The sequence below is a fragment of the Peribacillus sp. NJ4 genome, assembly GCF_030348345.1.
Lineage (GTDB): Bacteria > Bacillota > Bacilli > Bacillales > DSM-1321 > Peribacillus.
Genome location: NZ_JAUCFQ010000001.1, coordinates 1 through 57,671 on the forward strand (window position 1 = coordinate 1; position 57,671 = coordinate 57,671).

Below are 57,671 nucleotides of genomic sequence, written 5' to 3' on the forward strand. Positions count from 1 at the left end.
ATTTAACGTTGGCGCTTTGTTTTGTTCAGTTTTCAAAGAGCAATGTCTTTCGAAACAGCTTATTTATAATAACATTTTTCATTACTTTAAGTCAACAACTTTTTTAAAACTTTTTTAAAGTTTGTAATCCGTTTGCAACTCGTTCGTAACGACAGATATAAATATAACACCATTACGTTAACTGCGCAATACCTTTTATAAAGTTTTTTGAGATAATGTTGTTTTTCTTTCAAACCCTAGAATCCAATCACTTAAAAGACATGAAATTATAATTAAAAAACAAAAACCGAATCGGACATACCAGGTTCATGAGTTAAACCCCATGAACCCAGCCATTCGAATTCGGCCCTGCAATCATTACTCATCTTGCATTATTAGCGATGTCTCATTAGCGGGAATAACAGGACGTCACGTATAGAAGGAGAATTGGTCAATAGCATAACCAAACGGTCAACACCAATTCCCAATCCGCCAGTTGGCGGCATTCCGTATTCTAACGCCTCCAAGAAATCTTCATCCATTTCATGTGCCTCATCATTACCTTGCTCTCGCTCTTTCAATTGAGCTTCAAAACGCTGACGTTGATCAATAGGGTCATTTAGTTCCGTGAAGGCATTTGCATGCTCCCTACCTACAATGAATAACTCAAAACGATCTGTGAAACGGGAATCTTCCGGATTTTTCTTTGCCAACGGAGAGATTTCCACTGGATGTCCATAAATGAATGTAGGTTGAATTAACTTATCTTCTACCTTCTGTTCAAAGAATTCATTTACAATATGACCAAACTCCATGGATTCCTTAACTTCAATCCCATTTTCTTTAGCGAGCTGTTGGGCTTCTTCTTTGCTCATTTGAGTCCAGAAGTCCACACCTGTATATTCTTTTACAGCGTCAACCATGTGAAGTCGTTTCCATTCCGGTTTTAACTCTATCTCATACTCCCCATACTGGATGGAAGTCGTCCCTAGAACTTCTTGGGCTATATGGGCAATCAGGTTTTCCGTTAAGCTCATGATATCTTGGTAATCCGCATATGCCTCGTATAATTCAATCAATGTGAATTCAGGATTGTGTCTTGTAGATACTCCTTCATTCCTGAAAACCCGGCCAATTTCATAAACTTTCTCTAAACCGCCAACGATTAAGCGTTTCAGATGAAGCTCGATGGCAATCCTTAAATTCAAAGGCATATCCAAAGCATTATGGTGAGTAAGGAAAGGGCGTGCAGCAGCTCCACCGGCAACAGAGTGCAACAGAGGCGTCTCCACTTCAAGGTATCCATGATCGTCCAAATATCGTCTCATGGCTTGTACAATACGACTGCGCATGATCAACGTATTTTTACTTTCCTCATTTGTAATTAAATCAACATAACGTTTCCGATAACGCTCTTCAACATCCTTCAGGCCATGAAATTTATCAGGCAAAGGGCGAAGCGCCTTTGCAAGGAACACATATTCTTTAGCTTTAATGGAAAGTTCCCCGACTTTTGTTTTGAAAATAACGCCAGTGACCCCTACGATATCGCCAAGATCTGTTTGGTTGAAAATTTGGTAAGAATCTTCACCTATTTTATCTAAACGGACGTAGATTTGGATTTGACCACTAATATCCTGGATATGGGCAAATCCCGCTTTCCCTTTTCCACGCTTAGTCATGACACGGCCAGCGATCGTAACTTCGATTTCTTTTTCTTCAAGATCTTCTTTTTCTAATTCCCCATAAGCACTAACTATCTCCTGAGTGTTATGCGTGCGCTCGAATCTGCTCCCGAAAGGGTCTTGTCCATTATCAATCATGGCCTGCATTTTATCGCGTCTTACCTGCAGTTGGTCATTCAATTCTTCATGACTCACGAAAATCATCTCCATCTTTATTAATAAACGCTTTATATAATTAATCAAAAATTCTTTTGCATACGTATTTATTCTTACATAAAGTAAAGGAATTCAACAGCTTTTTATCTTAAAAAGTTGTATATGTACATATAAAAACTGCCAGGATTACTGGCAGTTCAAGATAAGCGTATTATAGGAAAACAGGAAGGTAATGTCAAACATCAGACCATTTGGATATTCTGTTGCTTCGCTTCAATATCATCAACAAGTCCATAAAGAAGACTTACAACATCTTCCCTTGTTTCACAATCATTAATCCCTTTACGAGCCATAGCATTCCCTTTAACACCTTTTAAATACCAAGATGCATGCTTACGCATTTCACGAACGGCAACATTTTCATTTTTCAATGCTATTAGACGATCCATATGAAGTACGCAAACATCCATCTTTTCACGAACTGATGGTTCATCCATCAGTTGACCAGTTTCTAAATATTTTACAGTCCGGTAAATCATCCACGGGTTACCTAGAGCTGCACGGCCAATCATGACTCCGTCAACACCAGTTTCCTTCAGCATTCTTTCCGCATCCTGCGGAGTTTCCACATCACCGTTCCCGATAAGTGGAATATTAATCGATTTCTTCACTTCACGGATGATGTCCCAGTTAGCTTTTCCTTCATACATTTGAACCCGAGTTCTACCATGCATGGAAACAGCTTTACCACCTGCACGCTCCACAGCCTGAGCATTTTGAATGGCAAAAACATGCTCCTCATCCCAGCCTATGCGCATTTTCACCGTTACCGGCTTTTCAACTGCATCTACCACTGCCGAAACCATCTCATAAATTTTGTTTGGATCGAGAAGCCACTTCGCACCCGCATCACATTTAGTGATCTTAGGGACTGGGCAACCCATGTTGATATCAATGATGTCAGCATTTGTATTTTTATCTACAAACTGTGCAGCTTCGACCAAAGATTTCTTTTCTCCGCCAAAGATTTGCAAACTCAATGGCTTCTCTCTTTCATCTATATAAAGCATATTCATCGTTTTAGCATTTTGAAGTACGATTCCCTTGTCACTAACCATCTCCGCACAAACTAAACCAGCACCAAATTCCTTGACGGTCAAGCGGAATGCTGAGTTACAGACTCCCGCCATCGGTGCTAGCACTACCGGATTCTTCATTTCTATATCGCCTATTTTTAACACGTTGTCACCTCCTATAGCATTCTTTCATCTATCCTCAGGTGGCTGAAGCTCCTCAATGGAAACATGAAGAATTTCCGCCACTTCCAGTAAAAATGCCTCAGAAGGGTTGCGGTTCCCTCGTTCGACTTCTCCCAGCAAGGAAACGGAAACACCTATTTCTTTCGCAAACCCTTCCTGGGTATAACCCTTTAACTTTCGAAAAGCGCGAATACGCCTTCCCCATTTTTCACCTTCCATAATCGAACTCCTTCTTTATCCGAAATCTGTTCAAGCAGGTCGCTCAAAGGTACATGCATTTGCGGAAGTGAGATATCAGGGTCCACTTCCATTAAGGGCACGATAACAAAAGCCCTCTCGTGCATACGAGGGTGCGGGACTGAAAGAATCTCTGTCTCAATATTTTCATGATTATATAACAAAATGTCAAGGTCTAAAGTACGGGGACCCCATCTGATTTCCCTTTTTCTCCCTAAATCTTGTTCAATTTTCATACAAGCATGAAGTAATTCCTCGGGTTCTAAATCGGTTATCACTTTAAGGACAGCATTTAAAAAACAGTCCTGATCGGCATATCCTATCGGGTCCGTTTCATATAAAGAAGAGCAGGCCACCAACTTGATATGTGGATTTTTAGATAATAATTGGAAAGCCCTTCGGAATGTTTCAAGGCGATCCCCTAAGTTCGACCCTATTGAAAGGTAAGCAATATTTACCACAGTCAGCGTCCCCTTACAATCTCTATGGCAACTGAATCATAGTGACCCGCTATCGGGGGATCTGGTTTATAAACCTTCACTGTGCATGTCTCGATGGAAGAATATTTATTAAGTAGTTCAGAGGCAATTTTTTCAGCGACAGCTTCCACTAACTTAAAAGGTTCTCCCTCCACAATACTTTTACACACTTCATATAACTCGCCATAGTTGATTGAGTCTTCAAGGTTGTCACTCTTTCCTGCCTTGGCTAAATCGGTCTGGACTATTAAATCCACTTTAAACCGCTGACCAAGCTTCGTTTCTTCTGGAAATACTCCATGATAACCGTAAAACTCCATTTTATTCACATATATCTTATCCATTTCATTCACCTTTTCCTAATAGAGCATCCATCATCTTTGCAGTCCGTGCCATTTCCTTCACATCATGCACACGAACCATTTGACAGCCTTGTTGAATTCCATGGCAAATTGTAGCCGCTGTTCCTTCCATCCGCTCACTAGGCGGCAGGTCCAGAACATGTCCAATCATGGACTTTCTTGATGTGGCTAGCAGCACGGGATAACCTAATGATACCAGCTTACCAAGATTCCTCATCATTTCCAAATTTAACTTTAAATCTTTCGCAAAACCAATACCTGGATCGAGAATGATGTTTTCATCCTTGACTCCCGCATCTTTTACCAACATGATGCTTTCGAATAAATCTTGAAGTACATCCCGGACAAAATGTCCATAACCCATATTATCCCGGTTATGCATCAAGATGATCGGCACCTTATATTCCGCAGCAACCTTTGGCATCAATGAATCGGCTTTACCTCCCCAAATGTCATTTAATATATGGGCTCCTGCTTTTACCGCCGCTTCCGCTACTCTTGATTTATACGTATCGACCGATATTGGAACCTCAATATTATGGGATATGGCTTCAATAATTGGGGCGACTCTCTCTATTTCCTCTTCATCCGATATCCTCTCATAGTTAGGACGGGTGGACTCTCCGCCTACATCCAATATATCCGCTCCGTCGTTGACCATCCGTTCGGCATGCTTCAAAGCAGCATCTATCCGATTATATTTCCCGCCATCCGAAAAGGAGTCCGGTGTAACATTCAAAATCCCCATGATTAAGGTTTTATTGCTGTAATCCAAATCAAATGAACCGCATTTTATTTTTGACGCTCCAGCTAATGACATCCAACGTTCTCCTTCGCCTAAAGAAATCTATATATACGAGTTTACCCATTTACATAGGCATAGTGCAAGCTCCATGAAGATTTGGAACACTTCAGCTACTTTACTACAAAAAGAAAAGCAAAGCCCCTAAGGAACTTCGCTTCTCATTTTTAGTGTCTGGTTTTACTCAAAGTTATATAATGGTGTACTTAAATAGCGTTCACCGTTACTTGGTATGATAGCAAGTACCTTTTTGCCTTTTCCCAGTTTGTCAGCCACTTTAATGGCAGCTGCAATTGCGCCTCCAGAAGAGATTCCACCAAGGATTCCTTCCTCTTTTGCTGCGCGGCGGGCATAATCAAACGATTCCTCTGTATTGACTTGAATGATTTCGTCATAGAGATCTGTATTCAAAATACTTGGAACGAAGCCTGCACCGATTCCTTGGATTTTATGAGGTCCTGGAGTACCCCCAGATAATACTGGAGAGTCTGCAGGCTCAACAGCGTAAATTTTAATGTCAGGGTATTTTTCACGCAGGACTTCACCAGCTCCTGTTATGGTTCCGCCAGTACCGATTCCGGCAACGAATGCATCCAGGCCTTCATCACCAAAGGCTTCCACGATTTCAGGGCCAGTAGTGTTACGATGAACTTCAGGGTTGGCTTCATTCTCGAATTGCTGTGGAATGAAGTAACCTTTTTCTTTAGACAGCTCAGTTGCCCTAGCGATCGCACCCTTCATTCCTTCTGGTCCAGGTGTAAGAACTAACTCAGCCCCATAAGCGCGAAGCAAGTTACGGCGTTCCAAGCTCATCGTCTCCGGCATTACCAGAATGGATTTATAGCCCTTTGCTGCAGCTACCATCGCTAGTCCTATTCCAGTATTTCCGCTTGTTGGTTCAATGATCGTATCACCTGGCTTAAGGTTACCGTTTTTTTCTGCTGCTTCGATCATCGCAAGGGCGATGCGGTCTTTAACACTACTGCCTGGGTTAAAATACTCAAGTTTCAAATAAATATCTGCACTGTTTTCATTTTGAAGCTTGTTTAACTTAACAATAGGTGTCTGCCCAATTAAATCGATTACAGAATTAGCTATACGTGCCATTTTCTCCACTCCTTATCATTTCAATACCGAGTATGTTTATTGGTTTTATTAAATTAAAGTTACCAGTTTTAATAGTTCATTGTCAATGATTATATACTATATTCTAAATTTTCTCACACAACCATTGACCTACTTTTGTTCTTTCAATCCATAAAACCATTCTACATCAAATTCGTCCCAGAAAATTTTTCCTGAGACCGGTGCCTGAATCTGTTCAAGAGCTATTTGGCGGCGAATCTTGTCTTTGACTTCAGCATATTCATACTGCTTGCCCTCTATTCTTTCATGCAGATAGAGAACGGCCCAGCCATCTTCCGTTTGTATTGCATCACTCCACTTTTTTACCTTCAATCTTTCGGCAGCACTAATGTATTCCTTGGAGACTTGCTCGTTATCCTGTGATATGTAACCCATGTCGCCCCCTTGATTGGCAGTGAATTCATCAAGGGACTTTTCCATCGCTAAGACATCAAAAGAGACGCCTTTCTCCAGTTCACGTATGATTCGGTCTGATTGCTTTTTTGTAGACGAGGTAATATGGGAAATATGAAAAGTAGTAGGGATCCGGTAGATATCCTTATTATTATCATAATAATTCCGCATTGCTGTTTCGGAAACCGAAACGTCCTTGGTGAGGAGCTTCTCAAGGAGGAGACTCGATTGAATCTCCTGCCTCAATTGATCGCTACTTTTATTAAGAGTCTGACCTGCAGTCCCATACATCGTTTTCATCATTTTAAGTTCCCGATCGAGCTCTTCATCTGTAATTTTCACTTTATATTTTTCTGCTGCCTGTTTGACTACCTCTTTATCGACCATTTCCTCAAGTACATCTTCCCCATATCTTTTTTCAAGCTCATTAATCCACGCTTCCCGGGAAATATCCTTGGAGCCAACCTTTGCGGCCGTTTCTTCCCCAATGACGGATTTTGAAATGATTAATGGTTTTATGAAAAAGATAATGATTGTCAATAGGTTCAACAAGGCAAGGCCGGCAATAATCGCCCGAAGCTTTTGTTTAGGCAAAACCCTTATCCCCCGTCAATTATTTTTTGGTTTCTGCTTCTAGTTCCTCGAGGTCTTCCTTCGAGAATTGGTAGGTCTCATTACAAAAATGACATTGCGCCTCCGCCTGTCCCTCTGTCTCAATGATATCCCGAATCTCTTCTTGTCCAAGGCTAATCAATGCATTGGCAATTCTTTCCCTTGAACATTGACAGGAGAACTCGACATCCATTTTTTCTAAAATATTCACATTGCCCTCACCTAAAATCTCGGTTAGGATTTCTTCAGGAGTCAGGCCATTTTGAATCATCTTAGAGACAGGAGTTATCGTGCTTAGTCTACTCTCGATTTTGGATATCGTTTCATCGGATGTACCTGGCATCAATTGAATGATAAATCCACCTGCAGCAAGGATCGAATTATCCGGATTCACCAGAACCCCAACACCCACAGAAGAAGGCACCTGCTCGGAAGTAACAAAGTAATAAGTGAAGTCTTCACCTAACTCTCCCGATACAAGCGGTACTTGCCCTGAAAAGTGATCACGCAGACCAATATCTTTCACAACAGTCAACAATCCATCAGTTCCAACCGCTTTCCTGACATCAAGCTTCCCTTGTTCATTCAAATCAAAATGGGTTTGCGGGTGAGTGACATATCCGCGGACTTCTCCTTTGGCATTGCTGTCGACCAGGATGGATCCAATCGGGCCACCACCCTCGATTTTAATCGTCAGCTTTTCTTCACCTTTTAACATTCCGCCCATCATTACACCTGCAGTCATTGCACGCCCAAGGGCAGCGGAAGCAGTAGGCCATGTATAATGGCGTCGCTGAGCTTCTCCTACAGTATCAGTTGTTGAAACAGCATATGCCCGAACCTGTCCTTCATAGCCTAACGCCTTTATTAGATAATCCTTCATTTATTTTGCTCCTTCCATGCTGTGTATTACTTCTTCACTTGCTCACGATTTCGTTTATAAATCAGCTGCAGCCCCTTTAGGGTCAAAAATGGCTCAACAACGTCAATGACAGTAGACTCATTAGCAATTAGGGTAGCCAGTCCACCTGTCGCTATTACCGTTGGTTCTAGATTACTTTGCGCCTTAATTCGATTAACGATTCCTTCAACCTGTCCAACATACCCATATAAAATACCAGACTGCATGGCAGATACCGTATTTTTCCCAATGATTCCTTCAGGTCGGCTGATTTCTATCCTTGGAAGTTTGGCTGCTTTTGAATAAAGTGCTTCTGTGGAAATGTTTATACCCGGAGCAATTGCTCCTCCCATGTATTGTTTATCCTCATTTATATAGCAATATGTAGTTGCCGTTCCAAAATCCACGATAATGAGAGGGCTTCCATATTCCTGAATGCCAGCAACAGCATTAACGATTCGGTCAGCTCCCACCTCACGGGGATTTTCGTATTTAATATTCAATCCAGTTTTAATTCCAGGTCCAACTATAAGCGGTTTAACTCCAAAGTATTTTTTGCACATACGTTCAAGTGCAAACATAATAGGCGGAACTACCGAAGAAATGATGATTCCATCAAATTGATCAAACGAAAGACCTTCATGTTGCAGCAAAGACTTTATGACCATTCCATACTCATCTTCTGTCTTGTTACGGCTAGTCTCAATTCGCCAATGATATTTTAAAATATCTTCATCGTATACGCCTAATACAGTATTCGTATTCCCAACATCCAATACAAAAATCATCGTTTCATCACTCCGGTAAATTATTCTCCAACATCATACCACACTGTTATTTCCCACGCTATCAGTCGCACTTTTCGAATGGTACCCCAGCATCTCTTTCTTATATCCCAAATTCATTTAAGGGTTAAGAAAAGGGTATTTCCGAGGCGGAAATACCCTTTTGAATTTAGTCGATTTAAGACTTTTTATTGTCATCTTCGTTCGGGAAGGAAAGCGGCTGATCTTGAGGTGTACCTTCTTTGATTGGAGGAGTATTCAATCCTTCCTCCGTTATTTCAAGGTCCTCAGGTCCTCTCTTATCCAATGGATCTAATAGGGCCTCTTTTTCTTCCTTCTTCGTATTAATGTTCACCTTAACATTCTCATCAGTGGTTAAATTCCCATTTAGAGCGGTATAATCCCGTTCTGGCAATTTACCGTTATGGAATAAACTTTTGATTTGTTCAGCATCAAGTGTTTCCACTTCAAGCAAGGTTTTTGCAACCAAATCAAGTTTTTCACGATTTTCAGTAAGAATCTTCTTACATCTTTCGTAAGCTTCCCTGATGATACGTTGAATTTCAAGATCGATTTCATATGCGATTGCATCTGAATAATTTTGATCATTGTTGAAATCACGGCCTAGGAAGACCTGACCTTGAGAATTACCGAATTGAAGAGGTCCGAGCTTACTCATACCATATTCCATAACCATGCTTCGAGCTATGCCCGTTGCACGTTGGAAGTCATTATGAGCACCGGTACTCACTTCTCCGAATGTTACTTCTTCGGATACGCGGCCACCCAAAAGTCCTACGATTTTATCTTTAAGTTCAGGTTCCGTCATGAAGAAACGATCTTCTTTCGGCAGCATAACTGCATAACCGCCAGCTTGACCACGAGGGACAATCGTAACTTTATGAACGACTTCCGCATCATCCAGAACCAATCCAATAATGGTATGGCCCGCTTCATGCCATGCAACAATATTCCGTTCCTTTTTGGAAATGACACGATTTTTCTTGGCAGGCCCCGCGATAACGCGATCCGAAGCTTCATCCAAATCGGACATGTCGATCTTCTTCTTATCTTGACGGGCAGCTACAAGCGCCGCTTCATTCAGTAAGTTTTCAAGATCTGCACCAGAAAACCCTGGTGTACGCTGAGCGATTGCTTTCAAATCGACTGTTTCTGCTAAAGGTTTATTACGTGCATGCACTTTCAGGACTTCTTCACGGCCCTTAACATCAGGGCGGCCTACCGTTATTTGACGGTCAAAACGTCCTGGACGCAATAATGCCGGATCCAATACATCAGCACGGTTAGTTGCAGCAATGATAATGATTCCTTCATTCCCACCGAAACCATCCATTTCTACCAGTAGTTGGTTCAGTGTTTGTTCACGTTCATCATGACCGCCACCAAGACCTGCGCCACGTTGACGTCCTACTGCATCAATTTCATCGATAAAGATGATACATGGTGCATTCTTCTTAGCATTTTCAAACAAATCACGAACACGGGATGCACCGACACCCACAAACATTTCAACAAAATCAGAACCACTGATTGAGAAGAAAGGAGTACCGGCTTCACCAGCTACTGCCCGTGCAAGTAAAGTTTTACCTGTACCAGGAGGCCCAACTAAAAGTACCCCTTTAGGAATACGGGCTCCGAGCTCGGCATATTTGCGAGGATCTTTTAAGAATTCAACGACCTCGACAAGTTCCTGCTTTTCTTCGTCCGCTCCGGCAACATCATTGAAGCGTACTTTTTTCTTATCATCATTATACAATTTCGCCTTACTTTTCCCGAAGTTCATGACACGGCCACCACCGCCGCCCTGAGCTTGGTTAAGTAAAAAGAAGAAGAGGATAAAAATGATTACAAATGGAATGATGGAAGTGAAAAATGTCACCCAACCACTTGTCTTTTCTGGAGGTTCAACAGTGATGATGTCTTTATCCAACTTGGTAACGGCATCATTAATTCGACTCTGCGAATATTCACTGAAAGGCACGTAAGTCACAAAGAATTTATTTTCCTCATAACCTTTGAGCTTCCCTGTGATTTCAAAAACACTGCTTTCGGGCTGCATCGTTAGTGCTGTGACGTCCCCACTCTCCAAATGCTTATAGAATTCATCTTGGGTCATTTTCTCTGTTGGTTCATTGTTATTATTAAAGATGCTTACAATCCCAATGATGACCAAAAAGATCAGTAAATAAAATATGGTATTACGGAAGATCCGATTCATCCCTTACCTCCTCCCACGGGTAAACAAACTATAGTAAATACTATCATACAAAATTAATGAATTACAATAATTTAACACCGCTGTTTTTATCTGGTCTTCTCTTTCAAACAGGTACGATTAATTCGAGTAAATTTCAGGCTTCAATATGCCAATATACGGGAGATTACGATACTTTTCTGCAAAATCAAGACCATATCCGACAACAAATGCATCCGGAACGATAAACCCAGCATAGTCCGGAGTGATATCCGCTTTCCTGCCTGTTGGTTTATCCAATAAGGTAACGATTTTAATTGATTTTGCTTTTCGATAACGGAAAAGTTCCGCAAGATAGCTAAGGGTTAAACCGCTGTCGATAATATCTTCGATGATTAAAATATCCCGGCCTTCTACAGATGTATCAAGATCTTTGATGATTTTCACTTCACCGGAAGATACAGTGGAGTTACCATAGCTTGAAACATCCATAAAGTCCATTTCAAGATGTGTATCCACTCGTTTCAGTAAATCTGACATAAATGGCATAGCGCCTTTCAGCACTCCGATGGCCAACGGGAACTTTCCTTGGTAATCAGCTTCAAGCTGCGCACCCAGTTCCCTGATTTTTTTTTGAAGTTCTTCCTCAGTTATTAAAACTTTTTCAATGTCGTTTTGCATGGTCATGTAATTAATTGCCCCCCATGAAGAATTAAGCTTTTTTATATTCTAAGTAGATTAAAGATTTTTCATCAGAAATTATATCCGGTTCAACATTCGATTTCTTTAAACCAGGAAGCCAAATGGCCGTTCCAGCTTGATCGATGATGACCGGCCACACATTTCTTTCTAGCATCGGGATCTTTTCATTAATAAAAATCTCCTTCAACTTTTTAGTTCCACCCAATCCCTTGACTGCCATCCGTTCGCCTTCATTCCTGGTTCGGACTGTAAGCGGGAACTGAACTGCAGATTCGGGAAGTATAAAAGAATTGTTTCCTCTAAGAGCCGGAATTTCTTCTTTTATATAGTGCGCTTTAATCTTATATCCATTCGGAAGAATAGTCTCACCGGGAATTTGTAATTTAAGGGAATATTTATGGCTTTTTTGCCGGAAAAATCTAAACGTGCAAGTTTGATATGATTTTTCAGCAATAAGGCCCTCCGGAAGATGCAATTCAGCAGATGGTTGAGGATTTAAAAACAAAACTAAAAGTTGGTCAATATGTAATGCCGAAAGCGATGAAGGTCTCTCCAAATAAAGATAGTTTAATATTAGTTGAATCGCCCTTCTTTGTAAAGGTTTAGGCATCGCGAGAACCTTATCAATCTGAATAACCGCTTGATCTTTATCCTGTTGTATCCAAACCTCGGACATTTTGCTTGAAACCAGGTTCTGAAAAAACTCTTCATCTTCATAAAGCTCTTCACTGAATCTTTGAAAATGCTCATGAACCCTTCTATTTTCTTTCTTTAAAAATGGAAGGACTTCATGTCTAAAACGATTTCTTACATAGACATCTTTTTCGTTACTCGGATCAAACCTTGGTTCAATATTATGAAGACCCGCATATTCGATAATTTGGCTTTTCGTGATTTCAAGAAAAGGCCTGATCAGGTGACCGGAATGAAAACGTCTCTTTATAGGAATACCTGCTCTTGCCTTACCTGTCGCCCCTCTTGTTAAACGCATGAGCATCGTTTCAATTTGATCATCTCCATGATGTCCCAGGACAAGGGTGGAGGCTTGATGCTTATCCATCATTTCTTCATAGAAAGCAAAACGTAACTTTCTTGACGTTATTTGGGAACTTTCCCCCGTCTGTTCCATCCTGGCAGGAACATCGATCCTTTTTCCTTCAAATGCGATGCCCCACCGTATACATATTTGCTCTACATATTTATAATCCTCATATGATTCTTCACCACGGAACATATGGTCAACACTTGCAACAATCATCTTGTAATGAAAAATAGATTGAATTTCCTTAAGGATATGGAGAAGCACCAACGAGTCCGGCCCCCCGGAAACGCCTATGAGCAACTTCGAGTTTTCCTGAATCAATTCGTTTCTATAAATGGTATTCAGAACTTTTTCCTTTAACATACAATCTTCCTTCTTTATGACAGGCATTAGTTTATACGATTCAAACATGAAATGGTTTCAACTATTCCACGCATTCATCAATTAACTATATCATAACAACTGTTCATATATGTAAAGAACATAGAGCATCGATATTATGGCAACCAGCAAAAAAGTTTCAAAAAAACCTCCCCTTTTCTTATTGGAGTAGTTTTGGGACCTTCTAGCTTGCCTCGTTGAGGGTTGGATTGTTGATGGCTGACCTGTCGCTGCCTGACTCTGGCCCTTATTCTTCAAGTTATTTTGCTTACTTATCACAGTTATCAAATCCTCCCGCATTTGGAGGGCTGAATCATACTGCCCGTGGAGTGCTTTATCCAACATCTTTCTATATGGGTGCAATTCCTTTTTCTGCTTAATCAAGTCGTTAAGCTGTCTATACCCCTCCCCTTTCTTATGGAAACGTCCAGGATAGGCAGAATTGATTATAATCATCGCCACAGCGAACAAGTCATATTGCGGATCAGCCTTTCTTGATCCAAGTCCCCAGTACCCTCTATCAAAGAACTCGGTGAATTCTTTAACAGATCGCCCAATCAAGGTGGTTCCTCCTACATCCACGCACCGGACTTTATAGGCTGGTGAAGTCACTATCAAATTCTCAGGTTTTAAATCCCCGAACACCCAGCCGTTAGTATGCAAGGCAGACAAACTGGTTAAAAGCTGAAGCATCAAGACCCCAATCCACGATGACCCTTTCTTATCGATGAAACGCAAAAAATCGTGTCCATGGATATATTCCATGACATAAAAAGGGAGCTGCTTTCCTGTTTTCATGAAATCATCCGCTTCCAAAAAGGAAGGTCCAAGGGTAGACCCCTGGACCTTTGAAAAGGATTTTAGGATATTCATCTCCGAAATAATGGACGTCCCATTATCACTGAGCTTTAAAGCATAATGACGATTTTCTCTTTCAACCAAATAGACGATCCCGTTCGCTCCACACCCCAATTCCTTAATTATTTTATACTGGTTCTTATTCCATTTTCCAGTGACCAAACTGTCAGGCAGGAGTTTACATTGATTCCTCAAAGTATTGTTCATCATCATGTGATAACAATCCCCTCAATGAACGTTTTTTATTGAAATATGTTAAAGCTTCACGAATGGCCGGACCTGTCGGAGTGAGTCCCCCAGTACTAAGCTTAGGAAAAGTTGCCGTCAAGGCTTCAAGGTTCGGGGTCCAATCCAGCAACTTTTCCACATCATTTCTTTTCCCAGGAAATACGAATACGGAAAAACGGCTGTCACCCATTCTTGCATTCATACTCAGGGAAAGATCCAATAAAGAATCTTTTACGGTAGGAAGTTTATGTTTCATGCTTGCACTGGTATCGACAAGAATCAGTACTTCGAGCTTGCTTGTTTCCCCAAGCTCATCAACCACCTCCATCACTTCCCCTCGTTTTTCCGGCGGAAGATCTTCCATCGTTCTTGAATCTCCAAGTATTTGTTGAAGTTCACGATTGATAACTCCCTGTATAGTTTGAGTCATTGCCTTTTGGGTCACCATTTGGACGGTTTGGGACAACTGCTGGGCATAGACTATTTGACTTACGCCACCTCCTGAACCAGCAATCTTCTCGATTTCCTTAAGTCCCTTTTCATCTATCACATCATTTTCCATAACACCTATGACATTGATGGTTATGCCTTCCTTCCTTGCTAACTCGGCCATGGCAGAAGGCTCCTCACCATGATTTGAACATCCGTCGGTTATAAGCAAAATCTGCCTTAATGTTCCTGCTTTCATGTTTTGCTCTCCCTTCCTTTCAATCTGTTACCATAATTGACTAAAAAGGGGGAATTTATACGCCAAAAACATACGCAATCAAGTCACATTCATGGCCTTGTGTTTATCTTTTTACCTTTTATCCGTCTTCCAATAAATCACCTCATTTATCGTTTTATTTATTTGATATATATAAACGGCCCCCTACTGGGCCTTTTTGCGTTTTGGAGAAACGGGAATCGATGCCCATTTCGGTGTATTATGTTTAATTTTGGATGTTACCACTGTCATATCATCATCTATGATCCCTTTTGTTCGGATGACCTCCTCCAATATTAAATCAGAAATTTCCTGCGGATCGTCTGTCTCCATTTCTTTTATTTTTCGTTTAAGCCAGAACTCAATATTTTCGACATGGGAGGGACCATCGAATACTCCATCGCTCATCATGATTAATATATCCCCTGCCTTCAGCTCTTCTGATACAACATCAACATCGAAATCCTGGATGATTCCCATAGGGAGGTTACTCGATTCAATTTTTATTATCCTATCCCCCCTTTTAATGAAACTCGGTATCGAACAGATTTTTAAAAACTTAGCCCTTGCGTCCTGAAGATCAATCATTGCCAAATCAAGAGTTGAAAAAATTTCATCGGTAGTGCGTAGAGATAATACGGAGTTTACGGATTTAATGGCTATTTTTTCTTCTATTCCCGATTGTAAAAATTTTTGAAGCAGCTTCAATGTCTCTGTACTCTCAAAATGGGCCCTTTCCCCATTTCCCATGCCATCACTAATGGCTATTGCGAATTTTCCGCAACCAATTTCCATGGTCGTATAACTATCTCCTGAAACAAGCCCTCCCCCCTTGGCAGCATGAGCCACACCCGTTTCGACCGTGAATTTTTTTGCTGACCTAAATATCACCTCACATTGCCCGTTTGGATACGTTGCACACTCTTCTGAATGAACGACTATCGTTTCCCCTAAAATGTCCGAAAGCATTGGTGCTATCAACTTTTCACATTCCCCTCTGCCCTGGCAGTATGGGACACTCATCTCTATATCAACATTCCCTTGTTCTAGACTGTATATTTCAACATAGCCTATATGCAGGCCAAAATCCTGGATGGCCTCCATAATTGATTCTTCATGTATATGATGATTCTTCCTTTCCCTTTGAATTTCTTTTGCAAAATCATCCATTACTGCAGAAACGCCCCGCAGCTGATCCGCAACCAGTTTCCGGCTTTCTTTCACCTGCCTTTTTAACTTTTGGTTTGCTTCAAAATAAGTAAGCTCCTGTGATATCGCCCCAATGACCTGAGGTCCGCGACTACAATATTTCCCCCATTCTTTCGAAGTCTTTTGGGGTAGTTGCCCATCATTTTCACTTAACTGAAGCATAATTTCCTGCATACCCTCATAAGTTGTATTAAAGTTCTTGGACCAGCATTGTTCCTTTTTAAAACAGAGCTGGCACGTCTTTTCCGTTACATTACTTAAGAAGTAGTCGAATTCTTTCTCATCTTCCTCCAATCTCCCCCTTTCATCCACTTGGGAAAAGCTATTTGAGAGCGCCTCGAATACATGTGAGAATTGCTCCACCCTTTGAGCGGTAACATCCCTCACTTTCCGGGCATACTGCTGCTGTTCATCGGAATTCTCGACGGTTCCCGGTATATGTTTCGCTATTTTGTTGATTATGGATGTCGGGGTTAATATAAATAAAGCCACCGCTACAAGTGATTCATAAAGGGTCACCATAATATTATTGGTGCCCTCACCATATAAACCTATCAGTGTCGTAGCGATTAAGAGGCCTGCTGCGACCCCTATCTTCCTTCCCTCCTTCAACAACCCGCCCAAAAGCCCGGAAAAAGCGAGAAGGCTCATTTGATAAAGACTTGCGATACTTGCCAAGCTGAATATCAATCCAGTAACTACACCTACAGTGGAGCCTATGGCGGCCCCTCCCGCCAGCCCGAAGAGGAGGACCAAGTATCGTGAGAATATATGGTCGAGTGATAAATCGTATATCATCCAGCCTATGGTTCCGGTCATCACCGAAGCCAGCAAGATGATGATACTGACGATTTCCTCCGTCTTTAATGATTGGGTTTTTGTCCGTACGGTTAGCAGCGGGATGGACTGTATGAAGATTAAGGTTAAGATCATGGCGAGTCCCGCCTCTACTCCTATCATCATCAGGTCGTACAGCTGAATCGTTCGAAATACCAGATATTGCTCGGCCAGGTTGACCAGGAATAGTGAAGCAAAGACGTACATCGACATCGTCTTGAATTGTCCTTCTACGGCGGGCCTCTTGATCTTATGAAATAACAGAAGCAGGAACGCCGATGCAAAGATGACTAAACTATTGGAATAGTGAACGGTCAGCCCACCTGCAATCAATCCGAATAATGCAAGTGGAGCCCTGTCACGCCTCATGAGAAAAACGGCTGCGAAAAACGGAAGTCCAAATGGTGCCAGCTGCGAAAGTATTAATGCCCGTCCTAATAAAAAACCGATAATGGCTAAAGAGATACCTTTCTTTATGAATATGTCTTCCGACTTCATTTGCAGTTGTTGGATCCAATTGATGGCTCCTGCCTTCGCTTCTTTTAACTGAACATCTCCAAGTGGTTCCATCATGGGTCTTTCTACTTTTTCCATTTCAACACCCCATTCGTATTAGTGATTTTTATTATATAGAGGGCTTGTTTATTTTTTTGTCAGAATTTTATAAGCTGATAAGAAAAACGTTCGACGAAATTCTTCTTGAACAATCATTTGTATACAGGTTTTTGTGCCTTTTTTTCCAATACAGAAACAGGTGTTCTTTTATTTTTGAAGAAAAGCAAAGTTTTTAGGTTATTTTTGCGGAAAATAACATGAATAAATAATCAGGAAATGGAAACCGACAAATTTTATTTTTTTTGTTGACATTTTTTCTTCACGAATGTAAGATATAACTTGTGCTTCAGTAGCACATACCATTTTGGCGGCGTAGCTCAGCTGGCTAGAGCGTACGGTTCATACCCGTGAGGTCGGGGGTTCGATCCCCTCTGCCGCTATCCTTTATTATTAAAATTATGGCCCGTTGGTCAAGCGGTTAAGACACCGCCCTTTCACGGCGGTAACACGGGTTCGAATCCCGTACGGGTCATCAAATACCAAAAGCGCCTCTGCACACTTATCCGAGTAAGTGTACAGAGGCGCTTTTTCTATTTATTGCCGTTGAATTCAATTCGATGAGTAAAACCTTATAAAATTAAAAGAAGACAAGCCGGCAAGCTTGCCTTTATCTACACTATGAATAATTTCACAGGAAAAGTTGCTAAACTATTATTTTTCAGCAGCAGTTTTATCCGCGTCTTCCTCCTCGACCTCCCCGTTTCGTTTCGGTGCTACGTTTAAGGGTCGTTAAGCGGTCTTCGCTATCTTTTAAGAATTTAGCCATTTTTTGCTCAAAGTTTTCCTTGGGTTGGAAACCATTACTTTTCGAGCGGAAGTCTTTGGAACGGCTGTCATTCCCTCTTCCTTGGCGCGGACGTGGTGTGTATGCAGGTTTTTGCTCACTTTCAGGTCGGTCTATCGCTTTTTTTATGGACAAGCCAATCTTGCCATCTTTCACATTGATGACTTTCACCTCAACCGTATCGCCCACTTTTAAATGATCATTGATATCTTTTACATAGTTATCAGCCACTTCACTGATATGGACAAGACCGGTTGAACCTTGAGGGAGCTCAACAAATGCACCAAAATTAGTTATGCCTGTTACTTTACCTTGTAACTTGCTGCCTACTTCGATTGACATAAAAAAAATGTTCCTCCTTAGAAATGTTAAAAAATCTCTTTCACACTATATTATAACGAAAGTAAAAAAACAGTGTCAATATTAGTCACTATCTTCCTTCCCTTTTGGAAGGGTAAAAATGATTTCACCTTTTTCAGATAAGAAATAATCACGTCTGGCTATTTTCGCTATATAGTCGTCGTCATTTAGCTTCACGATTTCTTCTTTAAGAAGGGTCTCGTCTTTTTCCAATTTAGCTAACTTTCCCTTCAATTCTTCCTTCTGTTGAACTTTCCCATCCAGTGCAACATTTTGCGTTATCATGGTGGGAACAGCCAAAATCAAAAAGACAGCGGCGAAAACTGAGTATAGAGTTAATCTACGCATTAGACCACGCTTCTTTTTTTCTACGGTTTGCACTTTTTTCTCTTCTTGAGCGACGTAGGGATTTTCTATTTTTGCCACTTTCCTTTTACGAAGGCTACTCATTTTTTATCGCTCCTCATTTCTTTTTAGTTCTCCATCTTTTTAGCATTCTAATTATAGAATTCTTTATTTTCAATAAAATCCCTTTTCCTTTATTATAAAACTTCCCGACGTTTTTCGTAACAAAAACCGGCAATAAATTCCATATATAGGTCAGAATCCATTTTACTGGCCTCCAGAAAACATTTAATATAAAGAGAAGTATTTTCCCCGCCCATTTTAATAATGCTAAAATGAACTTTCCCATCCCGATGATGATGGCTATTAAAGATACTATTACCCATTTTATCGGAAGAAATATCAGCATGTGAACCGAATTCGTTATAAATCTCGCCAACTTTATCACCAGTATTATCAAAAACTCCAAAAACCGTTGATAGAAACCTTTGAAAAGTGCTTGATAAGCTGAAAAACCGCATAATAAGGCCAAAAATAAATAGAGGCGAAACTCCCCCTCATTCACTAAAAACAAAACATAAAAAATAAGGAGACCCTGAATGATCCAGAAAAGGAAGTCATGGATGAATACAATCCACCTTTTCCTTTCTGAACGCTTCAGAAACCGGCTATACGTATCTAGGGCAGCTCCAAAGCCACTGCCCATGCCTATCATCGCAAGCAACGTATAAAATTGGATCGTTAAGGTCATTTGAACAATTTGCCAAAGAAGCCTTTAGCTTTCTCCCCTGATTGCTCATCTAAATAAACAAGGTCGAAAATTTTTCCCTTAATGGAAACAATGCCTTTATCAACGTCCAAATTCTTCATTTGCAAGTTTTGACCCCTGATGGATAAGAACCCCATTACCGTTTCGAGCAGAAACTCTTCATTATCAAAGCTTTCCACTTGTTTGACACCGGTAATATCAAGTAAACGGCGGCCTTTCATCGTTACATCATGCTCTTGGATCGTTCCCTTTGTATAACTAGCATTCGGATCATTATATTGGCTCATTTTTTCATCCCTCACAGTACCACTGATTTTGTACAAGTGTATGTCCGTAAGAATGGAATTAGAACCAAGCCTGTCTTTACTCCTCCGCTAGCTTTTCTTCCTTTACGATGGTATACATGTCTGCAGCCGCTTCTTTTTTCGTCGTTTCTTGAATTTTATCGACTCGTACCGTAACCAGCTTTTGACCGAATCGGACAGTCAACTCATCACCATCTTTAACATTCGAACTTGCCTTTGCCTGTTGTCCGTTAATCGTGATTCTCCCTTTATCCGCGACTTCTTTCGCAAGCGTGCGGCGCTTGATCAATCTTGAAACTTTTAGGAATTTATCTAATCTCATCGACATTCAAATCTCTCCCTTAATTAAAGTCCTTTAGCTTTTGCCTCATCCCAATATGAATCCAGCTCTTCCAATGTATAGTCCTCAAACTTCTTGTCTGCCATTTGAATGCACTCTTCTATATATGTAAAACGCTGGTGAAATTTCTGGTTTGCTTTGTAGACGGCTTCTTCTGCTTGTATGTCATAATAACGTGAAATGTTGACAAGCGCAAAAAAGAGGTCGCCCAGTTCCGATTTGATTCTTTCGACATCCCTGTTTGGGGTTAATACTTCCTCTTCTAATTCCTTCACCTCTTCCAAAACCTTTTTCCAGGCTTCGGAAACCTCATCCCAATCAAATCCAACCTTCGCAGCCCTTTTTTGGTACTCCTCGGCCCGAAGTAAGTTTGGCAGCGATTTCTCAATACCATCCATTATGGAATGCATAGCTTTTGGTTCGCTCCCCTTTTCTTCTTCTTTGATTTTCTGCCAATTCACCAACACATCTTCCTCGCCATTCACTTCAACATTTCCGAATACATGAGGGTGGCGTCGAACCATTTTTGCCGTAATGCCTTCAATTACATCATCTATCGTGAACATGCCCTCATCTTCACCGATTTGTGAATGAAGCATCACCTGAAGCAGAACATCCCCCAGTTCACCAACCATGCCCTCATCGTCCTCTTGATCGATGGAATCAATAAGCTCGTATGCCTCTTCTATTAGATATTTCTTCAAGCTTTCATGAGTTTGTTTCTTATCCCAAGGACATCCTTCTGGACCTCTAAGTTCTGCGATGATTTGCCGCAGCTTGGAAAACTCCCGATACTGTAACGCTTCTTCTCTAACAGGCGGGACATAAACACTCGTCAAGTTACTTAACTCCATCTGACGGTCGAGTTCGAACAGGGCGCACTTTGTCACTTTTTCCTGACTGCTGCCTGCCGCTGTAACGATATATACCTCGTAGTCATCCGGAAGCTTTTCCATTAAAGTCAACTTCACATTCGATGCGCTGAATGCGTCATAAACCTGTCCGATTATCATATGCTGGGTAATGTGCAGATCATCGGGTGAAAGATCTGTACCATCCAACAACTGGAACCCTTCAATCGGATCGATTCTAACAGCCTGAAACAGGGGGTCAAGGAAACTTTGGCCGCCTTCCAGCTTAATGGCTATTCCAAGGGCCGGACCCTTTTCGAGCAAAAGCTGAACCGTTTTTTCCGCAACCATGGGATGCCCTGGAACCGCGTATAGAACGGAGCGGTTTAAAGCCTCTTGTAATAATGTTCCGGCTATTTCTTCATATACCGCTTCAAATTGGTCGTGCTTTTCATATATCTCGTCAAAAGCCGTGAAATTGACTCCTTCTTTTTTCAAGTCACCGATTACCGGATGATCCATCGTTCTGACGAAGCATTGTTCAGTTTGTGTCAATTTTTTGTAAATCCCTAGCGGTAACTGATCTAAATCCCCTGCACCAAGGCCTATTATAGTTATCTCATTCATGATTTCGTATACTCCTATTCGTTATTATAAATCGTTTAAGCTTTGAACCTGCAGGGATAAGTGAAAGTTCTTCTTCACCAAATAAGCCTGCACGAATGGCGGTCATCACAAAAACGGCTGCACCGATCCCCACACCGATCAGCGCTTGGATCGTAGCTAACATCCGGCTATCACCTGAAAACACCAATTGGAATATGGCATTGAATAAAACGACAACCGTACCCATGTAAACCGTACTCTTCAAGATTATTAACAGGTACTTCTTTTCAATTAATGTCTTTTTGATATGTACTCTCAAAACCGTATAAAATAATACAGTCATGATCATAAATGCAAGTACTGTTGCAGAGGCTGCTCCCGCAATTTTGTAATGGGGAACAAGAACAAGGTTCAAAGCCCACTTGCTGCCCACCCCCACAATCGTAATGATCACCGGTATAAACGAATAGCCTAAACTTTGAATCACTGCCGCTTTTGCCATTATGAGGGATGTGAATAAAATCGATAAGGAAAAAATCGCTAAAGTAATTGTCCCTTTGGAATTCGTGAACAGCATATGATTGACCGGCTTCATCGTCACTATCAGCCCAATCGCAGCAGCGATTCCAATCGTCGTACTTACACGCAGCGCCAATTTAATCTTATTGACTAATTCTTGTTCACTCCTCTTCTGAACGAATCCGGATATTACAGGTACAAGCGCCAAAGCAAAAGAATTAGCCACGACTGTCCCTAGCTGAAGCAAAGGCTGTCCACGGTCATATACCCCTTTCCACTCTTTAGCTTCCCTTTCCCCCATGCCCGTTTCCCTTAGTAGAGAATACAGATGTAGTGAGTCGACAAACTGAAACAAGATAAGGATCAAGCCAGTTATGCAAAACGCCAATCCTTGGAAAACCAGGACTTTTGAAATTTTGATGAAATTTACCGGTTTGATTTTCACTTGTGAAAAAAGCTTCCATTCTGCTCTTAAAATAACGAAAGCAATAAGAAGGACAAGGCCGGTTATGCCGCCGGTAATCGAACCGAAGACGGCGCCCTTACCGACCATATAAGGAGAGTAGCCTAGATTCACGAATATCGTTGAAAGCACCAGTATCGTCAATACACGGATGCATTGTTCAGCGACCTGCGAACTTGCCGTGGGTAACATGTTATTTATTCCTTGAAAATAGCCTCTTAAAACAGATGAAATCGGCATTAATAAGTAGGAATAGGCAATGATTCTCAGCAGACTGGCTAAATCCGGATCCTTCATCCATCCGGCAATCCAATCAGCGCCCAGGAACAGTGCTGCAAACATAATGATTCCTATCGAACTTAAGACGACGAATGATGTCACTAAAATGTCCTTGACCTCAAAATTATTTTTAGAAGACTCCCGTTCTGCGATCAGTTTGGATATGACAACCGGGAAGCCTAGTGTGGATAATGTAAAGGCTACACCGTAGAAGGGATATACCTGCTGATAGATATAAAACCCGATGTCACCCGCAATGTTCTGATAAGGTATGCGATAGGCCGCGCTCAAAACTTTTACGATAATCGCTGCTGCGCTCAGGATCAGCGCACCTCGCAAAAGTTCATTTGATGTTTTATAAGGCTTTTCAGCCATTCTTTTTCCCCTTTTCACTCATATGTGGTAGTTATTATAGCATAATTCAAGTGGTTATTTTTCAATTGCAACCATACTGTTAATTAATTTCCATGTTCATCTCAAAGAATTCTCTTTATTGCCCTTCCCAATCCGTTTAACCTTTAAGAAAGAGCAAAAAGGACAGCGATTGCTGCCCTTTCCACCTTTAAAAATATAATGGCATGTCCAAGCTTACTGTTCCATTTGTCTAGCTAGGAAACTTGCTGCTGTTTCAACCGATTTCTGTTCCACTTCACCAAGTGTACCTTCTTTTGAGAAAATCAGGACGGCACCAATCGGGTCGCCACTCGCAATGATTGGAGCTGCAGTATACGATTGGACTTCTTCATCATTTGAATCAACGAAAGAAATTTGTCCGTTCGGAGATTCCAAGACAGGATTTCTTTCTTCCATGATTTTTTCCACTAGTTCACTAACGCTTTTATTTAAGTATTCTTTTTTGGAGCCGCCTGCCACTGCAATGTAAGTATCCCTATCACAAATCATAACTGGATTTCCAAGGCTATCATAAAGTGCTTCTGCATATTCTCTTGCAAAATCGCCTAATTCACTAATAGGAGAGTATTTCTTTAAGATTACTTCTCCATCTCTATCCACAAAGATTTCCAAAGGATCCCCTTCACGAATACGGAGGGTCCTTCGAATTTCTTTCGGGATGACAACTCTTCCTAAATCATCAATTCGGCGAACGATACCAGTTGCTTTCATCTAATGTTGCCTCACTTTCATCTAATTGATTTGATAAATCCTCTTTTTGTAGCATTAAAATCATCACCAGCTATTGTACTTAGTATTTTTCTAATGGTAAGTTCTATGCACTTTGAAAAAATTTTTCTTTTTGTTGCATTTTTTTACCATGGTATCTTAAAAACAATTTCTTCAAGAGGACTATCATTCACTTCAGTTTTTTGTGGCTTGAGTCTCTTTTTTTACATGCTGTAAACCCTTGGCCATCTCAAATAGTATGTTAAGCCATTTGCTTTGTTCTACACCTTTTATGTGCAGGACTAGCTTCATTCGATTTCCATCCATGCCGAAGCCGACCATACGGCCATACTTTGACCCCAGCTCAAACACTTTTTGTCCATCCACATCGCTGCTTACCTTTTCCCTGAGGAGAATGCTGATTTCCTGCTTCAATTGTTTAATGCTTTCAATTCCAGCCTTTTCAGCATATACCTTCATTTCGGCAATCATGAATAAATAGGCTACTTCTTCTGGATACTCTCCGAAACGATCGAGCATTTCATCTTGTAATTCTTCCACTTCTTCAAGAGAAGTAATGCCCCTGAACCTTTTATACATTTCTATTTTCTGATGTCCATCCATTATGTAGGCATCAGGGATATAAGCATCCACTTCAACGTCAATTTCAAGGGTGTTCTTTTCTTCGGTTGGCTGGTCATTACGTTTCGCGTCCACTGCTTCTTTCAACATTTGTGAGTACAAATCAAAACCAACTGAATCGATGAAGCCATGTTGTTGAGCCCCTAGAATATTTCCAGCTCCCCTGATGGATAAATCACGCATCGCGATTTTGAATCCTGAACCCAACTCTGTAAATTCCTTAATGGATTGAAGACGTTTTTCCGCCACTTCCGTCAACACTTTATCTTTCCTATAAGTAAAGAATGCATATGCAACCCGATTGGATCGCCCTACACGGCCACGTAGCTGATAGAGCTGTGAAAGTCCCATTCTATCTGCTTCATTCACTATAAGCGTATTGACATTCGGGATATCAACACCCGTTTCTATAATGGTTGTACTTACCAAAACATCATATTCGCCTTCCAAAAAGCCGAACATAACCGCTTCCAGCTCTTGCTCCGACATTTGCCCATGAGCAAAGGTGACTCGGGCATCGGGTACCAACATGGAAATTTCTTCTGCTTTTCTTGCTATATCCTCTACCCGATTGTAAAGGAAATAAACCTGGCCATCCCTGGCCAATTCCCGTTCTATCGCTTCCGTTACCAACGAGCCATTATACTCCATGACATATGTTTGGATCGGGAACCGATTCTCAGGCGGTGTTTCGATAACGGACAAATCCCTCACGCCCAACATGGACATATGAAGGGTCCTCGGAATCGGTGTCGCAGTCAAAGTCAGTACATCCACATTTGTTTTTAAGCGTTTGATCTTCTCCTTATGTGTAACGCCAAAACGCTGTTCTTCATCAATGATAAGCAAACCCAAATCGCGATACACTATATCTTTGGATAAAATCCTGTGCGTGCCAACCACAATATCCACCGTGCCTGCCTTCAATCCTTTAATCGTTTCCGTTTGCTGTTTTTTTGTCCGGAAACGGCTCATAAGACCAATCGAAATGGGATAATCCTGAAAACGTTCCCTTAGCGTTTCAAAATGCTGCTGGGCGAGGATGGTGGTCGGAACAAGAAATGCAACTTGCTTGCCATCCATAATGGCTTTAAAAGCGGCACGGATGGCTACCTCCGTCTTCCCATATCCGACATCGCCACATAATAAACGATCCATCGGCCGTTCCCGTTCCATATCCTTTTTGATTTCGACTATAGAACGTAATTGATCCTCCGTTTCGTTATAAGCGAATGATGTTTCGAAATCTCTCTGCATATCACCATCAGGCGAAAAGGCATAGCCCTTGGCCGCTTCCCTTTCTGCGTATAACTTGATTAAATCATCAGCAATGTTCTCAACGGATGATTGAACTTTACTTTTGACACGTTTCCATTCCGTTCCACCTAGCTTATAAAGCTTCGGTTCTTTCCCTTCAGAACCGACATATTTTTGCACAAGATCTATTTGGTCGACAGGAACATACAATTTGTCATCCGCTTGATAACGAATATGTAGGTAATCTTTATGGACCCCATTTATCGTAAGGGTTTCAATTCCCAAATATTTACCGATACCATGGTTAACATGAACGACATAGTCACCGATCTTCAGTTCGGAATAACTCTTGATTCGCTCCGCATTCGATAGTTTCTGTCTCCGTATCGATTTCTTTGATTTCTTATTAAACAATTCCGTTTCCGTAATGATACTGAATTTCTGCATGGGTAATTCAAAGCCGCTGTTAAGGCTGCCTCGTAAAATCTGTACTTTACCTGGAAGAATGCTGTTCGCATCAAACAGTTCTGTGGCCTCTATATCATAATCGGCTAAAACCGAATGCAGCTTTTTTACCCGTTCTTCATCCTGTCCAAGTATGACGACTGTATATTTCCCTTTTTTCCAACGTTCCAGTTCAGCTTTGAACACATTCATCTGTCCATGGAAATTTTGCATTTGTTTACTGGCAAAATTCAGTATATTCTGAGGATTCGTATGCGGTACATGCCGTAAAAACAATGAAAGATATACAAACGGCCTGCTGGATTTCATTATTAATTCCTGCATGGGATGAGCCAATTTTATGTCATGGATAATCTGTCCCTGACTTAAAAGGTCAGTGTACCAACCAGCCTCTTCCTTTTCCAATGAATCATTGATTTCCTGGATTCTACTGATCTCATCTAAGAAAACCAAACCGTTTACAGGTAAATAATCTATTAAACTAGCTGGATCTTCATAAGCCAAACTTAAGTATTTAAAGATTTGGTCGGGTTTATTTCCCATTTTCAGCTGTTCTAGTTCATAGCTGATCGTTTGAACCAGTTGTTCCTTTGTTTTCTCATCTTTAAGTTTCTTCAAGCTTTTACTTAATCCGCTCTCGAGCCTTGTTATGATTCTTTCGATATGCTCTGTCTCTAGCAAGGCCTCACTGACGGGACCAATCATCACTTTCTTGAGTTTCTCGATGGATCGCTGATCTTCGCTTGAAAAAGTCCTTATTGAATCTATTTCGGTATCGAATAACTCTATTCGTATTGGATTAGGTTCCGTGATCGGATAAATATCGATTATACCGCCACGGATACTGAATTCACCTGGTGAAGCAACCATTTCAGACCGGTTATAACCCATAGCAATGAATTTATTAAGTGTTGGTTCGAGCTCGATGTCTTCCCCTAAATTAAACGTAAGCTGATGCCTCTTCCAAATATCCTTAGAAGGAAGCACACGACGGACCCCGGGAATCGGCGCAATGACAATCCCTTTCTTTCCCTCCGCCCAAAAGTTCAATGCTTCTACACGTTGGGCCCTTAATTCCGGACTGGCCACACTCAAATCGGCCGCAATCAATTCATTGGCGGGATATATATATAATTCTTCCTCGGGAATGAAACTGGATAAATCCTCATGGAATTTTTGTGCTTGCAATAAATTATGGGTAACTAATAAAATCGGCCTATTCGTCTTTTCATATACGGAAGCCAGCAATAGTGACCTCGAGGAATCTGTCAGACCAGAGACTATTTGTTCCTTAAGTCCTTCATCAATGCCGGCGATTAACGAATGAACATCATCTTGTTTGGAGAACAAGTTTTGCAATCCATTCATTTTCTTTCCCCCCTCTCTTTAACGTGCGAAAACCATTTGTAATCCTTTTATTTAAACTTGGCCAATTTAACCAAGCGTCCTCTTTATTAACGGCAATTTTTCATTTTATGTGCCTTTGTAAACCAGACAAACGGAAAAATGCTTTGGATTTTGTCCAAAGCCCTCTCCCGCTAATGAATAATATAATCGTTTTCATATAATTCAGGGTTCCTTTGCAGCGATTCATGACAATCTTCACATATCGCCCTTACATGCATATCCCCTTCAGAATCATAAACGATCATCTCTTGTCGCTCTTCATCGGTAAGTTGATTAAAACCTAACTGCTCCGTACTCAGTGAGTGTGCCTCGATTGAGCCCAGCTTAGTTCCGCAATGTCGGCATCGATAATGGAGAGCCATTTCGTAACCCCCTATTTTTGTAATAGTGTTAGTATGTACAATTAGAGGGGATTTATTCAGCGAAACAGGAAGATATTATTCTTTACTTATATCTACTCTTTGCTTATTGGTTATATTCGTTCATGACCTGTATAAATGGTTTTTCCATCCAAGCTTCACAAGAAGCCGCGCTTTTTTCGATCGTTGCCCCTACATGATCCCATTCTTCAGGCGAAAAACGCCCTAATACATAATCAGGTACTGGAATACGGCCAATCGGGCGGCCAATGCCTATTCTGATGCGATTGAATTCTTGCGTACCCAAATGGGCAATTGAAGATTTTATCCCATTATGACCGCCTGCACTTCCTTTTTGACGAAGGCGAAGCTTCCCTGGAGGCAAATCAAGGTCATCATATATAATGACCACATCCGCGATATCCACCTTAAAGAAATGCATGACAGCCGAAATGGATTCTCCTGATAAATTCATGTAAGTTAAGGGTTTAAGCAATAAAACTTTTTCTCCCTTTACCATTCCTACACCATAGATACCCTTGTGTTTTGCTTGATCAAGTGGAATTGACCATTTTCTGGATAACTCATCTATTACTTCAAAGCCGACGTTATGCCGAGTTTTTTCATATTGTTTACCTGGGTTCCCTAACCCTACAATAATTTTCATGATTCACACTCCGTCATTACGGTTATTTAGGGAGTTACGTCGGGACGAAGTTTTTCCAAGCTTATTGACCTTAGAAAAATAGTACCCTAATTTCAAGCTGGCCTGCAAGCGACCGGAGAACTAATTAGAAAAAAACCCTAATTAAAGGAATCAGTTCCGGAAAATGGCCCTGTTTAAATTGACGCATCCAGAGATTGAAAAGACGTAACTCATTAAGAGCTACGCCTATTATATCACGATTCACTTGTTTAATCCCTTCATCATGACTCTGGTGATGCCTTGGTTTCCCTGCCCTCTTCATTTTCAGGGATACCTCCATCTTGCTGTTCACCTGTACTTATTTCCTCTTCCTGACGAGGAGCCAAAACAGATGCAACTACTTCCTCACCATCGTTGTCGATTGTAACTTGCTTATTCGTTTGGATATCAGATATGTAGATTGTATCCCCTACCTGAAGTTCGGTAACGTCAACATCGATGGAGTCAGGAATGTCATTCGGTTTAGCCGTAACCGTCACTTCATGAAGAGACTGCTGAAGGACCCCACCGTCTTTCACGCCTTTACAAACTCCGACAAGGTTAATGCGAACTTGTGCCTGTAATTGAGCGGACATATCTACAATTAAAAAGTCTGCATGATAAATGGAGTTCTTTATAGGATCCTTTTGATAGTCAGAGAGCATGACTTTATAACTCGTTCCTTCCAAGTCCAAAGAAATGATACCATTACGGCCTATTTCCTTGATTGTCTTTTGAAGCTCAATATTATTGACTGAAATGGCTGTACTGTCATTTTTATTGCCATATACTATCGCTGGGATTTCGCCGCTTTCCCTCAAATTCCTTAAATTAGAGTGTTTTGAATCCGTACGTTCTTTTGCAGCTAATATATTACTCATACATCCTCCGCCTTCCTAAATATGAATTACAAGTCTCTCTATATTTAACATTTCCCTAAATGGCGAATCATTAAACATGGAAGGTAAAATCCGAAGGCTGCCACAAGAGGCTAAACATATGGTAAACATAGGAATTCACCGTAAAATCTTTTTTCTTGAATTTAAGCGTGAATCGCTTTGTTTTCCCTTTCCCCCTCAACTTGCATGACTCGGTTAAGGATTTGGGCTGCTAGTGAGGAATATTGAATGCTATCCTTTTTCCGTGGTCTCGGCAGATTGATTTCCTTATTCATTGCGACTTTGCCTTCTTCAATTAATATGACACGGTCGGCAAGCAGTACCGCTTCTTCAACATCATGTGTAACAAGTATGGCAGTAAAATTCCTTTTCCTCCATAATTCTTCAATCAGCCTTTGCATGCCAATTCTCGTCAAAGCATCCAATGCACCTAACGGCTCATCTAAGAGGAGAATGTCAGGTTGGTTCACCAATGCCCTCGCTAAGGCTACCCTTTGCTTCTGCCCACCAGATAAAACGGACGGCCAATCATTTGCTCGATCTGCAAGGCCCACTTGCTCCAGTAATTCCATAGCGTTTGACTTCCAATCCCCTTTTAAGCCGACACCAATATTTTGAAGGATTCTTTTCCAAGGAAAAAGCCTTCCATCCTGAAACATCGTACGTGACGATTTATTCAATCCATTCAATGGTCTTCCATTCACCAGTATCTTCCCGCCCGTCGGCTTTTCCAGTCCTGCCACAAGACGCAGCAAGGTGCTCTTTCCACATCCACTCTTACCGACAATGGCTACGAATTCCCCTTTTTTAAAAGTGAGATCCATTCCCTTTAAAACTTCAAACTCCCCAAAACCCTTTCTTACGCCCTGCAATTCCAACGAATTTCCATTTATCATATTAATGACCTCCTCATTGGTATGATGGATGCCACTTTAAGCATCTTTTTTCAATTAATTTGGCCGCAACGTCCGATATTTTTCCTAATAATGCATATAAGAGAATACTGAGAACAACAATATCCATCCTCATGAATTCCCGGGCATTCATAGCCATATATCCTATTCCGGAATTAGCGGATATTGTTTCTGCGACAATTAATGTGACCCACATGATTCCAAGGGAGAAGCGGATACCCACCAAAATGGATGGAAAGGCTGCAGGGAGGATCACATTCCAGAATAAAGAAAGACCACTTAACCCATAAACCCTTGCCGCTTCAATTAAATCCTTATCCACCGATTTCACTCCATGAAATGTATTTAAATAGATGGGAAATAGAACCCCTAAAGCGACAAGGAAAATTTTCGCTTCTTCTTCTATACCAAACCATAGGATCACCAGTGGTATTAAAGCTAAATGCGGAATGTTACGCAACATCTGAAGCGATGTATCGAATAGGCTTTCAGCAATGGATGATAACCCATTTAACAACCCTAGTACAAAACCAATAATCCCGCCGATTAAAAAGCCGATGAAGGCCCGCTGAGCACTGATGCCGATATAATCTATAAGTTCCCCTGTTTTCAATAAAGTGACGCCAGCTTGAAAGACTTCAGTCGGGGCAGGCAATATCCGTTCCGACAGAATCCCCCACAAAGAAAGGAGCTGCCAAGTTACCAATAGCAGAATGGGCACAAGCCATGATATGAGGTGGAACCTATTGAACTTTTTGTTTAACTTCTGCATCTTCAATTTCACTTCCTTTTGTAGGGTAGTGGTCATTTGCCAGTATTTCCCCGAACGGACTCGTCGCTTTCGAAACGGGAACTTGCAGCTGTTCGACAGGGAGTAAAGGGAATAATAATTCCGCAACACGGTACGCTTCTTCCAGGTGAGGGTACCCAGATAAAACGAAGGATTCTATTCCGATTTCTTCATATTCCTTCATTCTGGCGGCAACATTTTCTGCACTTCCGACTAGTGCTGTACCGGCACCACCGCGCACAAGACCTACACCCGCCCATAAGTTTGGACTAATTTCGAGTGAATCCCTGTTTCCATTATGAAGTTGCGACATCCGCTTCTGTCCCACCGAATCAAATCGCCCAAAAATCTTTTGTGAATTTTCAATCATTTCATCATCCACATATTTAATGAGTTCCTCCGCTGCCTGCCAAGCTTCTTCTTCCGTTTCTCTTACAATGACATGCATGCGAATGCCAAATCTGACTTCACGCCCATACTCTGCTGCTTTTTTACGTACCTTTTCAATTTTTTCAGCCACTTGCACCGGCGGCTCACCCCAGGTCAAGTACACATCAATATGCTTTCCTGATATATCGATGGCTGGATCGGATGAACCTCCGAAATATAGCGGTGGGTACGGTTTTTGTACAGGTGGCAACAGAATATTTCCACCTTCAACCTTTAAGTGCTCCCCTTCAAAGTCCACTCTCTCACCGGATATTTCCTTTCTCCAGATATCGAGAAATTCATCTGTTTGCTCATAGCGTTCCTTATGATTTAGAAACACGCCATCACCTGCCAATTCAACTGGGTCACCCCCAGTTACTACATTGATCAAGAGACGGCCATTCGACAACCTGTCGAAGCTTGAAGCCATACGCGCAGCTAAGGTTGGCGACATTAAACCTGGACGAATCGCAACTAAAAATTTCATTCTTTCCGTTGCAGAAATCAATGAAGAACCCACCACCCAAGCGTCCTCACAAGACCGACCTGTTGGAAGCAAAGCCCCTTCAAAACCTAAATGATTGACTGCCTGTGCTATTTGTTTTAAATAAGGGAGTGTAATCGCCCTCCCTCCCTTTGTCGATCCTAAATAGCGACTTTCTCCATGTGATGGCAAAAACCAAAATACTTTCATTTTATTTCCCCCTTAATTTTTTTTAACATCTGCAGATGCATCTAGAACATTAATCTTGCTTGGAATTAATTTAAGATTAAAAAATGTATCGGCAATCTTTTGTTGATCATCCAAAACCGTACTGGAAATCTCCTCAATTCCATATTCTTTTCTTTTTAATGTTTTTTCTAATGCTTCCACACTAATCCCAATTTCTGGAGATAAAAATTCAGCAACGTCGCTTGGGTTTTCTTCAATCCATTTATCAACCTTTATCAGTTCTTCTTTGATAATCTTCAAAGCCTCTTTGTTCTCGGAAAATGAATCAGTTGCCAAAAAGAATTCACGATTCCCCACTAGTCCTTCTCCATCCCGGATCGTTTTCGTTTCTAGTTCCAATTCGGCCGCTGATAAAAATGGATCCCATATTACCCAGGCATCGATTTGGTTTCCTTCAAAAGCGGCCCTCGCATCTGCCGGCGGTAGGTAGACAGGAGTAATATCATCAAGAGTAAGACCTGCTTCCTCTAAAGCTTTGACCAATAGATAATGAACATTGGAACCTTTATTCAAACCAACCTTCTTTCCCTTTAAATCTTTCACATTTTTAATGGGCGAATCCTTTTGCACGACTATAGCCTCTCCTGAAGGGTTTGCGGGCTGATTAGCAATATAGACAAGCGGAGCCTTGGCTGCCTGTGCAAATATCGGTGGCGCCTCGCCTGTGTGCCCAAAATCAAGGCTGCCGACATTCAAGGCTTCAAGTAGCTGAGGTCCCGCAGGGAATTCAGTCCAATCGACGGTATATCCCAATTCTTTTAAATGTGTTTCCAGCTCCCCTTTGGATTTTAAAATATTTAATGTCCCGAATTTTTGATAACCGATTCGAATGGTCCTATCCGTTTCTTTTGCGTCAGCACTTTTGGAACTGTTCTTTTCCTGTCCACATCCACTTAATATCAGCATGAAGATGTTAATAATGGAAATCAGCCACAAATTTCGTTTTTTCTTCATATTCTGCACACCCTTCTTAAACTATTTATATAAAAATAAAAGGCTCCTTTCCTTCACCAATAGGACAATAGGGCAAAAAGATGCCTAATGTTCAATGGTAAGTGAAAAGGAGCCTTCGGTAGTCCGATCGGCGTTAACCAGTATGCACTTGCGTTAGTACAGTTTTTCATTTCAGAAAATATGAATTGAATATTTGTATAGTCATTTTATTATTAGTATTCATATCTGTCAACTAAGGATTAAATATTTTCTGAAACTTTTAAACGAAAACACGGCGAGCCCGAAGGCCCGCCGTGTTTTCGTTTATTTTATTATCAATCGAATAATGTGCTGACTGATTGTTCCTCATGGACACGAATAATCGCCTCTGCGATCAAAGGTGCTACAGAGAGTCCAACAATTTTATCGATTTTCTTATCTTCAGATAGGGCAATCGTGTTAGTCACGACCAATTCCTTAATAGTTGAATTTTGAATCCTTTCGATGGCAGGACCTGAAAGGACTGGGTGTGTACAACAAGCATACACTGCTTTAGCACCATTCTCTACAAGGGCATTGGCCGCTAGTGTAATAGTGCCTGCGGTATCGATGATGTCATCAATCAGTATTGCTGTCTTCCCTTCAATATTACCAATGATGTTCATGACTTCAGCCACGTTCGGTCTTGGGCGGCGCTTATCGATAATGGCAATCGGTGCTTTTAGGCGATCCGCCATTTTACGAGCCCGTGTAACCCCACCATGATCAGGGGAAACGATGACGATATCACTTAAATCTTTTTCCTTGAAGAAATCAGCTAAAATTGGAACAGCAACAAGGTGATCGATCAGAATATCGAAGAAACCTTGAATTTGTGGCGCGTGAAGATCTAATGTGATTACACGGTGGGCACCAGCAGTTTCTAAAAGATTTGCGACAAGTTTAGCTGTAATTGGTTCACGCGCACGTGCTTTACGATCTTGTCGGGCATAACCGTAATATGGCATTACAATATTGATCGTTTTAGCTGAAGCACGTTTAAGAGCATCGATCATAATTAAAAGTTCCATTAAATTTTCATTGACTGGTTGACTTGTTGATTGGATTACGTAAACGTCACAGCCACGAATACTTTCTTCAATATTAATTTGAACTTCACCGTCACTGAAACTTGTTACGCTACATTTTCCAAGTTCAACACCGATTGCAGCAGCGATTTCTTGTGCTAAATCGAAGTTTGAATTTAAAGAGAATACTTTTAAATTAGGATCTAAATACTGATTTGACATGATGACCTCCGTGTTATTTATTAAATTTCAAATTCTTGACATAATCTTCTTTGTTAACTTGACGAGCCCGAGCAACGGATAGGGCTTCCTGCGGTACATCTTGCGTGATGGTTGACCCAGCAGCCACATATGCTCCTTTTCCTATCGTCACAGGTGCAACTAGATTAGAATTGCAGCCTATGAAGACATTGTCTTCAATCTTCGTCAAATATTTATTTTTCCCATCATAATTCACGGTAATAGATCCGCAGCCTATATTAACATTCTCCCCAACCTCTGCATCGCCAATATAACTCAAATGAGAGGCCTTGCTTCCTTTGCCAAAAACGGCCTTTTTAATTTCGACAAAATTACCGATTTTAACGGAATCCTTAATATCTGATTGAGGTCTAACATGTGCGAAAGGACCGATTTTAACAAAACTTCCAATATTACTTTCGTGTACAACCGATTGTAGGACTTCCGTTCCATCACCGATTTCACAATTACTTATTTCCGTATTCGGGCCAATCAAGCAATCCTGTCCGATAATACTTTTTCCTTTTATGAATGACCCAGGGTTAATGACCGTATCCTGTCCGATTTGCACATCCGCTTCAATGAACGTTGTAAGCGGATCGACGATCGTTACGCCATTCCTCATATGCGATTCATTAATGCGTTTCCGTAAAATATGCTCAGCCTGCGATAAAGCCACTCGGTCATTTACACCTAATGTCTCTTCGAAATCACTGGATTGGAAGGCCGTCACCACTTCCCCTTCTTCTTTTAAAATTTCAATAACATCCGGTAAGTAATATTCTCCCTGGACATTTTCATTTGAAACCTTTTTCAGCGCGCTAAATAATGCTTGGTTATCGAAGCAATATGTACCGGTATTTATTTCCTTAACATATCTTTCTTCATCAGTGGCATCCTTATGCTCGACGATTTTTTCTACAAGTCCGCCTTCACCTCGAAGGACCCTTCCATAGCCAGCTGGGTTATCTGCATATGCTGTTAAGATTGTTGCTTTCGCCTGACTTTGCTCATGCAATGCTATAAGCTCTTTCATCGTTTCCGCTTTGATCAAAGGCGTATCACCGCAAATCACAAGGGTCGTTCCACTTTTAACGGATAAAACGCTTTCCGCTTGCATTACAGCATGTGCCGTACCTAATTGCTGATCTTGTAAGGCATACTTGCATGAATCACCAAGTTGTTCTTGAACTTTTTCAGCTCCATGGCCAATGACTGTTACAATATCTTCTATTTGAAGTTGATTGACTTGATCGATAACATGTTGTACCATTGGTTTCCCGCAAACAGGGTGCAAAACCTTATAAAGCTTAGATTTCATCCTAGTACCTTGCCCAGCGGCCAATATTATTGCATAGCGATTACTCATAACAGGCCTCCATTTTCACCTTTTTATCCACTAAAAATATTATCTCATATAGTGATTCTTTTCAAGGTAACAATTAAAAGTACATATAATTGTCAACCGCGAAGGTAAGAAAAAATTCAAATTCCGACTTCCTTCAAACGTTATTATTGGACCTGTTAGCAGTCTTTTTAATCATTCAAATAATAATATTTGCTTGATCAATGTCATTTTCATTATTAGCATAATACAGAAATCGCGCCTTCTTCCCCTGTTAACACCAGTCACCCCCCATCATCCCAAAACATACCATGATTGCACTACGCCCTATGTACAGGCCATTAGGAAGCACTGCATCCGTTGTTAACTCCCATTCCGATATCAGGTTGCCGATTCATCTCATATTCACGTCATTGGAGGTTATGATAATTTTCATAAATAGTATTCCTTCCATCCGCTTATAGGGATTTTAATATATCAGGATGTATAAAAAGGTTTGAAAAATAAAAAGGAGGGGTACTTAAACCATTGAAGATGGCATCATAATATATACCATTTTAGTAAAATTACTGACTGGAAAGGTAATATGTTCTAAATTTATCGTTTCAGAATAAAATAAAAAAGAGCACTACTAATGAAGTAGGCTCTAGATGCACGAATTATAAAATAAAAGTTTAAAGGTAAGTTAATTAAGAAGCACCTGCTCCAGCTTCCTCTAGTTCAGTTTCAAGTTCTCCCAATCGGTGATATTCTGTCAAGACAGCTTCTTGAATTTTCCCGCGTGTCGAGGAATTGATTGGATGAGCGATATCCCGGAATTCTCCATCTGGAGTTCGTTTACTTGGCATTGCTACAAATAAACCATTGTTTCCGTCGATCACACGAATATCATGAACCACAAATTCATTATCCAGTGTAATTGATGCGATAGCTCTCATACGACCATCCGTATTCACACGGCGTAATCTTACGTCAGTTACTTCCATTTAAGCTCACCATCCCTTTTTGTTGTTGTTAAAACTTAAAGTACATATTCAACAAAAAAACGTGAACTCCTTCTATTATCTGTAATTTTTTTAGAAAATTCAGCCTAGTTTTCAAAAATACTATAAATACCCCTTATATTATAGGAAAATTACCCATTACGAATTCCCCTTAAAAAATTAAAAAAACGCCCGTTTATTTAACGAGCGCAACCACTTCTATTTCCACTAATGCATCTTTAGGAAGCCGAGCAACCTCTACACATGAGCGAGCAGGTTTATGGTTAGAAAAATATTCTCCGTATATTTCATTAATCGAACCGAAATCTTCCATACTTTTAATGAATACAGTAGCTTTAATGACAGTTTCCAATGAGGCTCCTGCTTCTTTCAATACCGCTTGGAGATTCTTAAAGACCTGGTGTGTTTGTTCCTTAACATTCCCTGTTATCATCTCACCAGAAGCAGTAAGTGGGATCTGTCCTGAACTGAAAAATAACTTATCCACGATCACGCCTTGTGAATATGGTCCGATCGCTGCCGGTGCTTCATCCGTATGTATCGTTTTCATGAAATGATTCCCCCTATTCCTTTTTCGTAAAATAATTCCCACGGCTGACCTTGATTTTTTTGTCTCTTTCGACCACCTGTGTCAACTTGATTAAAGAAACATAGTCCTCGACAAGGCACTCCTCCGTATGTTCGGATTCGACCAGCACCGCTATTCCGGCAACTGTTGCCTTAAATTCATCCAATAAACTGACCATACCGTTAATGGTACCCCCAGCCTTCATGAAATCGTCTACAATCAATACATTCGAACCCTCAACCAAGCTTCTCTTAGAGAGTACCATAGTCTGAATCCTCTTTGAAGAGCCTGAAACATAATTGATGCTCACTGTAGAACCTTCCGTTACTTTATTATTCCTACTTACAATGACAACTGGAACATTCAAATAATTTGCCACGGCGTATGCTAATGATATCCCTTTGGTTGCCATTGTCATGATGACTGAGACATTTTTCTTGGCATACATTGAAGCGATTATCCTTCCAACCTTATTCACGGTTTGCGGATGTCCTAATATGTCTGTCATATATAGATAACCGCCAGGAAGTAGCCTTTCGGGACTAGCGATCGTATCGCATAATCCGTCAATGAAAGCATTGGTTTCTTCTTCCTTGATGGACACAATATATTTCACTCCACCAGCCGCACCTGGAACCGTTGTTAAAGATCCTATCCCGCGTTGTTCAAAGGTATCCTTGATGATTGTCAAATCTTCACTGATCGAGGACTTTGCCGAACTGTACCTTTCAGCAAAATAAGTCAGTGAAACCAATTCCCCCGGATGTTCTAATAAATAATTGGTCATATCGACTAGCCTCTCGCTGCGACGAAATTTCATTGAGACACCCCCTTTGTGAATTCCGAATATTATATAGCAACTATACCACTAATGTACGTTTCTATTCAAGATTGTTTCGATCACCCAATAAACGAACCGCATAAACTTGATCACAAAATCCCCGAAGCCCATTATAAATTCTTTGCATGCGCGAATCATGTTCCACCAAACCAAAAACGGTCGGACCACTTCCGCTCATCAAGACCGAATCTGCTCCAAATGTCTTCATTTGATCTTTAATGTTCGCAACCTCTGGGTATAACTGCAATGTCACTTGTTCCAGAACATTGCCCAATCCCCCACATACATCGTGATAATTGTTTTCCTTAATAGCCGAAATCATTCCAGGTACATCCGGATGCTCCATTTTTGAAATTTGGAGCCTTTTGTATATATCAGCAGTCGAAACACCAATTGTCGGTTTGGCCAAGATGACCCAGCATTTTGGCGGTGCAGGAAGATGCGTGATTTTTTCCCCGCGCCCTCTGGCCAATGCCGTACCTCCATATACACAAAATGAAACATCAGAGCCAATTTCAGCTCCTATTTCCGCAAGTTCATCCATGGAAAGACCAAGCTTCCACAGTCTATTTAAGCCTCTCAACGTAGCTGCGGCATCACTGCTTCCACCAGCAAGTCCTGCGGCTACAGGTATATTTTTCTCTATAGTTATAGAAACACCTTTATTAATTCCAAAACGTTCCTTTAGAATAAATGCGGCTTGATAAGCTAAATTCCGATGATCATCCGGAACAAATCGATTATGGGATAGAATTTGTATATGATTTCCCTTTATTTCCTTTAGTTCAATTCTATCGGCAAGGTCGACTGTCGTCATGATCATTTCCACCTCATGATACCCATCAGGCCGTTTGAAAAGCACATCCAAAGCCAAATTAATTTTAGCCGGGGCTTTTTCCATAAGCTTCAATATGTCCACCTACTTTAACGTTCTTAAAAGTTCTTGTCCTATTCTATCATATTTGTTTATATTCTAAAGGTTTTTTCATCGTAATTTCAATGTAATGAAGCTAAGACTGACCTTTAGAGGAGAATAGACACATGTAGGCACATGGGGTGAGCAGCACGTTCCTGCTTCCCAAAAGACTTGCTACATATCCATATAGCATCACCGATACATAAAAAAACCAGACTCCATATCTACAATGTAAGCAAAAATGAATAGGGCTATACATTGTATAAAGAGTCTGGCTTCTTCAATAGGACAGCATGATACAATTAAGTGTTTTATCTTACTCCTTGTTCACCAATTGACGTTGTGCTTTTTCGATAGCAAGTTTTACCATGTTCCCTGCGTCCTTGGCCCGGATTCCTCCCCAGCCTTCTTTCTGGACAACATCGTAAAATCCAAGTTCTTTTGCCAATTCTTCTTTAAGATCATTTGACATAATCCCTTTTTTCCTGCCCAAGCGAAACAACCCCTTTCACATGCTGTCACATGCCTAGTCTTTGCATCATACGCTATTTCATTACATCCTTTTTAAGCCTTTATTGGAGCTCTCAGGATATTTTATACAAAACAAAAAGCAGCAAACATAATTGTTCGCTGCCTCCTCTAAGTTACATCTCTTGTTGTTTGTTTAAAAATGTTAGTTCTACGGTTTCCGTTAAAACATCCGCATAGCTGTAAGATACTCTTTCAAACGCATTTTCATCTTGGTCGAGCTCAATTACAAAAACAGCCGGATAAGTTTCCGCCAAAGTTCCAAAACGTTCTACAGTCTTTCTTCTTCCACCGTTTGCTTTTAAGAGCAATCTTTTACCTAGGTTTGAATCAAGTGCAGTTTTAATGTCAGCTAGAGTTTTTGGCATTTTCGGTCCACCTCACTAAGTTAAGTATATCACAATTTACAAATACACGCAAACAAAATAATAAATTATATCAGCACTTAAAAATGTAGTCAATATATTTTTATCTGAAATTCGGCAAAATCGCGAACATTTTTATTATATCCTGGGAAATGAAAAATTATGTAAACGAACTATTTCATTATTCAATAAGCCGAATTTTCGTAATTAAATCCTCACCTAGTGTCATTACTTAACAAAAACCCTGGTATTTTGTCATAATATCCGAATTCTGACACGATGAAAGCAAGCTGCATTCTTTCAAAATGCAGCTCGTTCATTCTTCCTGAAATGGCTTGAAAGGCAACCCGGTCCGGAGCACTCCTTTTGTCTCAATTCCCCCTAACCCCTTCTCTCCCGTTAATGTATTCCGAAGGACATCCCATACATGAATATGCTCAGAAAAAGGCGTAAAGCTTATCTTTCCGACAATATATACTGGATCAAGAGCATGTATATTAACACGGGAAGGGGAACTTGCAAAATTTGCCCCCGCTTGTATTAGCGATTCAAAATGCGATTGACAAGCTCCGGCAAATATAATCAGTTGGTCTAAATGAGAAACCTTCCTTCTCGCTTCTCTTACTGTCTGTACAAAATCCTTTGAGTGACGATAGGCGTTGATATCGGACATTGGTCCTTTTGATTTTGAATAGGCATCATGACCGGTGACAACAAGGATATCCGGCCGATAGTGGTCCAATAAACCCCCGATTCTTTGGGGCATTTCCTTTTCATTGCAATAGATACCATTGACCGGAATACCGAATTTCTGATATAGATCCATGCATTTCCTTAAGTATGATGCATCCCCATCAACATGGAGGACCCTGCCTGGTATCTGAAAATATTCACCGCTATAACGATATCCATTACTGGATTGATAGCCGTTTTTTTGTTGTTGTAACTCTAAATCTTGTGTTAATAAGCGGTAAGATTGTTCTTGAAGTACCTCATTCGACCTTTGCCGATCATGTCTTTCATTATCATTTATGATTATTAAATCTTGAAAAGGTGCATCTGCAATCAATCGGATATCTTCCCCATAAAGAACAGCTTGGCGTCTTCCGTCAATATCATGGATATCGATTACCCGGAACAACACGTCACATTTATAAGAAACCCGACCAACAATATCGTTTATTTGAATATTCATGGCCCCACCCCATGAGAAGACTTATTTTCAGCCCGCCCTAGTTTATTTTCATTCTTAAGTTATGCGAACCATTCTTGAATGGTGAAAGGTGGGATTGACTACATTTTGGTTACGTTCCATTCATGGTAGGCCAATTTAAAAATGAAAAAAGCCGGAAGCTGGGAGTGACCCCGTTCCGACTTTGAATTTTTACATAACCTTTATTTGAAATTTGGCAATAACGCATCACTCAAGCGTCCAAATTCTTTGATACTCAATGTTTCACCACGTCTGGAAGGATCAACTTCCGCGGCTTCGAGAGCGGCAAGTATGAGTTCTTTTTTCGATTTACCATCTGGCAGCTGACTGGTTAAGTTGTTTAAAATCGTTTTCCGACGCTGCGCAAAACTCGCCCGGGTCACAATGAAGAGGAAATCCTCATCCAGGACCTCGACGATTGGCTTAACCCGCCTAGTAAGGCGGATTACAGCTGAATCAACATTAGGTTGAGGCATGAATACCGTTTTGGGTACGATCATCACTGTTTCAGCTTCGGTATAATATTGAATGGCAATGGATAAAGAACCGTATTCCTTTGTCCCAGGTTTAGCGGCAATTCGATCAGCCACTTCCTTTTGCAGCATGCACACGATGCCTCTAATGGGCAGATCCTCGGACAATAGCTTTAAAATGATGGGCGTCGTGACATAGTAAGGCAGATTTGCAACAACCATCAGGTCCGAGAAGCCAGCAAATTCTTCCTCGATGACCTTCTTAACATCAGCTTTTAGAACATCGCCGTGAATGATGTTTACATTGTTATAAGGAGACAGTGTATCCGATAAGATGGGCAGTAGTCGCTGATCAATCTCAAAGGCCGTAACCTTTTTGCTGCTTTTCGCTAATTGTTCCGTCAGCGCGCCGATCCCCGGCCCAATTTCAATGGCACCACTTTCCTCTGTCAAATTTGCATGTTCGACAATACGTTTCAAGATATTCGTATCGATTAAAAAGTTTTGACCTAAGCTCTTTTTAAAAGAGAATCCGTACTTCTTTAATATATCTTTCGTTCTGACAGGGGTTGCAATATCCTTATTCATTTTTTTCCTCCTGATTTATCTGTACCATCGCTTCAGCAAAAGCCTCAGTTGATATTTGGAACATTTTTAGTCTCTTATATAACTGTTTACCATTGGTAAACCCAATTTTCAAAACAGATCCAAGTTTTTCCCTTCGTTCCTTGGCACCGGATCCCCCAATTAAACCTGCATCTATTAAATCCTGCTGTGAAATCTCTTCTGAAGCCTCTTCATCCATTAGTTGGGCATCCTTTAAAGCATTACGAATTGCCTCAGGAGAAGCATGTTCAACTCCTATCCCTCTACCTGACTTAGGAAGGGCTTCCTTCTTCGTTAAAAAGGCGTGTTTGCAGCCTTTTACTTGTTCTGAAATTGCATTCCTGATTTTTTGACCAGGAAAATCAGGGTCTGTGAAAATGATGGCTCCACGTGTCTTTTGTGCAAGCCTCACCTGCTCAATACAGGAATCATTCACCGCGGAACCGTTCGTTTCTATTGTATCAGCATTAACAGCCCTTTTTATCGCTACCGTATCGTCTTTACCTTCTACAACAATAATTTCTTTAATCTTTTTCATGTTTTCCTCCATACAGAAAAGCGCAAGCGCTTTGATTGGCTCTTTATAAACGTAACTGGTCCCCGTAAGACACCCACCCATTTTCATAGGAATGAAACCAGTCAACATCATTTATGAAAGTTTAAACGATTATGAAATCTTATGGAATATTGAGACGTCTATCTTATTAAAACAGTTTTATATAGGGTTTTTCAACAAATGGAAAATAAAACGTCAAAAAACAGGAGACGAATTCATCTCCTGCGAGAGAAACCTTATTAGTTCAATACGCGAATCTTAACTTTCTTTACACCCCAGCGATAGGCATCATCTTTTGAGGAAAAGAAGACATCAATCCTATTTCCCTTTATTGCTCCGCCTTTGTCAGCAGCCACTGCATAGCCATAGCCCTCTACATATACTTTCGATCCCATAGGAATCACACTTGGATCGACAGCTATGATTTTCGCTCCCGGATTACTCTTTAGATCGACGCCTGTAGACGTGACACCGGAACAGCCCTTACAACTGGCAGTATAAGCCGTTGATGATACGTATATTTCTTTTCCACTTGAAGAACTAACGTTAGTTACTCCGCGTGATGCCTGGGCAACCGTCGTTTGAGTTCCGACCGTGACAACTTTATCCTGCTTTTTATTAACTACTTTTTCTGATAGTAATTCTCTTTTGACCTCTTTGCCATTTTCTTTAATAACTTCATATTTTTTGGAAATCAGTCCGTCTTTTCCTTCTTTGACAACTTTCTCTTTCCCTTTTGATAAAGAGTCATCTTTTTTAGTTATGACAGCAAAGTCAACTGGTTCTTCCACTACATCGGTGACTTTTTCAATTCGAATTACGTTTACCGTATTCTCAGCTTCAACTTTTTCGGCTAATTCTGGCTCAACTCGGTCCAAATCATTGAGCTTTACTCCTTGTTGCTTTAAAAAGTCAGCGACAGTAGTCGAAGTTGACCATACCTGCTTTTCTTCCCCACCTACAACTAATTTCAGTGAAAAGGCTTTGTCTATGGCAACTTCCATATCCGCTTTCAGCTTCATATTTTTTGAAGGCGTGATCTTATCATGTTCCTTCACACTAAGATCTTGTTCTTTTAAAAGTTCGTCTACCGTATCGGCAGTGGACCAAACTTCCTTCGGTTTACCGTCTTGTACCATGACGATTTTTTGTGCAGGCTTCCAAACCACCTCTAAATCACCATCAACCTCTGTGTTTCTTGATGGGTGGACATAGTCTGCTGCTTGAACGGTAATCTCTAAATCTTTCAACATATCATTTACAGTAGCCGCGTGTGTCCGCACTACCTCTTTTTTTCCATCTAGCATAATTGTGACTGTATGCTTTGTTCCTTGATAGATAAGTATTCCCAATGCTGTAGAAACAAGAATCGCACTGCATATGGCAATTGCCATTCTCTTCTTCCCAAAAGGTTTGGGAATAAGGTTTTTCATAGTTTTTAATAGAATGAAAAACTCCTCCTTCCTCCCGGTGATTATATAGACATAGTTATCAAGCTGTCAACCCATTCACTTCTCATTAAGGAAATTAATACCTATTATGCATATTCCATATTAAAAAGGAAAGGGCGAATTCTCGACATAATAAGCCTATAATTGGAGTGAGATTTGTAGAATCCTTAAAAAATGCGATTTTAGCTAGCGAATCCCGGGAGATATTGTAAAAAAAACTGTCAGTTAATGCCGAATAATTTCTTGGCATTTTCCGTTGTTGCCTTGGAAACTTCCTCTATTGTGAGCTGTTTGATTTCTGCGATTTGTTCAGCAACAAACTTCACATACGAAGGTTCATTACGCTTCCCTCTATAAGGATGGGGAGCCAAATATGGACAATCGGTTTCAATCAGTAAACGGTCTAAAGGTACGGCTGCTGCCACCTCTTTTGGTTTTTTTGCATTCTTGAAGGTCACAGGGCCGCCCAATGAAATATAAAAATTCATATTAATGCATTCCAAGGCAGTTTCTGCACTTCCGCTAAAGCAATGCATGATTCCTCCTACCTCTGAGGCCTCTTCTTCCTTTAATATCTTCACGATATCCGCAGTCGCTTCCCGATTATGGATGATAATGGGCAGACCCACTTTTTTCGCCAAACGGATTTGCTTCCTGAACACCTCCATTTGAACTTCTTTCGGTGATTTATCCCAATGATAATCGAGTCCCATCTCACCTATAGCCACAACCTTTGGATGATTGGATAATTCCTCGATCCATAGTAAGTCCTCCCCGGTCATATCGATAGCATCAACAGGGTGCCATCCGACTGCGGCATACATGAAATCATAAGCTTCTATTAATTCCATTGCCCTTATAATAGTAGGCCGGTCAAAACCAACGACTACCATATTGTTCACTCCTGCTTCCTTAGCTCTTTCTATGACGTCCTCTAGATCCTCGTTGAATTGTTCCGCATTAACATGTACGTGTGTATCAAATAGCATTATTTTTCTTCCTTTCTAGCACTATTTTATTAAAAAATGAAAGTTTTATGTTTCACATTTAGGTAACAAAAAGATTACAAAGGAGCCTATATGCCCAACAAGTAAATTTAGAACTAATAAAACCTTTATAATTTACTGTTTCCAAAAGCATAAAGAAAAAAACATAAAAATGTTTCATATGAAACACCTTTATGTTTTCGAGGGTTTATTTCACCTTTGAACCATTTGGAATCGATGAATCTATTGTAGCGACTGAGAGCACACCATCCTGGCTGCCCGCCAAAATCATTCCTTGAGAGAGCTCGCCACGAAGTTTAACAGGTTTCAAATTAGTTACGCATATCACTTTTTTGCCTACTAAATCTTCAGGTTTATAGTGCTGTGCAATGCCTGATACGACTTGCCGTTTCTCATAACCTAAATCAAGCTGCAGTCTTAGAAGCTTATCCGCTTTCTTTACCGGTTCGACTTCCAAGACCTGGGCAACACGAAGTTCCACTTTTGTAAAGTCATCAATAGTGATTTCATCAACCTCTGGAATCGTCTCCACCACTTTTTCCTCGGCCTTAGGGGCTCCACCCTGCATTTGTTCTTTTATATATGAAACTTCCTCTTCCATATCCAAACGAGGGAAAATCGGGTCGCCCTTCAAAACTTTTGTTTCAGCAGGAATTTGACCGAACTCCGCTAAACTGTCCCAGGATTTTAAAACACTATCCGTGATGTTAAGTTGAGCAAAGATTTTTTCCGGTGTTTGCGTCAAGAAAGGTTTCAAAAGAATGGCCGTCCTGCGTAATGATTCCGCCAAATGAACCATGACACTACCAAGGTCTTCCTTCCTTGATTCATCTTTAGCAAGAGTCCAAGGCTGGGTTTCGTCAATGAATTTGTTAGTTCTGCTCACGAGTTGCCAAATGGATGTTAGTGCAACTGAAAATTCCATGTTTTCCATGGCTTCCTCATACTTGCCTACCGTATCTTGGTTCATTTCAAGCAAAGCCTTTTCAAATTCGCCAATGGATCCTTCGTAACTTGGAATCACACCATCAAAATATTTATTGACCATTGCTACTGTCCGATTTAATAAATTACCTAAATCATTTGCCAGGTCAAAATTGATCCGTTCCACAAAACCTTCCGGTGTAAATACACCATCAGAACCAAATGGGACTTCACGCAATAAGTAGTAACGTAAAGAATCCAAACCGTATCGATCAATCAATGTAACGGGATCCACTACATTCCCTTTTGATTTGGACATTTTACCATCTTTCATGAGAAGCCAGCCGTGGGCAAAGACTTTCTTTGGAAGCGGTATGTCCAGAGCCATTAACATAATCGGCCAATAGATTGTATGGAAACGAACAATTTCCTTTCCGACCAGATGTACATCGGCAGGCCAATAATTCAAGTATTTAGAATCATTATCCGTTCCATACCCTAATGCCGTTATGTAATTGGTCAATGCATCAATCCATACATAAATAACATGCTTTGGATCTCCAGGTACCTTGATGCCCCAATCGAAAGTAGTACGTGAAACGGCCAGATCTTCCAATCCAGGTTTGATGAAGTTATTGATCATTTCGTTTTTGCGGGATTCCGGTTGAATGAAATCAGGGTTTTCCTCATAAAACTTCAGTAATCGGTCCGCATATTTACTCATCTTGAAGAAATAAGACTCTTCTTTCACCTTTTCAACTGGTCTGCCGCAATCTGGACAGTTACCATTGCTTTCTTCCACCTGACGTTCCGTGAAGAAAGATTCACAAGGTGTACAATATAACCCTTCATATTGGTCCAAGTATATATCACCCTGGTCCAAAAGCCTTTTGAAGATCTTGGCTACAACCTCTTTATGGCGATCTTCCGTCGTCCTAATGAAATCATCATAAGATATATCAAGCTTTTCCCAGAGCTCTTTAATCCCTGATACGATATTATCTACATATTGCTGTGGAGTGATTCCTTCTTCAGCCGCTTTACGCTGAATTTTTTGACCATGTTCATCAGTGCCTGTTAAATACATGACATCAAAGCCACGCATCCTTTTATAACGAGCCATGGCATCCCCTGCCACTGTGGTATACGCGTGCCCTATATGTAAATTACCACTCGGATAATATATGGGTGTCGTGATATAGAATGTTTTTAATTTATCTTGCACTTCGTTCCCTCCTCATCTTTTGGAAAACCAGCTTTGGGTCTAGGCCAAAGCCATTAGACTATATTTAAGCTATTATCTCTATTTTAACGCTATATACCATTCTACGCGACAATAATCACTAATCAAATCATGATGTTAATAGAATAGAAAATATTATAAGTGAATGTCATTTTAAACTAAGGGATCATGATGTAAAATTCCCTTATTTCAGCATTACCTCTTACCTCAACAAAATATACCTAAAATTCTTTTTTTGTGCAACAACTCACATATTCGAACTTTTTCGGAAAATTATCCTTAATTCAGAACTTTTGTTTTGAAACTAAATTGTAATTAATCATATAATAAAAGAGGAGAGGTATGTTCTTATATGCACACTTTGTCGAATTGTGATGAAGTGAGTAGTTCTTTGTAACCTATCGTTTCTTGAATTATAAAGACATAACCAGTTTTTTCTCATTAAAGCCGTTTGTTTCAGCGGAATGCAGCCACACTATTACTTACAAAAAAATGAAAATAAATCATTGACGAATTTGGGAATGGCTGGTATTATAAATTTATAAAAAAATTTGTCGAATATTGGCGAAAAAAATAGAAATAGGGTACTAGATTGTAACTGAGAGGAGAATTTTTAAAAATGAAATCTACAGGTATTGTTCGTAAAGTTGATGAGTTAGGCCGGGTGGTAATTCCAATCGAACTTCGTCGTACATTGGGTATCGCTGAGAAAGACGCTCTTGAAATCTATGTTGATGACGAGCGCATCATCCTGAAAAAATACAAACCAAACATGACTTGCCAAGTTACTGGTGAAGTTTCCGATAACAACCTTACACTTGCTAATGGTAAATTGATTCTTAGTCGTGAAGGTGCAGAATTACTTATCCAAGAAATTCAACAAAACTTCACTACTTCTAAATAATTGATATAATAAAAAACTTCCGATTTTCGGAAGTTTTTTTATGCTTATTTATCATTGTATATCAATGTGATACGCTTGATATACATCGCGCTTTTGTATATTCCGATCTTTTGCGACCTGCTTGATTGCGTCCTTGGAAGTGAACTGCTTGGCTTCTATATAATGATTTACATGACCGACTATATCAAGGGCCATCCACCAAGATTCTTCAGGTTCATCATCCGACCATTGCCCACCTTCTATTATTAAACAGAACTCACCGCGAATCTCGGATTCCATTGCCCAAGTCAACGCTTCACTCACCGTCCCCCGAATGAATTCTTCAAATTTCTTGGTTAATTCGCGGCATAAAACTATACGGCGGTCACCTAAAATTTCATGCATATGTTTCAACGTTTCTTTCAATCGATGTGGCGATTCATAAACGATCCAAGTCGTTTCCATTTTTTTTAATTTTTCCAGCTCCTGCTTTTTTTCTTTTGCTCCCCGTTGTAAAAAGCCATAAAAGTAAAAAGGCTGCGGAATGAGTCCCGATGCAATCAATGCAGTTAATGCAGCATTGGCCCCCGGCAACGGTATGACTTTAAACTTTTCGGCAATGGCATCTTTGACCAGTTCATATCCCGGGTCGGATATCGTCGGCAATCCAGCATCACTTACCAATGCGATTACCTCTCCTGCTCGAAGCCTCTCGAGCATCTGCTTCCCGCTATATTCCTTATTATGTTCATGGTAGCTGACGATAGGTGTCGAAATTTCAAAGTAGTTACATAATTTCTTCGTATTTCGCGTGTCCTCAGCAGCAATGACATCAGCTTCCTTTAAGATTCTTAGAGCCCGAAAGCTCATATCCTCAAGGTTTCCTATCGGTGTAGGAACCAGATAAAGAGCTGGCTCCAACCCTTCTTTTTCAAAACTCTTTTGCTGCCACATATCATGTATCCTCCTTTGCCATCCACTTTTGCTTTTGTTTTCTTGTTAATTGCTTAAACTGGTATTCAGCCTGCATGGCCATTGTCTGTGTTTCAAAAACTTCATGGTAAATCAGTTCAACCGGGGTCCGCCCTCGCGTATACTTTGCCCCCCTGCCTTGATTATGGGCATCAATCCTGCGATCCAGATTATTTGTATACCCAGCATAATAGCTGCCGTCCCTGCATTTTAAAACATAAAAATAATGCTTATTCCTCTCCATATAAAATCCTTCTGATTTCCGGATTATAATCATTTTGATCATTATACACAACGAGCGGAGGAAGAATCTTCAAATCGGGGTTACCGTCCTTTATCCCTTCAATAAGAATCGTATTCGCTTCCTTTGAACTTTTTGGATAAACGAACTGCAGCCGCTTCGGTTCAATTCTGTACATCCTCATTAAATGGAGGATATCCATAAGACGGCCCGGTCTATGAACGAATGCCGCTTTCCCACCTTGACGTAGCAACTGACTTGAAACACGTATGACGTCCTCAAGATTACACATTATTTCATGCCGGGCAATTGCAAAATGCTCATTTTTATTTATTTCCTCGATAGATGGCGTCGGGAAATAGGGTGGATTGCAAGTAACAACGTCATATTTGCTATACCCTATCTGTTTTGGAATCTCTTTTATATCCCCATGAATCATCTTGATCCGGGAGGATACGCCATTATAGTCCATGCTCCTCTGGGCCATGTCATATAACCGCGCTTGAATCTCAACACCCGTAATTTCCCCTTTTGTTCTTGTACTCAGCAGTAAAGGTATGACCCCATTCCCTGAGCAAAGATCTACGATTTTCCCCTTTTGAATCGGGACATTTACGAACCTTGATAATAAAACGGCATCTAATGAAAAAGAGAACACCGATGGGCTCTGGATGATCCTTAAATTCTCAGCCAATAGATAATCCAGGCGTTCATCTCCTTTAAGTTCTACCATTGCTGTTACCCTCCTAATTATGTATCGAAAAAGCATGTTTAGGGTCCATGCTACGACATTCATATCGAACAAAAAGGGGCCTGACTCATAGTATGCGTCAGACCCCGAATCACTATATATTGTAAACGGTCCACTATCACGTAAAAGAGATGGAACATCTTTTATATTATTCCATTATCACTTCTTGTTTAAAAAAGATAAACAGAACAGGCAATCCCCTTCTTTTCGCAAACTGCCGAAATGCAGATTGCAAATATGAAAGCCTTCTTGATAGATACGGGCTAAATTATCATAGCCTTCCCCGATATCCATAACCTTGTCCGAACTAGCAGTACGGTTTTTCACTTTTTGTTTAACCTTTACTGCAGCAGGCGCGCTTTTTACTTCCACAAGGCCTAACCGTTGGCGCAAGTGCTCGTTCTCCAGCTTGAGCGACTGGTTTTCCTCTAGTATTTCAGCTAAGTTCTGCTTCAATTCTCCAAGCTGCTTATATAATTGGCCTATCTGGGTTTCCATATTGGTCACCGACTCAAATATATCTTTCTTATCCACGCTCTCCCACCACCTTAATAATCTGTGGCTTGAATAGAAACGGCTCCCTCTTTTAGAATCTCATCTAGAGTATACTCTAATACTCTTTCCTGCTCGATTAGTTCAATCTGAAGTACGCGTTCTAGAATATTAAGCCCCACTACCTTGCCTTTGCCACCAGGCGTATTAATCATTTCACCTAAATCAGGAAGCATTTCCTTCGCACTTTCATACTCATCATTTTCATATTTCAGACAGCACATCAATCGACCGCATAATCCTGAGATTTTTGTAGGGTTTAGTGATAAATTCTGATCCTTCGCCATTTTGATGGAAACCGGTTCAAAATCACCAAGAAATGTGGAGCAACAAAGCATTCTGCCACAAGGCCCGATGCCACCAAGCATCTTAGCCTCATCCCTGACCCCAATTTGGCGCAGTTCTATACGAGTTCTGAATATGGCAGCTAAATCTTTGACTAAATCACGGAAATCCACGCGACCATCCGCTGTAAAATAAAACACGACTTTATTTCTGTCGAAAGTATATGACACATCAACCAGCTTCATATCCAGCTTATGCTCAACAACCTTTTGACAACATATAGAGTAAGCCTCTTCTGCAGCCGCTTTGTTCTCGTCAACTATAAGCTTATCTTTTGCATCAGCGACCCGAAGCACTTTTTTCAATGGCAGGACAACATCGTTTTCATCTACTTGTTTACGGGCTGTAACAACTTTACCGAATTCAACACCGCGGACAGTCTCCACTATTACAAAATCGTCCTTAGGAATAGCGAATTCGCCCGGATCAAAGTAGTATATTTTGCCCGCCTTTTTAAAACGGACACCTACAACATCATACAAATCATGATCCCTCCTGCAAATTCAGCACAAGCTGTTCCATCAACAGCTGTGGATTCGTGTTGGACATCAGCTTCCTTTTTGCTTCCAAAATACAACCCATATGTTCAGCAAGGCGTCTTGGGGAAAGATGAAGAGCGTGAGTTTCAAATTCCTTCAGTTTATTTTGGAACACAACGAAGTCCTTTTTGTCCAACTGAATGTATAATAAATCCTTATATATAAGAAGTAACAAATCAAGACCTCTGTCAACCTGTTCTCTTTCTTTAAAGTGTGCAAACCAATCCGTCTGAAGGTACAACAATGCCTTCAAGGAATTAAGTTTTAACACTTCATATAATTTTACCACTATTTTTTGAGCTTGTACAAACCATTCATCATGACTAAGCTCGATTCCGGCTTCCACATTCTGTGTTATATGCGAGATTACCGAGGCAAGCTGTGGTTCTAAATCATGTTCCATCAGCTTCCGTTTCACATTCTCCGGGGATAATGGCTTAAATGAAATCACTTGGCATCTTGATAATATGGTCGGTAGAATCCTCTGAATCTGTTCAGTCATCAATATGGCAACGGTATCGGCCGAAGGTTCTTCTAAAAATTTCAATAGACTGTTGGCGGCCCCCACCGACATTTTGTCTGCATCTGCAATCATATAAACCTTTCGATCGGCCTCTACGCTTTTTTTCGAAAATTCTTCTTGGAGCCCCTTAATTTGTTCTTTCTTTATCGAGAGACCGTCTCTCTCAATCAAATGGACATCAGGATGATTCCCGCTTGAAATCCGTTTGCAATTCCGGCAAAGTTCGCATGGCTTATAACCTGCTGTCGGGGCTTCACATAGTAAGCTTTTGGCAAAGGTCTTGCTTATATCTTGCTTACCTGTACCTTTTTCCCCTTCAAATAAATACGCATGAGCCACTCTGTTCTTCATTATGCTGTTTTGCAGCATCGTCATTACCTGCGGCTGAATTTGACTCATGTCCTGCCATGTTTTATCCAAAACCATCAACTCACTTAAGTATATAAATTAATCAGAAGCCCTTTAATTTCACCTATCATTTCCAATATTTCAAGCGAGCTTTTTTCTTTATTAAGAATTTCCTCGCTTAACTGAACTAGTCTTGCATCTATCGTTTCCACGGTTTTCAACGGCCGGCTCTGTCCAAATTGGTTCCAGCTCGTGGATTGCTTCAGTTCCAGTCCATATTCAACAGCTTCTTTTACAAACCGTTTCACCAATGCTTTATATTTTGCCAATTCCCTAAAAGTACGTGACCTCACCAAACGCTGGCCCGCACCTTCAATATCGCCTATCAAACGGTTTAATGTTTGGATTTGCATCTTTTGATCCTGTGTTTGGACCATTTGTTGAAATCTCCCATTTCCGGTTTGAAACTGTTTGGCATCCTGTCGGGATTTATCAAGCTTAATAGGGATATCATGGTTGATTTTCATAATGAACCTCCCTGCAACTAACCGTTAAAATTGTAAAAAGTTTTCGACCGGCAGTACAAAAATGGTCGCACCGCCTACTTGAATCTCCACTGGATAAGGTACATAGGACTCGGCATTCCCGCCCATCGGTGAAACCGGTGATACTAACTGGGATCGTGACTGGCAATTCTGTTTGATGATCTGGATGGCTTGATCAACACGTTCATCCTCGGTGCCAATCATAAAGGTCGTATTACCTGATTTTAAAAACCCGCCAGTGCTGGCTAGCTTGGTTGTTCCGAAATTATTTTCCACTAATTCATTCAGCAGGCGATGACTATCCTTGTCTTGAACGACAGCAATGATCATTTTCATTCTCATCATCCTCCGGTTACTCTGAATTTTTCCTAACTCCATTATAGCAACTAGTCTTTGCCTGGAATAGTATTCGGTTGAATAATATGGAAACCTATATTCATTTTCCAGCTTTTTCTAAAAAATCTAACAAACCTGCTTTCGTTTCTTCAAAAACTTCATCAATTGTCCCGCCTGCATCCACGATAATGAAACGGTCTTTCCATCTATTTATAATGAACTGATACCCGTCACAAACTTTTTTATGAAAATCCAGGGCTTCAAGATCCAGCCGGTTCACTTCCCGTTCTCCATTGGACTGGATACGCCTCAATCCTTCTTCTGGGTCGATATCAAAAAAGAACGTGGCATCCGGCATCATATCTCCAATTGCGAATTTATTGATATTATAAACCTCTTCAATATCCAAGCCCCTTGCATGGCCTTGATAGGCTAGAGAACTATCTATAAATCGGTCACAGAGGACAATTCCCCCTCGTTCCAACTCCGGCATGACCACTTCCACTAAATGCTGACGTCTTGCAGCTGCATATAATAAAGCCTCTGTTCTCGAATCCATAGCTGTATTATCCTTATTAAGGATCACTTCCCTAATTTGTTCTGAAATGGGGACTCCTCCTGGCTCACGCGTTAATAGCACTTGGTAGCCTACTTGTTGCAGAGCCTTGCCAAGCATTTGGGTAATTGTTGTTTTCCCAGCACCCTCGGGCCCTTCCATTGTTATAAAAATACCGCGTTTCATCGATGTACCTCCAAGGTTCTTTGTTTGTAGTATATCATTTTAACCAGCCTGCCCGCTTTCATAAACGATCAACTCTCCGTTTGAAAGGGAGGAACCGCCATGAAACCTTGATCCCAGTTCAACCAGTCTCCTTAAATTGGTTATATGCTCCGGAGTAATCATTTCCCCGGACATAATTAAAGGGATTCCCGGCGGATAAGGAATCACCATCTCCGCTGAGACCTTTCCTATTGCTTTCCTTAATAGAACAGGTCTCGACTTACTATGCTTCATGACGGAATATGGCATTTCTAGACCTGTCATTGACCTTCCTTCAAGCCAGCTAACCCCAAGATCTGCTTCCCCGTTTCCGGTTCTGTCTTTAGTGGCACTTTTTATATTTTGAACGATTTCATGAAAAGGAAAATCGGTACTCATTTTTAATAAGGGTAAAATCATCAATAAATTATTAGGATCAGCTAATTCTGTAAAAATGCCTTTTGTTTCACATAGCTGCTGTAACTCAAACCCACTTAAACGACTTGTTGATTGAATGACTACTTTCAATGGGTCTGCTGAAGTACCTAGTGGTGCCTCCAGCACCCTTACTGTTTGTAGGGAACCTAATTCCCCTCTGAAATCTGATATCTTTTTAATAAGGGATATTTTATCTTCTGATGTAAAAGCGGCTAAGTAGGCCCTGGCTAAGTCGAGCGATCCCATAATCGGGTAGGATGGACTGCTCGACTGAAGCATTTGTAAATAGAATGATACTTGATCCACATCAACTAAGGATGAATTGACATGAAGATACGACCCCATCGTCATAGCCGGCAGTGTTTTATGCGCTGAATGGACAACGGCATCTGCCCCTGCCAAGATGGCTGTTTTAGGAAACGGACTCCCTAACTGAAAGTGAGCGCCATGTGCCTCGTCCACCAGCACCGGGATTCCCTTTTGATGTGCAAGTCTAACCATTTCCGTCAAGTCTTCACCAAGACCATAATAATTCGGATAGGTTACAACGATGGCTTTTACATCTGGATGGGCACTCAAGGCTTTTTCAATTAATTTTGATCCTACACCGCCAGCAATGCCCCATTTCTCATAAAAAACCGGTTGTAAAAAAATAGGTTGTACATTCGCTAACATCAATCCATGTAAAATTGATTTATGGCAATTTCTTTGGACAAGCACCTTATCACCTTCGCGGCAAGTAGCAAGAATCATCGCAATGTTACCTACGGTTGACCCGTTAATCAGAAAATAACTCCTCTTTACTCCATATAATTCAGCGAGTAGTTGCTCGGACTTTAAAATCGCTCCCTCTGGAGCATGCAGGTCATCTAAACCGCTTAGCTCCGTGGCATCTATACCAAGCAGTGGGTTATACAGCGCTTGGCCCTTTTCACTAAATACCCAACCATTTTTATGTCCTGGGACGTGCAGGGATATTGGCCTTTTTTTATAAAAAGCACTCATTGCATCGAACAATGGTGTCTGTGATTGATTCATTTATCTCTTCCCTCAAATCATAGTATTCCTTCATTTTATCAAATAAGTTCAAATTTATCTCATATTGCTTCGACAGAAAGGCAATTATATATCTCCCAACAGTCTGTTTGGAGGGAACCTACAGAAACATGCAGCTTGTTGCCAAGCATTCTTCTAAAGTACTAAAAAAAGAGTCAGAGAATAAAGAAAACAATCCATTTCTTTATTCTCTGACTCTTCAACTTTCCATAAACTATTTTTTCATGAAAATATTTCAGGATTAGTGATTTTTCTTAATTGCTTTAAGTAATATTTGTACTTGGGATCGTTCGTATCCGTCCCGATCATATCCCTTTCGCATTCCTCACAAATAAAAGTCGTATATAGATGTATTCCCAGCCCTTTTATTTGTTCACAAACCACGCACGATTCCCCTGCCGTTGTTTTGATTGTTGTTGTTCCCAACATCTCCACCTCCATACCTGCATTCTCCCCAAAAACCATTGTTCGCATACATTAATTTAAATAGTTTAAGAGAACCCGGGATGCTTTTAACAATGTATGATGAAGATTTTCATTACGTGTATGTCTTTATAAAAGTTTCCATAATTGATAAACCCTTCATATCCAATGGTTTTTCTTTTCATTAAGCAAAAAAAGACCAGCCAGATGGCTGATCTTAGAAATGGCTTGGCGGCGTCCTACTCTCACAGGGGGAAACCCCCAACTACCATCGGCGCTGAAGAGCTTAACTGCCGTGTTCGGAATGGGAACGGGTGTGACCTCTTCGCTATCGCCACCAAACAATAAAGGAACGTTGTTCCTTCAAAACTAGATAATAAGAAGGTATTTCATTTTTTAAAAAGCGTTGGTTAAGTCCTCGATCTATTAGTATCAGTCAGCTCCACATGTCGCCACGCTTCCACCTCTGACCTATCAACCTGATCATCTTTCAGGGATCTTACTAGCTTGCGCCATGGGAAATCTCATCTTGAGGGGGGCTTCATGCTTAGATGCTTTCAGCACTTATCCCGTCCGCACGTAGCTACCCAGCTATGCCTTTGGCAAGACAACTGGTACACCAGCGGTGCGTCCATCCCGGTCCTCTCGTACTAAGGACAGCTCCTCTCAAATTTCCTGCGCCCGCGACGGATAGGGACCGAACTGTCTCACGACGTTCTGAACCCAGCTCGCGTACCGCTTTAATGGGCGAACAGCCCAACCCTTGG

58 protein-coding genes, 2 tRNA genes and 2 rRNA genes (1 of these 62 running past the window's edge) are annotated in these 57,671 nt (G+C 40.8%); 3 read left to right on the forward strand and 59 right to left on the reverse strand.

Features of this window, described 5'->3' with window-relative positions:
• Positions 1-374 precede the first annotated feature (374 nt).
• From lysS to spoIIE, 16 genes are all read right to left on the reverse strand, one after another.
• Positions 375-1,874, reverse strand: coding sequence for a lysine--tRNA ligase (gene lysS / locus QUF94_RS00005; protein WP_289314066.1), 1,500 nt, complete (start codon positions 1,872-1,874; stop codon positions 375-377).
• Between the two features lie 188 nt (positions 1,875-2,062).
• Entirely contained in the window at positions 2,063-3,061 is a 999-nt protein-coding gene (dusB, locus tag QUF94_RS00010; RefSeq protein WP_289314067.1) for a tRNA dihydrouridine synthase DusB, read from the reverse strand.
• 24 nt (positions 3,062-3,085) lie between these two features.
• Complete coding sequence (locus QUF94_RS00015) at positions 3,086-3,298, reverse strand: helix-turn-helix domain-containing protein (protein WP_289314068.1); 213 nt, start codon at positions 3,296-3,298, stop codon at positions 3,086-3,088.
• Positions 3,250-3,777: a 2-amino-4-hydroxy-6-hydroxymethyldihydropteridine diphosphokinase gene (gene folK, locus QUF94_RS00020; protein ID WP_289314069.1), complete on the reverse strand. Its 528-nt coding sequence runs from the start codon at positions 3,775-3,777 to the stop codon at positions 3,250-3,252. The genes QUF94_RS00015 and folK overlap by 49 nt, the downstream gene beginning before the upstream one ends.
• Positions 3,778-3,779: 2 nt before the next feature.
• Entirely contained in the window at positions 3,780-4,139 is a 360-nt protein-coding gene (gene folB, locus QUF94_RS00025) for a dihydroneopterin aldolase (RefSeq protein WP_289314070.1), read from the reverse strand.
• Position 4,140: 1 nt separating this feature from the next.
• Entirely contained in the window at positions 4,141-4,977 is an 837-nt protein-coding gene (folP, locus tag QUF94_RS00030) for a dihydropteroate synthase (protein ID WP_289314071.1), read from the reverse strand.
• Between the two features lie 162 nt (positions 4,978-5,139).
• Positions 5,140-6,066: a cysteine synthase A gene (gene cysK / locus QUF94_RS00035; RefSeq protein ID WP_289314072.1), complete on the reverse strand. Its 927-nt coding sequence runs from the start codon at positions 6,064-6,066 to the stop codon at positions 5,140-5,142.
• Between the two features lie 129 nt (positions 6,067-6,195).
• The gene (locus tag QUF94_RS00040; RefSeq protein ID WP_289314073.1) at positions 6,196-7,092 is read right to left on the reverse strand and encodes a peptidyl-prolyl cis-trans isomerase; all 897 of its coding nucleotides are present in this window, start codon (positions 7,090-7,092) and stop codon (positions 6,196-6,198) included.
• A 19-nt stretch (positions 7,093-7,111) separates the two neighbouring features.
• Positions 7,112-7,993: an Hsp33 family molecular chaperone HslO gene (gene hslO / locus QUF94_RS00045; RefSeq protein WP_289314074.1), complete on the reverse strand. Its 882-nt coding sequence runs from the start codon at positions 7,991-7,993 to the stop codon at positions 7,112-7,114.
• A 26-nt stretch (positions 7,994-8,019) separates the two neighbouring features.
• Complete coding sequence (locus tag QUF94_RS00050; RefSeq protein WP_289314075.1) at positions 8,020-8,799, reverse strand: type III pantothenate kinase; 780 nt, start codon at positions 8,797-8,799, stop codon at positions 8,020-8,022.
• A gap of 175 nt (positions 8,800-8,974) precedes the next feature.
• Positions 8,975-11,035, reverse strand: a complete 2,061-nt coding sequence (ftsH, locus tag QUF94_RS00055; RefSeq protein WP_289314076.1) for an ATP-dependent zinc metalloprotease FtsH — start codon at positions 11,033-11,035, stop codon at positions 8,975-8,977.
• Between the two features lie 117 nt (positions 11,036-11,152).
• Positions 11,153-11,692, reverse strand: a complete 540-nt coding sequence (hpt, locus tag QUF94_RS00060) for a hypoxanthine phosphoribosyltransferase (protein WP_137018539.1) — start codon at positions 11,690-11,692, stop codon at positions 11,153-11,155.
• Positions 11,693-11,723: 31 nt separating this feature from the next.
• A complete protein-coding gene (gene tilS / locus QUF94_RS00065; protein ID WP_289314077.1) occupies positions 11,724-13,118 on the reverse strand; it encodes a tRNA lysidine(34) synthetase TilS in 1,395 nt (464 codons plus the stop codon).
• A gap of 90 nt (positions 13,119-13,208) precedes the next feature.
• A complete protein-coding gene (locus QUF94_RS00070; RefSeq protein WP_353957645.1) occupies positions 13,209-14,207 on the reverse strand; it encodes a protein kinase domain-containing protein in 999 nt (332 codons plus the stop codon).
• Positions 14,173-14,910: a VWA domain-containing protein gene (locus QUF94_RS00075; protein ID WP_353957646.1), complete on the reverse strand. Its 738-nt coding sequence runs from the start codon at positions 14,908-14,910 to the stop codon at positions 14,173-14,175. The genes QUF94_RS00070 and QUF94_RS00075 overlap by 35 nt, the downstream gene beginning before the upstream one ends.
• A 183-nt stretch (positions 14,911-15,093) precedes the next feature.
• Positions 15,094-17,568 carry a stage II sporulation protein E gene (gene spoIIE, locus QUF94_RS00080; RefSeq protein WP_289314078.1) on the reverse strand — a complete coding sequence of 825 codons (2,475 nt, stop codon included), beginning with the start codon at positions 17,566-17,568 and terminating at the stop codon, positions 15,094-15,096.
• A 327-nt stretch (positions 17,569-17,895) separates the two neighbouring features.
• Between spoIIE and QUF94_RS00085 the strand changes: the two genes are divergently transcribed.
• Together QUF94_RS00085 and QUF94_RS00090 are read left to right on the forward strand one after the other, a co-directional pair.
• Positions 17,896-17,969 (forward strand) — tRNA-Met (locus QUF94_RS00085).
• 20 nt (positions 17,970-17,989) lie between these two features.
• Positions 17,990-18,061, forward strand: a tRNA-Glu gene (locus QUF94_RS00090).
• A gap of 198 nt (positions 18,062-18,259) precedes the next feature.
• Here QUF94_RS00090 and QUF94_RS00095 read toward each other — a convergent pair.
• The 30 genes from QUF94_RS00095 to metG all read right to left on the reverse strand — a co-directional run bounded on the left by QUF94_RS00095 (position 18,260) and on the right by metG (position 48,174).
• Complete coding sequence (locus QUF94_RS00095) at positions 18,260-18,715, reverse strand: S1 domain-containing RNA-binding protein (protein WP_289314079.1); 456 nt, start codon at positions 18,713-18,715, stop codon at positions 18,260-18,262.
• 81 nt (positions 18,716-18,796) lie between these two features.
• Positions 18,797-19,183 (reverse strand): FtsB family cell division protein, encoded by a 387-nt coding sequence (locus tag QUF94_RS00100; RefSeq protein WP_289314080.1) that lies wholly within the window; start codon positions 19,181-19,183, stop codon positions 18,797-18,799.
• A gap of 13 nt (positions 19,184-19,196) precedes the next feature.
• A complete protein-coding gene (gene yabQ, locus QUF94_RS00105; protein ID WP_289314081.1) occupies positions 19,197-19,829 on the reverse strand; it encodes a spore cortex biosynthesis protein YabQ in 633 nt (210 codons plus the stop codon).
• Positions 19,826-20,134 (reverse strand): sporulation protein YabP, encoded by a 309-nt coding sequence (gene yabP, locus QUF94_RS00110; protein ID WP_289314082.1) that lies wholly within the window; start codon positions 20,132-20,134, stop codon positions 19,826-19,828. The genes yabQ and yabP overlap by 4 nt, the downstream gene beginning before the upstream one ends.
• Positions 20,135-20,210: 76 nt before the next feature.
• Positions 20,211-20,474, reverse strand: coding sequence for an RNA-binding S4 domain-containing protein (locus QUF94_RS00115; protein WP_034316386.1), 264 nt, complete (start codon positions 20,472-20,474; stop codon positions 20,211-20,213).
• A gap of 23 nt (positions 20,475-20,497) precedes the next feature.
• Positions 20,498-21,970: a bifunctional methyltransferase/pyrophosphohydrolase YabN gene (gene yabN / locus QUF94_RS00120; protein WP_289314083.1), complete on the reverse strand. Its 1,473-nt coding sequence runs from the start codon at positions 21,968-21,970 to the stop codon at positions 20,498-20,500.
• Positions 21,963-23,585 (reverse strand): putative polysaccharide biosynthesis protein, encoded by a 1,623-nt coding sequence (locus QUF94_RS00125; protein WP_289314084.1) that lies wholly within the window; start codon positions 23,583-23,585, stop codon positions 21,963-21,965. Before QUF94_RS00125 ends, yabN begins: the two co-directional genes overlap by 8 nt.
• 213 nt (positions 23,586-23,798) lie before the next feature.
• On the reverse strand, positions 23,799-24,335 hold the full coding sequence (spoVT, locus tag QUF94_RS00130) for a stage V sporulation protein T (RefSeq protein ID WP_289314085.1): 537 nt from the start codon (positions 24,333-24,335) through the stop codon (positions 23,799-23,801).
• A gap of 192 nt (positions 24,336-24,527) precedes the next feature.
• Entirely contained in the window at positions 24,528-28,064 is a 3,537-nt protein-coding gene (gene mfd, locus QUF94_RS00135) for a transcription-repair coupling factor (protein ID WP_289314086.1), read from the reverse strand.
• Between the two features lie 170 nt (positions 28,065-28,234).
• Positions 28,235-28,465, reverse strand: coding sequence for an anti-sigma-F factor Fin (gene fin, locus QUF94_RS00140; protein WP_061440335.1), 231 nt, complete (start codon positions 28,463-28,465; stop codon positions 28,235-28,237).
• Positions 28,466-28,568: 103 nt separating this feature from the next.
• A complete protein-coding gene (gene pth, locus QUF94_RS00145) occupies positions 28,569-29,129 on the reverse strand; it encodes an aminoacyl-tRNA hydrolase (protein ID WP_289314087.1) in 561 nt (186 codons plus the stop codon).
• Between the two features lie 260 nt (positions 29,130-29,389).
• The gene (locus QUF94_RS00150; protein WP_289314088.1) at positions 29,390-30,028 is read right to left on the reverse strand and encodes a 50S ribosomal protein L25/general stress protein Ctc; all 639 of its coding nucleotides are present in this window, start codon (positions 30,026-30,028) and stop codon (positions 29,390-29,392) included.
• A 161-nt stretch (positions 30,029-30,189) separates the two neighbouring features.
• Positions 30,190-30,942 carry an ATP-binding cassette domain-containing protein gene (locus QUF94_RS00155; RefSeq protein ID WP_289314089.1) on the reverse strand — a complete coding sequence of 251 codons (753 nt, stop codon included), beginning with the start codon at positions 30,940-30,942 and terminating at the stop codon, positions 30,190-30,192.
• Between the two features lie 13 nt (positions 30,943-30,955).
• On the reverse strand, positions 30,956-31,732 hold the full coding sequence (ssuC, locus tag QUF94_RS00160) for an aliphatic sulfonate ABC transporter permease SsuC (protein ID WP_289314090.1): 777 nt from the start codon (positions 31,730-31,732) through the stop codon (positions 30,956-30,958).
• Positions 31,704-32,873 (reverse strand): FMNH2-dependent alkanesulfonate monooxygenase, encoded by a 1,170-nt coding sequence (ssuD, locus tag QUF94_RS00165; RefSeq protein ID WP_289314091.1) that lies wholly within the window; start codon positions 32,871-32,873, stop codon positions 31,704-31,706. The genes ssuC and ssuD overlap by 29 nt, the downstream gene beginning before the upstream one ends.
• Positions 32,874-32,885: 12 nt before the next feature.
• The gene (locus QUF94_RS00170) at positions 32,886-33,866 is read right to left on the reverse strand and encodes a sulfonate ABC transporter substrate-binding protein (RefSeq protein WP_289314092.1); all 981 of its coding nucleotides are present in this window, start codon (positions 33,864-33,866) and stop codon (positions 32,886-32,888) included.
• A gap of 314 nt (positions 33,867-34,180) precedes the next feature.
• Complete coding sequence (locus QUF94_RS00175; protein ID WP_289314093.1) at positions 34,181-35,134, reverse strand: ribose-phosphate diphosphokinase; 954 nt, start codon at positions 35,132-35,134, stop codon at positions 34,181-34,183.
• 13 nt (positions 35,135-35,147) lie between these two features.
• Complete coding sequence (gene glmU / locus QUF94_RS00180; RefSeq protein WP_289314094.1) at positions 35,148-36,521, reverse strand: bifunctional UDP-N-acetylglucosamine diphosphorylase/glucosamine-1-phosphate N-acetyltransferase GlmU; 1,374 nt, start codon at positions 36,519-36,521, stop codon at positions 35,148-35,150.
• A gap of 665 nt (positions 36,522-37,186) precedes the next feature.
• Entirely contained in the window at positions 37,187-37,483 is a 297-nt protein-coding gene (gene spoVG, locus QUF94_RS00185; protein WP_034316332.1) for a septation regulator SpoVG, read from the reverse strand.
• 193 nt (positions 37,484-37,676) lie between these two features.
• A complete protein-coding gene (locus QUF94_RS00190; protein WP_289314095.1) occupies positions 37,677-38,051 on the reverse strand; it encodes a RidA family protein in 375 nt (124 codons plus the stop codon).
• 13 nt (positions 38,052-38,064) lie between these two features.
• On the reverse strand, positions 38,065-38,889 hold the full coding sequence (purR, locus tag QUF94_RS00195; RefSeq protein ID WP_289314096.1) for a pur operon repressor: 825 nt from the start codon (positions 38,887-38,889) through the stop codon (positions 38,065-38,067).
• Between the two features lie 61 nt (positions 38,890-38,950).
• Positions 38,951-39,820 (reverse strand): 4-(cytidine 5'-diphospho)-2-C-methyl-D-erythritol kinase, encoded by an 870-nt coding sequence (gene ispE, locus QUF94_RS00200; protein ID WP_289314097.1) that lies wholly within the window; start codon positions 39,818-39,820, stop codon positions 38,951-38,953.
• 322 nt (positions 39,821-40,142) lie between these two features.
• On the reverse strand, positions 40,143-40,319 hold the full coding sequence (locus QUF94_RS00205; protein WP_089364277.1) for a small, acid-soluble spore protein, alpha/beta type: 177 nt from the start codon (positions 40,317-40,319) through the stop codon (positions 40,143-40,145).
• 151 nt (positions 40,320-40,470) lie between these two features.
• Complete coding sequence (gene veg, locus QUF94_RS00210; protein WP_034316343.1) at positions 40,471-40,722, reverse strand: biofilm formation stimulator Veg; 252 nt, start codon at positions 40,720-40,722, stop codon at positions 40,471-40,473.
• Between the two features lie 313 nt (positions 40,723-41,035).
• A complete protein-coding gene (yabG, locus tag QUF94_RS00215; RefSeq protein WP_289314098.1) occupies positions 41,036-41,914 on the reverse strand; it encodes a sporulation peptidase YabG in 879 nt (292 codons plus the stop codon).
• 200 nt (positions 41,915-42,114) lie between these two features.
• Positions 42,115-42,993, reverse strand: coding sequence for a 16S rRNA (adenine(1518)-N(6)/adenine(1519)-N(6))-dimethyltransferase RsmA (rsmA, locus tag QUF94_RS00220; RefSeq protein ID WP_289314099.1), 879 nt, complete (start codon positions 42,991-42,993; stop codon positions 42,115-42,117).
• Positions 42,986-43,549, reverse strand: a complete 564-nt coding sequence (rnmV, locus tag QUF94_RS00225) for a ribonuclease M5 (RefSeq protein ID WP_289314100.1) — start codon at positions 43,547-43,549, stop codon at positions 42,986-42,988. The genes rsmA and rnmV overlap by 8 nt, the downstream gene beginning before the upstream one ends.
• Before the next feature lie 257 nt (positions 43,550-43,806).
• Positions 43,807-44,961: a G5 and 3D domain-containing protein gene (locus tag QUF94_RS00230; RefSeq protein WP_289314101.1), complete on the reverse strand. Its 1,155-nt coding sequence runs from the start codon at positions 44,959-44,961 to the stop codon at positions 43,807-43,809.
• Between the two features lie 278 nt (positions 44,962-45,239).
• Positions 45,240-46,007 carry a TatD family hydrolase gene (locus QUF94_RS00235; protein WP_289314102.1) on the reverse strand — a complete coding sequence of 256 codons (768 nt, stop codon included), beginning with the start codon at positions 46,005-46,007 and terminating at the stop codon, positions 45,240-45,242.
• A gap of 205 nt (positions 46,008-46,212) precedes the next feature.
• Positions 46,213-48,174 carry a methionine--tRNA ligase gene (metG, locus tag QUF94_RS00240; RefSeq protein ID WP_289314103.1) on the reverse strand — a complete coding sequence of 654 codons (1,962 nt, stop codon included), beginning with the start codon at positions 48,172-48,174 and terminating at the stop codon, positions 46,213-46,215.
• Between the two features lie 637 nt (positions 48,175-48,811).
• On the opposite strand from metG, the gene QUF94_RS00245 reads away from it, so the two are divergent.
• Positions 48,812-49,096 carry a transition state genes transcriptional regulator AbrB gene (locus QUF94_RS00245; protein WP_057915383.1) on the forward strand — a complete coding sequence of 95 codons (285 nt, stop codon included), beginning with the start codon at positions 48,812-48,814 and terminating at the stop codon, positions 49,094-49,096.
• Between the two features lie 51 nt (positions 49,097-49,147).
• Here QUF94_RS00245 and rsmI read toward each other — a convergent pair whose 3' ends face one another.
• From rsmI to QUF94_RS00310, 13 genes are all read right to left on the reverse strand, one after another.
• Entirely contained in the window at positions 49,148-50,029 is an 882-nt protein-coding gene (gene rsmI / locus QUF94_RS00250) for a 16S rRNA (cytidine(1402)-2'-O)-methyltransferase (protein WP_289314104.1), read from the reverse strand.
• A gap of 1 nt (position 50,030) precedes the next feature.
• Positions 50,031-50,291 (reverse strand): GIY-YIG nuclease family protein, encoded by a 261-nt coding sequence (locus QUF94_RS00255; protein WP_289314105.1) that lies wholly within the window; start codon positions 50,289-50,291, stop codon positions 50,031-50,033.
• Positions 50,278-51,021, reverse strand: a complete 744-nt coding sequence (locus QUF94_RS00260) for a tRNA1(Val) (adenine(37)-N6)-methyltransferase (RefSeq protein ID WP_289314106.1) — start codon at positions 51,019-51,021, stop codon at positions 50,278-50,280. The genes QUF94_RS00255 and QUF94_RS00260 overlap by 14 nt, the downstream gene beginning before the upstream one ends.
• Positions 51,022-51,198: 177 nt before the next feature.
• Complete coding sequence (gene yabA / locus QUF94_RS00265; RefSeq protein WP_289314107.1) at positions 51,199-51,573, reverse strand: DNA replication initiation control protein YabA; 375 nt, start codon at positions 51,571-51,573, stop codon at positions 51,199-51,201.
• Positions 51,574-51,587: 14 nt separating this feature from the next.
• A complete protein-coding gene (locus tag QUF94_RS00270; protein WP_061440314.1) occupies positions 51,588-52,418 on the reverse strand; it encodes a PSP1 domain-containing protein in 831 nt (276 codons plus the stop codon).
• 1 nt (position 52,419) lies between these two features.
• Positions 52,420-53,424: a DNA polymerase III subunit delta' gene (gene holB, locus QUF94_RS00275; protein ID WP_483313625.1), complete on the reverse strand. Its 1,005-nt coding sequence runs from the start codon at positions 53,422-53,424 to the stop codon at positions 52,420-52,422.
• 8 nt (positions 53,425-53,432) lie between these two features.
• On the reverse strand, positions 53,433-53,873 hold the full coding sequence (locus QUF94_RS00280) for a YaaR family protein (protein ID WP_289314109.1): 441 nt from the start codon (positions 53,871-53,873) through the stop codon (positions 53,433-53,435).
• Positions 53,874-53,897: 24 nt separating this feature from the next.
• Positions 53,898-54,227 (reverse strand): cyclic-di-AMP receptor, encoded by a 330-nt coding sequence (locus QUF94_RS00285; RefSeq protein ID WP_061440312.1) that lies wholly within the window; start codon positions 54,225-54,227, stop codon positions 53,898-53,900.
• 100 nt (positions 54,228-54,327) lie between these two features.
• Positions 54,328-54,969, reverse strand: a complete 642-nt coding sequence (tmk, locus tag QUF94_RS00290; RefSeq protein ID WP_289314110.1) for a dTMP kinase — start codon at positions 54,967-54,969, stop codon at positions 54,328-54,330.
• A gap of 39 nt (positions 54,970-55,008) precedes the next feature.
• Entirely contained in the window at positions 55,009-56,463 is a 1,455-nt protein-coding gene (locus QUF94_RS00295; protein ID WP_289314111.1) for an aminotransferase class I/II-fold pyridoxal phosphate-dependent enzyme, read from the reverse strand.
• Between the two features lie 240 nt (positions 56,464-56,703).
• Positions 56,704-56,922, reverse strand: coding sequence for a sigma factor G inhibitor Gin (locus QUF94_RS00300; protein ID WP_289314112.1), 219 nt, complete (start codon positions 56,920-56,922; stop codon positions 56,704-56,706).
• Between the two features lie 208 nt (positions 56,923-57,130).
• Positions 57,131-57,246, reverse strand: a 5S ribosomal RNA gene (rrf, locus tag QUF94_RS00305).
• 64 nt (positions 57,247-57,310) lie between these two features.
• Positions 57,311-57,671: ribosomal RNA gene (locus QUF94_RS00310) — 23S ribosomal RNA — on the reverse strand (it continues 2,572 nt past the right edge of the window).

Coding starts and splice junctions, on each gene's coding strand:
- QUF94_RS00280 (WP_289314109.1), bottom strand. CDS start 53,873: ATGAAAATCAACCATGATATCCCTATTAAGCTTGATAAATCCCGACAG.
- fin (WP_061440335.1), bottom strand. CDS start 28,465: ATGGCTCTCCATTATCGATGCCGACATTGCGGAACTAAGCTGGGCTCA.
- lysS (WP_289314066.1), bottom strand. CDS start 1,874: ATGGAGATGATTTTCGTGAGTCATGAAGAATTGAATGACCAACTGCAG.
- QUF94_RS00070 (WP_353957645.1), bottom strand. CDS start 14,207: ATGATGATGAACAATACTTTGAGGAATCAATGTAAACTCCTGCCTGAC.
- QUF94_RS00015 (WP_289314068.1), bottom strand. CDS start 3,298: ATGGAAGGTGAAAAATGGGGAAGGCGTATTCGCGCTTTTCGAAAGTTA.
- QUF94_RS00050 (WP_289314075.1), bottom strand. CDS start 8,799: ATGATTTTTGTATTGGATGTTGGGAATACGAATACTGTATTAGGCGTA.
- folP (WP_289314071.1), bottom strand. CDS start 4,977: ATGTCATTAGCTGGAGCGTCAAAAATAAAATGCGGTTCATTTGATTTG.
- spoIIE (WP_289314078.1), bottom strand. CDS start 17,568: ATGGAAAAAGTAGAAAGACCCATGATGGAACCACTTGGAGATGTTCAG.
- purR (WP_289314096.1), bottom strand. CDS start 38,889: ATGAAATTTCGTCGCAGCGAGAGGCTAGTCGATATGACCAATTATTTA.
- QUF94_RS00150 (WP_289314088.1), bottom strand. CDS start 30,028: ATGAGTAATATATTAGCTGCAAAAGAACGTACGGATTCAAAACACTCT.
- rsmI (WP_289314104.1), bottom strand. CDS start 50,029: ATGTGGCAGCAAAAGAGTTTTGAAAAAGAAGGGTTGGAGCCAGCTCTT.
- yabQ (WP_289314081.1), bottom strand. CDS start 19,829: ATGACCTTAACGATCCAATTTTATACGTTGCTTGCGATGATAGGCATG.
- QUF94_RS00260 (WP_289314106.1), bottom strand. CDS start 51,021: ATGGTAGAACTTAAAGGAGATGAACGCCTGGATTATCTATTGGCTGAG.
- yabN (WP_289314083.1), bottom strand. CDS start 21,970: ATGAATGAGATAACTATAATAGGCCTTGGTGCAGGGGATTTAGATCAG.
- rsmA (WP_289314099.1), bottom strand. CDS start 42,993: ATGAATAAGGATATTGCAACCCCTGTCAGAACGAAAGATATATTAAAG.
- ssuC (WP_289314090.1), bottom strand. CDS start 31,732: ATGCAGAAGTTAAACAAAAAGTTCAATAGGTTCCACCTCATATCATGG.
- mfd (WP_289314086.1), bottom strand. CDS start 28,064: ATGAATGGATTGCAAAACTTGTTCTCCAAACAAGATGATGTTCATTCG.
- ftsH (WP_289314076.1), bottom strand. CDS start 11,035: ATGAATCGGATCTTCCGTAATACCATATTTTATTTACTGATCTTTTTG.
- tilS (WP_289314077.1), bottom strand. CDS start 13,118: ATGTTAAAGGAAAAAGTTCTGAATACCATTTATAGAAACGAATTGATT.
- QUF94_RS00245 (WP_057915383.1), top strand. CDS start 48,812: ATGAAATCTACAGGTATTGTTCGTAAAGTTGATGAGTTAGGCCGGGTG.
- QUF94_RS00300 (WP_289314112.1), bottom strand. CDS start 56,922: ATGGAGGTGGAGATGTTGGGAACAACAACAATCAAAACAACGGCAGGG.
- veg (WP_034316343.1), bottom strand. CDS start 40,722: ATGCCAAAAACTCTAGCTGACATTAAAACTGCACTTGATTCAAACCTA.
- rnmV (WP_289314100.1), bottom strand. CDS start 43,549: ATGAAAAAGATTAAAGAAATTATTGTTGTAGAAGGTAAAGACGATACG.
- yabP (WP_289314082.1), bottom strand. CDS start 20,134: ATGAGCCAATATAATGATCCGAATGCTAGTTATACAAAGGGAACGATC.
- QUF94_RS00285 (WP_061440312.1), bottom strand. CDS start 54,227: ATGAAAATGATCATTGCTGTCGTTCAAGACAAGGATAGTCATCGCCTG.
- QUF94_RS00230 (WP_289314101.1), bottom strand. CDS start 44,961: ATGGCAATTGCCATATGCAGTGCGATTCTTGTTTCTACAGCATTGGGA.
- QUF94_RS00100 (WP_289314080.1), bottom strand. CDS start 19,183: ATGAGTAGCCTTCGTAAAAGGAAAGTGGCAAAAATAGAAAATCCCTAC.
- glmU (WP_289314094.1), bottom strand. CDS start 36,521: ATGAGTAATCGCTATGCAATAATATTGGCCGCTGGGCAAGGTACTAGG.
- QUF94_RS00125 (WP_289314084.1), bottom strand. CDS start 23,585: ATGGCTGAAAAGCCTTATAAAACATCAAATGAACTTTTGCGAGGTGCG.
- QUF94_RS00115 (WP_034316386.1), bottom strand. CDS start 20,474: ATGAGATTAGATAAATTCCTAAAAGTTTCAAGATTGATCAAGCGCCGC.
- folB (WP_289314070.1), bottom strand. CDS start 4,139: ATGGATAAGATATATGTGAATAAAATGGAGTTTTACGGTTATCATGGA.
- QUF94_RS00175 (WP_289314093.1), bottom strand. CDS start 35,134: ATGTCAAATCAGTATTTAGATCCTAATTTAAAAGTATTCTCTTTAAAT.
- yabG (WP_289314098.1), bottom strand. CDS start 41,914: ATGAATATTCAAATAAACGATATTGTTGGTCGGGTTTCTTATAAATGT.
- spoVT (WP_289314085.1), bottom strand. CDS start 24,335: ATGAAAGCAACTGGTATCGTTCGCCGAATTGATGATTTAGGAAGAGTT.
- QUF94_RS00095 (WP_289314079.1), bottom strand. CDS start 18,715: ATGTCAATCGAAGTAGGCAGCAAGTTACAAGGTAAAGTAACAGGCATA.
- hpt (WP_137018539.1), bottom strand. CDS start 11,692: ATGCAAAACGACATTGAAAAAGTTTTAATAACTGAGGAAGAACTTCAA.
- QUF94_RS00235 (WP_289314102.1), bottom strand. CDS start 46,007: ATGCTATTTGATACACACGTACATGTTAATGCGGAACAATTCAACGAG.
- holB (WP_483313625.1), bottom strand. CDS start 53,424: ATGGTTTTGGATAAAACATGGCAGGACATGAGTCAAATTCAGCCGCAG.
- spoVG (WP_034316332.1), bottom strand. CDS start 37,483: ATGGAAGTAACTGACGTAAGATTACGCCGTGTGAATACGGATGGTCGT.
- QUF94_RS00190 (WP_289314095.1), bottom strand. CDS start 38,051: ATGAAAACGATACATACGGATGAAGCACCGGCAGCGATCGGACCATAT.
- QUF94_RS00295 (WP_289314111.1), bottom strand. CDS start 56,463: ATGAATCAATCACAGACACCATTGTTCGATGCAATGAGTGCTTTTTAT.
- hslO (WP_289314074.1), bottom strand. CDS start 7,993: ATGAAGGATTATCTAATAAAGGCGTTAGGCTATGAAGGACAGGTTCGG.
- ssuD (WP_289314091.1), bottom strand. CDS start 32,873: ATGAAAGTATTTTGGTTTTTGCCATCACATGGAGAAAGTCGCTATTTA.
- QUF94_RS00075 (WP_353957646.1), bottom strand. CDS start 14,910: ATGAAAGCAGGAACATTAAGGCAGATTTTGCTTATAACCGACGGATGT.
- cysK (WP_289314072.1), bottom strand. CDS start 6,066: ATGGCACGTATAGCTAATTCTGTAATCGATTTAATTGGGCAGACACCT.
- tmk (WP_289314110.1), bottom strand. CDS start 54,969: ATGAAACGCGGTATTTTTATAACAATGGAAGGGCCCGAGGGTGCTGGG.
- QUF94_RS00170 (WP_289314092.1), bottom strand. CDS start 33,866: ATGAAGAAAAAACGAAATTTGTGGCTGATTTCCATTATTAACATCTTC.
- QUF94_RS00255 (WP_289314105.1), bottom strand. CDS start 50,291: ATGGAGAGGAATAAGCATTATTTTTATGTTTTAAAATGCAGGGACGGC.
- pth (WP_289314087.1), bottom strand. CDS start 29,129: ATGAAAATTATTGTAGGGTTAGGGAACCCAGGTAAACAATATGAAAAA.
- QUF94_RS00155 (WP_289314089.1), bottom strand. CDS start 30,942: ATGATAAATGGAAATTCGTTGGAATTGCAGGGCGTAAGAAAGGGTTTT.